Source organism: Clostridium sp. CTA-1 (assembly GCF_054768215.1).
The window spans coordinates 230,687-288,357 of record NZ_BAAAAP010000001.1; the positions used below are offsets into that span (position 1 = coordinate 230,687).

The 57,671-nt window shown below is 28.3% G+C and carries 64 protein-coding genes (2 of these 64 running past the window's edge); 62 read left to right on the forward strand and 2 right to left on the reverse strand.

The window, feature by feature from the left end; all coding sequences use genetic code 11:
* The 42 genes from ACYUEW_RS01090 to ACYUEW_RS01295 all read left to right on the forward strand — a co-directional run.
* On the forward strand, positions 1–205 hold the 3' end of the coding sequence (locus tag ACYUEW_RS01090) for an HD domain-containing protein (RefSeq protein ID WP_460276035.1). Its footprint begins 416 nt before the window's first position; the window shows 205 of its 621 coding nt (coding positions 417–621); its start codon lies beyond the left edge, outside the window; the stop codon is at positions 203–205.
* 3 nt (positions 206–208) lie between these two features.
* Positions 209–619 (forward strand): single-stranded DNA-binding protein, encoded by a 411-nt coding sequence (locus tag ACYUEW_RS01095; RefSeq protein ID WP_460276036.1) that lies wholly within the window; start codon positions 209–211, stop codon positions 617–619.
* A gap of 80 nt (positions 620–699) precedes the next feature.
* The gene (locus ACYUEW_RS01100) at positions 700–915 is read left to right on the forward strand and encodes a hypothetical protein (RefSeq protein ID WP_460276037.1); all 216 of its coding nucleotides are present in this window, start codon (positions 700–702) and stop codon (positions 913–915) included.
* A 191-nt stretch (positions 916–1,106) separates the two neighbouring features.
* Entirely contained in the window at positions 1,107–1,994 is an 888-nt protein-coding gene (locus tag ACYUEW_RS01105) for a Swt1 family HEPN domain-containing protein (RefSeq protein ID WP_460276038.1), read from the forward strand.
* Between the two features lie 169 nt (positions 1,995–2,163).
* A complete protein-coding gene (locus ACYUEW_RS01110) occupies positions 2,164–2,535 on the forward strand; it encodes a hypothetical protein (RefSeq protein WP_460276039.1) in 372 nt (123 codons plus the stop codon).
* A gap of 48 nt (positions 2,536–2,583) precedes the next feature.
* A complete protein-coding gene (locus ACYUEW_RS01115; RefSeq protein ID WP_460276040.1) occupies positions 2,584–3,168 on the forward strand; it encodes an ERCC4 domain-containing protein in 585 nt (194 codons plus the stop codon).
* Between the two features lie 32 nt (positions 3,169–3,200).
* Positions 3,201–5,792, forward strand: coding sequence for a CHC2 zinc finger domain-containing protein (locus ACYUEW_RS01120; RefSeq protein WP_460276041.1), 2,592 nt, complete (start codon positions 3,201–3,203; stop codon positions 5,790–5,792).
* Positions 5,793–6,079: 287 nt separating this feature from the next.
* Positions 6,080–6,523: a xanthine dehydrogenase gene (locus tag ACYUEW_RS01125; protein WP_460276042.1), complete on the forward strand. Its 444-nt coding sequence runs from the start codon at positions 6,080–6,082 to the stop codon at positions 6,521–6,523.
* 127 nt (positions 6,524–6,650) lie between these two features.
* On the forward strand, positions 6,651–7,094 hold the full coding sequence (locus ACYUEW_RS01130; protein WP_460276043.1) for a helix-turn-helix domain-containing protein: 444 nt from the start codon (positions 6,651–6,653) through the stop codon (positions 7,092–7,094).
* A gap of 507 nt (positions 7,095–7,601) precedes the next feature.
* Positions 7,602–8,090 carry a hypothetical protein gene (locus ACYUEW_RS01135; RefSeq protein ID WP_460276044.1) on the forward strand — a complete coding sequence of 163 codons (489 nt, stop codon included), beginning with the start codon at positions 7,602–7,604 and terminating at the stop codon, positions 8,088–8,090.
* A 22-nt stretch (positions 8,091–8,112) separates the two neighbouring features.
* A complete protein-coding gene (locus tag ACYUEW_RS01140) occupies positions 8,113–9,846 on the forward strand; it encodes a hypothetical protein (protein WP_460276045.1) in 1,734 nt (577 codons plus the stop codon).
* 3 nt (positions 9,847–9,849) lie between these two features.
* Positions 9,850–11,118 (forward strand): phage portal protein, encoded by a 1,269-nt coding sequence (locus tag ACYUEW_RS01145; protein WP_460276046.1) that lies wholly within the window; start codon positions 9,850–9,852, stop codon positions 11,116–11,118.
* Positions 11,118–12,305 (forward strand): minor capsid protein, encoded by a 1,188-nt coding sequence (locus ACYUEW_RS01150; protein ID WP_460276047.1) that lies wholly within the window; start codon positions 11,118–11,120, stop codon positions 12,303–12,305. Before ACYUEW_RS01145 ends, ACYUEW_RS01150 begins: the two co-directional genes overlap by 1 nt.
* Positions 12,271–12,507: a hypothetical protein gene (locus tag ACYUEW_RS01155; protein ID WP_460276048.1), complete on the forward strand. Its 237-nt coding sequence runs from the start codon at positions 12,271–12,273 to the stop codon at positions 12,505–12,507. Before ACYUEW_RS01150 ends, ACYUEW_RS01155 begins: the two co-directional genes overlap by 35 nt.
* A gap of 189 nt (positions 12,508–12,696) precedes the next feature.
* Positions 12,697–13,803 carry a hypothetical protein gene (locus tag ACYUEW_RS01160; protein ID WP_460276049.1) on the forward strand — a complete coding sequence of 369 codons (1,107 nt, stop codon included), beginning with the start codon at positions 12,697–12,699 and terminating at the stop codon, positions 13,801–13,803.
* A gap of 25 nt (positions 13,804–13,828) precedes the next feature.
* Positions 13,829–14,200 carry a hypothetical protein gene (locus ACYUEW_RS01165; RefSeq protein WP_460276050.1) on the forward strand — a complete coding sequence of 124 codons (372 nt, stop codon included), beginning with the start codon at positions 13,829–13,831 and terminating at the stop codon, positions 14,198–14,200.
* Between the two features lie 174 nt (positions 14,201–14,374).
* Positions 14,375–14,968, forward strand: coding sequence for a DUF4355 domain-containing protein (locus ACYUEW_RS01170; protein ID WP_460276051.1), 594 nt, complete (start codon positions 14,375–14,377; stop codon positions 14,966–14,968).
* An 18-nt stretch (positions 14,969–14,986) separates the two neighbouring features.
* Positions 14,987–15,877: a phage major capsid protein gene (locus ACYUEW_RS01175; RefSeq protein WP_460276052.1), complete on the forward strand. Its 891-nt coding sequence runs from the start codon at positions 14,987–14,989 to the stop codon at positions 15,875–15,877.
* A gap of 171 nt (positions 15,878–16,048) precedes the next feature.
* The gene (locus tag ACYUEW_RS01180; RefSeq protein WP_460276053.1) at positions 16,049–16,312 is read left to right on the forward strand and encodes a head-tail connector protein; all 264 of its coding nucleotides are present in this window, start codon (positions 16,049–16,051) and stop codon (positions 16,310–16,312) included.
* Between the two features lies 1 nt (position 16,313).
* Complete coding sequence (locus ACYUEW_RS01185; protein ID WP_460276054.1) at positions 16,314–16,724, forward strand: DUF6751 family protein; 411 nt, start codon at positions 16,314–16,316, stop codon at positions 16,722–16,724.
* Entirely contained in the window at positions 16,724–17,068 is a 345-nt protein-coding gene (locus ACYUEW_RS01190) for a minor capsid protein (protein WP_460276055.1), read from the forward strand. Before ACYUEW_RS01185 ends, ACYUEW_RS01190 begins: the two co-directional genes overlap by 1 nt.
* A complete protein-coding gene (locus ACYUEW_RS01195; RefSeq protein WP_460276056.1) occupies positions 17,065–17,499 on the forward strand; it encodes a chloramphenicol resistance protein in 435 nt (144 codons plus the stop codon). Before ACYUEW_RS01190 ends, ACYUEW_RS01195 begins: the two co-directional genes overlap by 4 nt.
* Positions 17,500–17,982: a hypothetical protein gene (locus ACYUEW_RS01200; RefSeq protein WP_460276057.1), complete on the forward strand. Its 483-nt coding sequence runs from the start codon at positions 17,500–17,502 to the stop codon at positions 17,980–17,982.
* A gap of 17 nt (positions 17,983–17,999) precedes the next feature.
* Positions 18,000–18,344, forward strand: coding sequence for a DUF6673 family protein (locus ACYUEW_RS01205; RefSeq protein WP_460276058.1), 345 nt, complete (start codon positions 18,000–18,002; stop codon positions 18,342–18,344).
* The gene (locus ACYUEW_RS01210; protein ID WP_460276059.1) at positions 18,344–18,937 is read left to right on the forward strand and encodes a bacteriophage Gp15 family protein; all 594 of its coding nucleotides are present in this window, start codon (positions 18,344–18,346) and stop codon (positions 18,935–18,937) included. Before ACYUEW_RS01205 ends, ACYUEW_RS01210 begins: the two co-directional genes overlap by 1 nt.
* A 54-nt stretch (positions 18,938–18,991) precedes the next feature.
* A complete protein-coding gene (locus ACYUEW_RS01215) occupies positions 18,992–19,420 on the forward strand; it encodes a PH domain-containing protein (RefSeq protein WP_460276060.1) in 429 nt (142 codons plus the stop codon).
* A gap of 49 nt (positions 19,421–19,469) precedes the next feature.
* On the forward strand, positions 19,470–19,619 hold the full coding sequence (locus ACYUEW_RS01220) for a Com family DNA-binding transcriptional regulator (protein ID WP_460276061.1): 150 nt from the start codon (positions 19,470–19,472) through the stop codon (positions 19,617–19,619).
* Between the two features lie 58 nt (positions 19,620–19,677).
* Positions 19,678–21,921: a phage tail protein gene (locus ACYUEW_RS01225; protein WP_460276062.1), complete on the forward strand. Its 2,244-nt coding sequence runs from the start codon at positions 19,678–19,680 to the stop codon at positions 21,919–21,921.
* Positions 21,922–22,713 (forward strand): distal tail protein Dit, encoded by a 792-nt coding sequence (locus tag ACYUEW_RS01230; RefSeq protein WP_460276063.1) that lies wholly within the window; start codon positions 21,922–21,924, stop codon positions 22,711–22,713. It abuts the gene before it with no gap.
* The gene (locus ACYUEW_RS01235; RefSeq protein WP_460276064.1) at positions 22,713–23,147 is read left to right on the forward strand and encodes a gp53-like domain-containing protein; all 435 of its coding nucleotides are present in this window, start codon (positions 22,713–22,715) and stop codon (positions 23,145–23,147) included. Before ACYUEW_RS01230 ends, ACYUEW_RS01235 begins: the two co-directional genes overlap by 1 nt.
* 4 nt (positions 23,148–23,151) lie before the next feature.
* Positions 23,152–25,656, forward strand: coding sequence for a phage tail spike protein (locus ACYUEW_RS01240; RefSeq protein WP_460276065.1), 2,505 nt, complete (start codon positions 23,152–23,154; stop codon positions 25,654–25,656).
* A 1-nt stretch (position 25,657) separates the two neighbouring features.
* Positions 25,658–25,855 carry a hypothetical protein gene (locus ACYUEW_RS01245; protein WP_460276066.1) on the forward strand — a complete coding sequence of 66 codons (198 nt, stop codon included), beginning with the start codon at positions 25,658–25,660 and terminating at the stop codon, positions 25,853–25,855.
* A gap of 40 nt (positions 25,856–25,895) precedes the next feature.
* Positions 25,896–27,398, forward strand: a complete 1,503-nt coding sequence (locus tag ACYUEW_RS01250; protein WP_460276067.1) for a hypothetical protein — start codon at positions 25,896–25,898, stop codon at positions 27,396–27,398.
* 28 nt (positions 27,399–27,426) lie between these two features.
* Complete coding sequence (locus ACYUEW_RS01255; RefSeq protein WP_460276068.1) at positions 27,427–27,714, forward strand: hypothetical protein; 288 nt, start codon at positions 27,427–27,429, stop codon at positions 27,712–27,714.
* A gap of 59 nt (positions 27,715–27,773) precedes the next feature.
* On the forward strand, positions 27,774–28,052 hold the full coding sequence (locus ACYUEW_RS01260; RefSeq protein ID WP_460276069.1) for a hypothetical protein: 279 nt from the start codon (positions 27,774–27,776) through the stop codon (positions 28,050–28,052).
* A gap of 1 nt (position 28,053) precedes the next feature.
* On the forward strand, positions 28,054–28,248 hold the full coding sequence (locus ACYUEW_RS01265) for a hypothetical protein (RefSeq protein ID WP_058008927.1): 195 nt from the start codon (positions 28,054–28,056) through the stop codon (positions 28,246–28,248).
* 42 nt (positions 28,249–28,290) lie between these two features.
* Positions 28,291–29,130: an N-acetylmuramoyl-L-alanine amidase gene (locus ACYUEW_RS01270; RefSeq protein ID WP_460276070.1), complete on the forward strand. Its 840-nt coding sequence runs from the start codon at positions 28,291–28,293 to the stop codon at positions 29,128–29,130.
* Between the two features lie 229 nt (positions 29,131–29,359).
* A complete protein-coding gene (locus ACYUEW_RS01275; protein ID WP_460276071.1) occupies positions 29,360–30,376 on the forward strand; it encodes a nucleoid-associated protein in 1,017 nt (338 codons plus the stop codon).
* A 20-nt stretch (positions 30,377–30,396) separates the two neighbouring features.
* Positions 30,397–31,929 (forward strand): hypothetical protein, encoded by a 1,533-nt coding sequence (locus tag ACYUEW_RS01280; protein WP_460276072.1) that lies wholly within the window; start codon positions 30,397–30,399, stop codon positions 31,927–31,929.
* Positions 31,930–32,580: 651 nt separating this feature from the next.
* Positions 32,581–33,285: an RNA polymerase sporulation sigma factor SigK gene (gene sigK / locus ACYUEW_RS01285; protein WP_003484649.1), complete on the forward strand. Its 705-nt coding sequence runs from the start codon at positions 32,581–32,583 to the stop codon at positions 33,283–33,285.
* 137 nt (positions 33,286–33,422) lie between these two features.
* Complete coding sequence (gene aroE / locus ACYUEW_RS01290; RefSeq protein WP_003484657.1) at positions 33,423–34,199, forward strand: shikimate dehydrogenase; 777 nt, start codon at positions 33,423–33,425, stop codon at positions 34,197–34,199.
* A 1-nt stretch (position 34,200) separates the two neighbouring features.
* Entirely contained in the window at positions 34,201–35,253 is a 1,053-nt protein-coding gene (locus ACYUEW_RS01295) for a type IV pilus twitching motility protein PilT (protein WP_080333550.1), read from the forward strand.
* A gap of 110 nt (positions 35,254–35,363) precedes the next feature.
* Here the strand turns inward: ACYUEW_RS01295 and ACYUEW_RS01300 are convergent, their stop codons facing one another.
* The gene (locus ACYUEW_RS01300) at positions 35,364–35,498 is read right to left on the reverse strand and encodes a hypothetical protein (protein ID WP_003484659.1); all 135 of its coding nucleotides are present in this window, start codon (positions 35,496–35,498) and stop codon (positions 35,364–35,366) included.
* A 441-nt stretch (positions 35,499–35,939) separates the two neighbouring features.
* Here ACYUEW_RS01300 and ACYUEW_RS01305 point away from each other — a divergent pair, with 441 nt between their 5' ends.
* The 19 genes from ACYUEW_RS01305 to ACYUEW_RS01395 all read left to right on the forward strand — a co-directional run bounded on the left by ACYUEW_RS01305 (position 35,940) and on the right by ACYUEW_RS01395 (position 55,648).
* On the forward strand, positions 35,940–37,214 hold the full coding sequence (locus tag ACYUEW_RS01305; RefSeq protein ID WP_042384634.1) for a glycosyltransferase family 2 protein: 1,275 nt from the start codon (positions 35,940–35,942) through the stop codon (positions 37,212–37,214).
* Positions 37,215–37,371: 157 nt separating this feature from the next.
* Positions 37,372–38,625, forward strand: coding sequence for a cell division protein FtsA (gene ftsA, locus ACYUEW_RS01310; RefSeq protein ID WP_042384637.1), 1,254 nt, complete (start codon positions 37,372–37,374; stop codon positions 38,623–38,625).
* A 22-nt stretch (positions 38,626–38,647) separates the two neighbouring features.
* Complete coding sequence (gene ftsZ, locus ACYUEW_RS01315; RefSeq protein WP_003484662.1) at positions 38,648–39,757, forward strand: cell division protein FtsZ; 1,110 nt, start codon at positions 38,648–38,650, stop codon at positions 39,755–39,757.
* A gap of 335 nt (positions 39,758–40,092) precedes the next feature.
* Positions 40,093–40,890, forward strand: a complete 798-nt coding sequence (spoIIGA, locus tag ACYUEW_RS01320) for a sigma-E processing peptidase SpoIIGA (RefSeq protein ID WP_085333584.1) — start codon at positions 40,093–40,095, stop codon at positions 40,888–40,890.
* Between the two features lie 11 nt (positions 40,891–40,901).
* Positions 40,902–41,609: an RNA polymerase sporulation sigma factor SigE gene (gene sigE, locus ACYUEW_RS01325; RefSeq protein ID WP_003399432.1), complete on the forward strand. Its 708-nt coding sequence runs from the start codon at positions 40,902–40,904 to the stop codon at positions 41,607–41,609.
* 74 nt (positions 41,610–41,683) lie between these two features.
* On the forward strand, positions 41,684–42,457 hold the full coding sequence (gene sigG, locus ACYUEW_RS01330; protein WP_003393807.1) for an RNA polymerase sporulation sigma factor SigG: 774 nt from the start codon (positions 41,684–41,686) through the stop codon (positions 42,455–42,457).
* 147 nt (positions 42,458–42,604) lie between these two features.
* Positions 42,605–42,868 carry a YlmC/YmxH family sporulation protein gene (locus tag ACYUEW_RS01335; RefSeq protein WP_085333583.1) on the forward strand — a complete coding sequence of 88 codons (264 nt, stop codon included), beginning with the start codon at positions 42,605–42,607 and terminating at the stop codon, positions 42,866–42,868.
* 131 nt (positions 42,869–42,999) lie between these two features.
* Positions 43,000–43,455, forward strand: a complete 456-nt coding sequence (gene nrdR, locus ACYUEW_RS01340; protein WP_003494421.1) for a transcriptional regulator NrdR — start codon at positions 43,000–43,002, stop codon at positions 43,453–43,455.
* A gap of 275 nt (positions 43,456–43,730) precedes the next feature.
* Entirely contained in the window at positions 43,731–44,450 is a 720-nt protein-coding gene (gene pgeF / locus ACYUEW_RS01345) for a peptidoglycan editing factor PgeF (RefSeq protein ID WP_460276073.1), read from the forward strand.
* Positions 44,451–44,460: 10 nt separating this feature from the next.
* Positions 44,461–45,159, forward strand: coding sequence for a response regulator (locus ACYUEW_RS01350; protein WP_460276074.1), 699 nt, complete (start codon positions 44,461–44,463; stop codon positions 45,157–45,159).
* Positions 45,160–45,170: 11 nt separating this feature from the next.
* Positions 45,171–46,880 (forward strand): two-component system histidine kinase PnpS, encoded by a 1,710-nt coding sequence (gene pnpS, locus ACYUEW_RS01355; RefSeq protein WP_265203946.1) that lies wholly within the window; start codon positions 45,171–45,173, stop codon positions 46,878–46,880.
* Between the two features lie 247 nt (positions 46,881–47,127).
* Entirely contained in the window at positions 47,128–48,000 is an 873-nt protein-coding gene (locus tag ACYUEW_RS01360; protein ID WP_003484674.1) for a phosphate ABC transporter substrate-binding protein, read from the forward strand.
* A gap of 194 nt (positions 48,001–48,194) precedes the next feature.
* A complete protein-coding gene (gene pstC, locus ACYUEW_RS01365) occupies positions 48,195–49,118 on the forward strand; it encodes a phosphate ABC transporter permease subunit PstC (RefSeq protein WP_460276075.1) in 924 nt (307 codons plus the stop codon).
* Complete coding sequence (gene pstA / locus ACYUEW_RS01370; RefSeq protein ID WP_003484677.1) at positions 49,118–50,002, forward strand: phosphate ABC transporter permease PstA; 885 nt, start codon at positions 49,118–49,120, stop codon at positions 50,000–50,002. Before pstC ends, pstA begins: the two co-directional genes overlap by 1 nt.
* A gap of 12 nt (positions 50,003–50,014) precedes the next feature.
* Positions 50,015–50,764, forward strand: a complete 750-nt coding sequence (gene pstB / locus ACYUEW_RS01375; RefSeq protein WP_003484679.1) for a phosphate ABC transporter ATP-binding protein PstB — start codon at positions 50,015–50,017, stop codon at positions 50,762–50,764.
* 29 nt (positions 50,765–50,793) lie between these two features.
* Positions 50,794–51,447: a phosphate signaling complex protein PhoU gene (gene phoU, locus ACYUEW_RS01380; protein WP_265203947.1), complete on the forward strand. Its 654-nt coding sequence runs from the start codon at positions 50,794–50,796 to the stop codon at positions 51,445–51,447.
* 379 nt (positions 51,448–51,826) lie between these two features.
* Positions 51,827–53,161: a radical SAM protein gene (locus ACYUEW_RS01385; RefSeq protein WP_042384648.1), complete on the forward strand. Its 1,335-nt coding sequence runs from the start codon at positions 51,827–51,829 to the stop codon at positions 53,159–53,161.
* A gap of 2 nt (positions 53,162–53,163) precedes the next feature.
* On the forward strand, positions 53,164–54,483 hold the full coding sequence (gene der / locus ACYUEW_RS01390) for a ribosome biogenesis GTPase Der (protein ID WP_085333577.1): 1,320 nt from the start codon (positions 53,164–53,166) through the stop codon (positions 54,481–54,483).
* Between the two features lie 166 nt (positions 54,484–54,649).
* Positions 54,650–55,648 carry an NAD(P)H-dependent glycerol-3-phosphate dehydrogenase gene (locus ACYUEW_RS01395; RefSeq protein ID WP_265203948.1) on the forward strand — a complete coding sequence of 333 codons (999 nt, stop codon included), beginning with the start codon at positions 54,650–54,652 and terminating at the stop codon, positions 55,646–55,648.
* 80 nt (positions 55,649–55,728) lie between these two features.
* Here the strand turns inward: ACYUEW_RS01395 and ACYUEW_RS01400 are convergent, their stop codons facing one another.
* Positions 55,729–56,508 (reverse strand): hypothetical protein, encoded by a 780-nt coding sequence (locus tag ACYUEW_RS01400; protein ID WP_460276076.1) that lies wholly within the window; start codon positions 56,506–56,508, stop codon positions 55,729–55,731.
* 327 nt (positions 56,509–56,835) lie between these two features.
* Between ACYUEW_RS01400 and spoIVA the strand changes: the two genes are divergently transcribed.
* Positions 56,836–57,671 carry the 5' portion of a stage IV sporulation protein A gene (gene spoIVA, locus ACYUEW_RS01405; protein ID WP_003494400.1) on the forward strand. It continues 646 nt past the right edge of the window, so the window shows 836 of its 1,482 coding nt (coding positions 1–836); its start codon is at positions 56,836–56,838; its stop codon lies off the right edge, out of view.

Sequence of the window (57,671 nt, forward strand, 5' to 3'; positions counted from 1 at the left end):
ATCTAAAGATGAAATTTTAATGATTAGGTGGCATATGGGGGCAGCTGGTGAGAATTCGGCCAATATGAATGCAATGAGTAATTCATTTAATATGTGTAAAGGGGCTTTGGCTTTACATACTGCAGATATGGAAGCAAGTTATTTGCTGGAGCAGCATATTGAGCCAGGAGAAAATAGCAACCAAGTTAAAATCAAAGGGGTGTAACGGATGAATAAAATACAACTTGTTGGGAGATTAACTAAAGATCCAGAGTTAACTTTTGCTCCTGGGACAGGAACAGCAGTAACAAAATTTACATTAGCGGTAAACAGACCGCAATTTGACAAGTCCAAGCCACAGGAAGCAGATTTTATCCCTTGTGTATGTTTTGGGAAAAGAGCTGAAGCAATAGCAAATTATGTTCAAAAGGGACATAGGTTTGGCCTTAGTGGAAGACTTCAAATAAACAAGTATGTTGACAAAGAAGGTAATAACAGATGGAGCACAGATATAGTAGTAGAAGATTTTGAGTTTTTACAGGATAAAGGGTCAAAGATTAATGAAAATGAATCTAACGAATCATCTACTGACTACGGGGAAGGTTTAACGCCTGTGGATGATGGGGATATCCCGTTCTAGATTTATAAAAATAGAATAATAAAGTTAGATTAGGGCGAAATATGGAATTATTATGAAATAAAATCAAGGAGGAATTTTTTATGTTTAGTATAAAAAATGAAGAGTTAAATGGAATGTCAAAAGAAGAAGCCTTGGAACAATTGAAAAAATCTGTAAGTATTAGAAATCAGATGGGTGGCGCAATGTATTGGAATATACTCAATGATGAATGCTGCGAAATTGCAAATAAATGTTTTTTATTAGGTGTTGATAGAAGTGAGATAACTCCTTTACTTGGTGAAGGAAATTACAGATAATTAGTAAACAATTCAAAGAGATGTTGCAAAATATGCAACATCTGAACTTGAACTAATTACGAATTAAAATGTTCTTTGAAAATTGAATAATACGGTGTTGGAATTTGAAAATTGTTCAAGATAAGGTGCATAGTTCCACTTCCATATGATATAATTATTATAATTTACAAGATATGTGGAGGAAAGGAAAAATGAGTAGCTACACTTTTAGTTTGCCATTTACAAATGAACAATTTTTTAAAGGAATTCTTGGAGAAATTAAGAGAAATGGTGAAGCACAATTGTATCACTATTTGAAGGGAGCACGATTATATATTGATGACTTAGGTACTTCATATTATGTTGATGGCTCTGGCAGATGGGATGCAACAGGTATAAATATAAAGTTTTATGTTAATCCAATATATATTGAAAATTTAGATATTAATGATGGGTATAAAAAATTATTATCCCGTATATGTGAGAACCTTATTCCAGGAGAAGTAGGGTATGATATAAAGAAAATAGTTTTTGCTCGTGATTTAACGGTTGATATTGACGAAGATGATGACATTATGTATGATTTGGAAAATCAAATAAAAAATACATCAAACCAAATTTTAAAGAGAATATTACCAGACGATATTGTAATAAAAGGGCAGGAGATGTCAGAAGTATATACTTATCTTTATTCAGTAGAGAATTCTCTAAGAATGTTCATAGAACTTGTATCAAAAGAAAAATATGGACAAGATTATTTTAATAAACTTGTTATTACAACAGCTTTGAGAAATACCATAAGTAAGCGAAAAGAAAATGCTACCAGCAATAAGTGGTTAAGTCTCAGAGGAGATAGTGATTTGTTCTATTTAGATTTTAAAGATCTCGGCACTATAATTAATAGTAATTGGGATATTTTTAAAGAATATTTTAATTCACAAGATTTTATTTTACCAAAAATAAATGAAATGGCTGAGTGTAGAAATTTAATTGCTCATAATAGTTATATAGGAAAAACTGAAAGAGATCTAATTAAATCATATTACAATTCAATCATAATGCAGATTTCAAGCAAATTTAATGGTGAAGTGGATGAATAAATTTAGGAAATTAATTATGCTGTAATTAATCTGACAATACTTAAGATGTGAACATTAAGATGTACTTTTCTTTTAAAGATAATAATTGTTTTTAATACCGTATTATTCAGAAATGAATTTTACGGTATTTTTATGTCGTAATAAAAAACTATGAAGGGAGTCTTTATAAATGCAGCGTGAAGAAGCAAGAGAATACTTTAAAAATAAGGGATTGGATTATAGCAATATAAAGAAGGAAGATATTGAAGAGCTAACTGAAATTTTATCTGAGGAATTAAATTATTATTTAAAAAATGGAGGTTTTCATGCTCAACAAATGGGTATGGAAGTAAGAAAACAAAGAGTTAAAGATGTAAAAGTGCTTAAAAAAAGTGGTTTAAAATATGCACGATTAAGAATTAAGGGCAGTTATTTTGATGATAGGGAAGGTATTACATTTAGCCAAACTGGATCTATCGGATTTGGTGGAGAATTTAGTGATGTTAATGTAGCATCTATATTAAAAGCATTTTGTAGATGGTGCGATACATTAGCAGGTTAGATCACAATTCAAAAATATTAACAAAATAATCAAGGCAGGAGGATAAGAATGTATTATAAATTTACAGATACAGAAATTAAAAAACTTCTTAAAGAAAACTTTATGATTTTATATGATACAAGAGAGCAAAAAAATCAGCATGTATTAAATTATTTTGATGAAAAGAAGGTTAAATATAAAAAGAAAAAGATAGATGAAGGAGATTACACTGCAATAATAACTAAAAGGCCTGATATGGGTATTTATAGAGATATATATTTTCCAGTAGCAGTTGAGAGAAAGAATAGCGTTGATGAACTTGCCGGAAATTTAGCAGAAAAAACAGATACACATGATGATATAAGACTTATAAGAGAACTTCAAAGGTCAAAAAATAAAGGAATTAAAATGTATCTAATAATAGAGGATAAGAATGGTATGGAGAATATAAAGAAAGGAAATTATAGAAGTCTATATACACCTAAAGCTTTCTTAGGAAGACTATCAAGTATACAGGATTTATATTTACAGGACACTATTTTTACAAGTAATAAAGATACAGGTTTTGAAATATATAGAAAGCTTTATTATAGTGTTAGAAATTATCTAAAAGAATTAAGCGCAGACATAGGAACAGCGGTAGAAAATGAGTAATAAGAGCTTTAACAAAAGGAGGAGGTGAGAAGGTGGAACTACAGGATATAGACTTAAGAAAATTAATAGAAAATGAAACAGGAGAAAAATTTAATAAGCAAGGGTACATAAAGTGCCCTTTGCATTCAGAAAAAACACCTTCCCTAAGGGTTAAATTTAATCCGGACACTAATAAAGATTTTTTTAAGTGCTTTGGCTGTTCAGAATGTGGAGATGCTATTGATTTTGTAATGAAATATAAAAATTTAAATTACACAGAAGCCAGGGAGTATTTAGGAATTGAAGTTGAGAAAACAGAAAAAGAACTTCAGGAGGAAAAGGTAAGAGGTTATATAGATTGGGAGTTATCTAAATTTAGAGAAGGACAAAAATTGCTGGGAATATTCAAATTTGTGAACGAAAGAGATGAAATAGTATATTTTAAGGCTAAATTTGCGAACGGAGAAGGCAAAAAACAACTTTTATATTATCATTTGGAAGGTGATAAGGTAATTGCTAAAAGGGGAGCTGATGAACTTCCGTATAATCTATATAATGCTTTAGGTGCTATAAAGAATGATGATGTATTGATTATAGATGAAGGTGAAAAAGATGCTAATACAATAAATTCTATGTTTAAAAACAAGGGTTATGTGGCTACAAGTTTAAAAGGGTGTAAAGAATTAGATATTTTAAAAAATAATAGAATGAGAATCTATGTAATGGGAGATACTGGACAAGCTGGAGAGCAATATAAGTGGAGTGTTTATAATGAATTTAAAAAATATGCTAGAGAATTTAAGTTTATAAATCTTCCAGGATTGAAATCTTTGGGGGATAACAAGGATGTTACTGATTGGATAGAGGTTGGCCATAATAAAAAAGATTTATTAGATGCCTTTGATAGATCTTTAGATATAAAAAATAAATATGAGTTGCAGCAGGATGCAAGAGGAATATATAAAACTATCTTCAAGGAAAAAGCTGAAGAAGTAACAGAAACTAAGAAATATATTGCTAATTTTAAAACTATAGAGGCATCAAGAATAAAATTTATTGATGAGGACCAAGAAGGCATTAGATTAGTATTAAAAAGCTGTACTGGAGAAATAATTGAGAAAGTTGGATTTAGTACTGTATTTGATGATACAAAAACATTTAAAAATTTTCTTGGTACTATAGACTTAGCTTTTAAAGGTAGAGTTGATGACTTAACTGATTTAAAAGCATGGATAAATAAATATTATGCACTAGAAAATGAAGAAGTTTATGCTGGGGTTAAATTCATTGAAAGAAATGGAGAGTTAATTTTTATAGAGAATAATGGTTCGATAACTTCAAAAGGAGTAAGTGAAAATATAAAAAGTGATGGTCGTAATAATGCTGATGTTATAAAAAATGAACCAATAACAACAGAGGAATTGAAGGAAGTCATAAAACATATTTTTAAGTTTGCTGGTCCAGAAAAATCAATATCTATTATTGGAACTGTAATAAATAATTTAGCAGTATATCAATGTCAGGAGTTAAAACAAAAATTGCATCACCTCTTAATAGTAGGTGAAAGTGGCAGCGGTAAAAGTACAATACTTGAAAATGTAATAGCTCCAATACTTAATTACCCTAAAAAAGATATAAAATCTATTGGATTAATCAGTAATTTTGCACTTATGAAGTCCTTATCAGATGGTAATTATTCAGCTTTATTTGATGAATTTAAGCCAAGTATGATGGATAGGTATAAAATAGGCAACGTATCAGAAACTTTAAGAAATTTATATGATAGAACTACCATAAGTAAAGGAAATAAAAGTTTAAAAACCACTGAGTTTAATTTAGGCAGACCAGTAATATTAGCAGGTGAGGAAAGTTATCCAAACCAAGAAAAGGCCCTTATAGAAAGAAGTTGTATAATATATCTTTCTAGAAGAGAGAGAACTGAAAAAAATACAGAGGCCATGGAATGGCTAATAAAAAATGAAGAATTATTAAATAAGTTAGGAAGAAGTCTAATAGAGATTGTTTTAGAATTGGATGTGGACGGTTATAGGAGATTAAGATGTAATTGTAATTCTAAAATTAAAGGATTAAATAACAGAATTTTAAATACTGCCATTAATGAAAGCTGTGGGATAAGAATATTAAATTTACTTTTAGAAAAGCATGGATTAAAACAATTAGTTGATTTTGATGATTATATAACTCAAAATATTAAGGTTGAAGTGTTAGAGGATACTGAAAATGTTCGCAGTTTGGTCGAGAAAATGTTAATTTTATATAATGACATGATAAATGATGGTAGAGCTATAGGATGGGAAGATGTTATAAAAAATAGAGGGGATGGGCTTTTTATTAAAACGTCTGAGCTTATTAACCAAATACATGAGCACATTATAAGAGTTGGAGCTGATTTAGTTCCATTAAAATATAATGATTTTAAAAAGCAAGCTAAAAAAGCTGGGTATCTGGTTAAAGCTTCAGGGAAAGTTATAAAAGTAGATGGAAAATCAATAAAATTTGATATTTATGATAAAGAAATGTTACAGGCTTTAAAGGTGGATTCAATAGCGCCACCAGATTATGAAGAAGTTGGTGGAGAAGAGGCAAAAATTTTCCCATTTAAACAGGTTACCCAAAAAATATAAAGGTAACCAGAAGGTAACTGAAAGGTAACCTATGTAAAATGTTGATATTACTATATTCTTTATATAAATATATATATAAGTTACCAAGTTACCTAAATATAAAAATAATATACATACGTGTATATATTTTAAATTATATATATAAAAGATAGGCACATTATTTTTACAAAAAGGTAACCATGACAAAAAATATTTAAAGTATTAGTATTACTAAGGTTGAAGCATGTTAAAAAGGTTACCTTTTTCAAGACTTCAAAAAGGTAACCTGAATTATGGAGGTAAAAAAGTTGGAAGAAAATAAATTTAAAAAAACAGAATATCATTTATATAATTACAAAGATATAGATATATTAAACCAGCTAGCAGATATTAAAATAAAAAAATTAAAAAATGATATAAGTCCTAAAGCAATAGAATATGGAGAAAGAACAGGTAAAACAAACAAGTTTAATTCAGAAGTAGAAAACGAAGTTATAAGAAGAGAAGAATATATTCAAAAAGAATTAGAACTATTACAGCAAGAAAAAGAAAATAGAATAAATGAAAAAGAATTGATTGATAAGGTTATGGAGCTATTAGAACATGATGAAAAGAAATTAGTTGAGCTAAGATATTTTAGTAAACCAACAAAGAGTTGGACAAGTATAGCACAGGCGCTTAATCAATCAGTGGATAATTGTATTAAAGTAAGAAGGAAGATAATAAGTAAATTATCCGAATTATTATTTTAGTATTATTGTATTATTATTTTAGTATTATATTATTGAAAGATTACAGTTTTAAGTTATTTTAACGTTATATAATAGTATCATAGGAAATAAAGCAAAGGACATTTAGTAAACAGCTAGGTGTCTTTTTTTGTGTAGTTGCCAAGGAGGTGAGTGTATGGCTTATGATGTACTAACAGTAAAGCAAAGTGATATGGTTACAATGCTTATAGAAGGGCATAGTATAACGGATATAGCTAAGAAGTTAAATGTAACTAGGAACACGATATATGCGTGGATGAATAAGGATAATGTTAAGGCTGAGCTGGACAGACGTAAGCGAGAGCTTGCACACCAAGGCAACCAGATTATACTTAAAGATTTAACTACTTATATAGATAACATAAAGAACTTAGCTAACGATAGGTCAGATAAGCGTGTAAGCCTAGCAGCTAACCAGTATCTATTGAATCGTATCTATGGTAATCCAACTAATGTAGTGGAGGATAATAAAGAGAACAATAATGATAATCTAAATGATAATGAGTTAGAACAGGAGTTAAATAAATTTAAGAAGTTACGTAGAGTTAAGTAATATCAATGGATTGCGAGGAATGAACTATTTCGTTAAATAATTTTTTAGCGAAGTTGTGGTATAAGGGGGTGGTTCTAAAATATGGAAGTGTGAAAGGCTCGTTAGTCAGTTCTACATTTTTTATAAAATTTTTAAAAACCAGAAGGAGGTGAAAATCCTCCTACTTAAATGTGTATATGTACTGGATAGCACCTTAACGGGTGCTTTTTTACATACTTAGCAAAGGCTAAGAAATAATATTTGCAGGAGTGGTGATTGTATGTGAGATATAAATTTAATACTAGGTGGAAAGGTAAAAATTTAATTTGCGCCTGCTTATTTGGTAATCCCGCCTGTGATAGATATAAAAAATGTCAAGTATTGGAATTAAAATTAAATCCTTATGAAGATATGGATAAATGTATGGACCATAGGACTTATAAAAGAATTAGAGGAAAAATTCAACAATTATAAAGGATAATCTCCTAAAATGTAGAAATAAGATATTTTGGGAGGTGATTAAGTGAAATGAATGATAAATTTTATTCCCCTGTGGTAGCTAATTTAGATACGGCAGCAGTAAGAATTACTGATGATAGTAAAAAAATGAATGGAGAACTATGTAGGAAAACAGAAGAAGCACAAAAGGTAATTCAAGAAATTAATAGACAAGAATATGAAAGAAAAGTACAAAATAATGAAAATATTAAAAAACTAGTAGATTATAATTCAGAAATAACAGAATATAATAGGCAGTTAGTTGCTTTAAACGAATCTATATTAAGAAAAATAAATTTTGTAAATACATCATTAGATTTTATTATTGAAGCAATTGTAGAAAATACTGAAATTACTAAAAAAGATGGGATAGAACATAATGCGTTGTTATTGGAGCTAATAACAATTATGGAATCTAAAGATGAGAATAAAATAAAGAATTTCTTTGAGGCATTAACAGGTAATGTTGCAGCTGGAGTAATGGTGGAATATATTAAATTTAAATTAGGAATATCTTAATAAAGTTGAGGTGATAAAGTACATGACAGAAGAACAGCAAAATAGATATTTATTATTTAAATATCTTACAGAACAATTTACTGTTTCTGGTGCTCAAAATCCAGAAGAAAAAGCTAAAGAGATTATTTTATCTAATAGTAGTAATTTATTTGGTTATCACGGATTAGCTTGGCAATTAGGAAAAATAAATATGGAGTTCTTTTGCATGTATTTTCTCCAGGATACATTTCTGCCTAAAGAAAATAATGCAGCGGCTCCTATAGCTAAAGTTCATAAAGAAATATGGAGTGATATAGAAAACGCTATTATTGGTGAAGGTGCTGACCAGATAGGAAGAATACTTCCAAGGGGAACCGGTAAATCTGTTTTTGGGACTTTTGCTGGTACTATATGGGCACATTGCTATAAGCATAAAAAATATACTTTAATATGCTCAGACATAGGAAGTACAGCAGAAAAATTCATAAGTGATATTAAAAATACATTATTAGAAAATGAATATATTAAAAAAGCTTTTGGAATTATTTTAAATGATAAGGATAAAAGATATAAATGTAATAGTACTCAATTAGAGTTAACCAATAAAACTTTCATTGAAGCTATCTCCTCTGCCAGTCCCATGAGAGGTCGTAAATATGATAATTGTCGTCCAGATTTTATTATTTTGGATGACTACCAAAGTGAAGATGATGTTAGAACAGAACAAGCAAGGGAAAACAAATGGAAAAGATATTCTGACGATGTTAAGTATGCTAGTCAAAAGGCCGTTTTACGAAATGGTGAAGTAATTAAAAAGGGGACAACCTTTATTGCATTGGGTACTCTCCAACATAAGGAGTGTTTTTATTCTAGGTTATTAAAAATGCCAACATGGAAATTTAAAAAGGAAAAGGGTGTATTGTTAGAAGATATAGACTTGTACTTTACCACTGGATTGTGGGGTAAGTTCAAGTCTATTTTATTTAACTTTAAAAATGATAATAGGCTTGAAGATGCAAAAGAATTTTATTGGCAGCACCAGGATAAAATGAAATTCCCGCTATTGTGGAGTGAATTTTGGGACTGCCTAGATATGGCTTTATCATATTATGAAAATCCTTCAAGCTTTAAGCAGGAAGTACAGGGTGATGTTGATTCCATAGGTGAAAAGTGGTTCAAAGGTGTAAGAACTGAAAAAAGAAAAGAAATTGAAACACATAATTTTATTAAAACTATGCTTTTAATAGATCCTGCTAGTGGTGGTGGTAAGAAGAACGACTATAGTGCTTTTTTAGTAGGTTCCATGGGGGATAATAATTTAAAATATGCCCGTAAAGCTGAATTAGCTAAAATAAATGCTAGAACTGATTTTGATAAGTATGTAAATCATGCTATTAAATTATTAAAAGATTATTTAGATATAAGCCATTTATATATAGAAAAAAACACATTTAATGGTGCTGATGCAAATGTCATTGAAAATAAAATAAATGATGATCCAGTGCTAAGAAATAGAAGCATTACTATAATTAACGAGCATCAAAAGAAAAATAAAGATGATAAAATTTCTACTTTAATACCTTATATAAATAAGGGACAAATTATTTTTGCTGAGGAAGATGGCGAGTTTATGGAACAGGTATTAGATTTTAGAGGGCAAAAGTACAGTACCCATGATGATGCTCCAGATATAACGGCTGAGTTTAGTCTAAGAATAGAAAATATTGAAGTAGTTGAAAATGTAGTTTTGTTGGATAGAAGAAAATTTGGTTTGTAGGAGGTGATTGAAATAGATATAAATTTACTTAAAAAAGCTTATGAGGAATATCAAAATAATAAATCTACTTATGAAAAAATGTATAACTACTATAAAGGAAATACTGACGCTATTAATAATTATCAGATGGTTACTGAAAGATCTAATAATAAAATAAACACTAATTTTATTAAAAAATTTATTAAAGAAGAGGTTAGTTACAGTGTTGGTAATGATGTAACTTATATCTCTAAAAGTGGAAATGAAAATATAGTTAATGACATTGACTATTACCTGGACCACTGGAATGAGGGACATGATTCAAATTTAGCTAAAAACATGCTTATATATAGTTTGGCTTATGAACTTTATTATGTGGATAAAGAAGGACAATTTTCCAGTAAAATAATAAGTCCACGAGAAGGATATGCTGCCGTAGATGATTTTGGCAACATATCTTTTTTCATGCACACGTATAAGCTTAAGTTTGATGATACAACTTATATTGATGTGTATACAGATGATAAAATATACCACTTTAATGATAAATTTGAGGAACTTAAAACTGCCAATAAACATATTTTTGGTATGGTACCCGTAGGAGTATGTAAATTAAGTGATGAAGGTAAAGATGATACATTATTTAAGGATTTGAAGGGTTTGCAAGATGCCTACGAAACTAATTTATCTGATATATCTAATGAAATTAGTGACTTTAGAAATGCTTACATGGTTTTAACTGGTGTTGCTATAGATGAAAAAGATATTCCTAAAATGAAAAAATTAGGTGTAATGCAGATTAAAGACAAAAACGGTACTGCTGCATGGTTAATAAAAAATATAAATGATACTTTTATACAAAATACATTAAATACTATGGAAGATAAAATGTATCAACTTTCTAGTCATATTAACCACAATGAGAAAATGCAAAGTAACACAAGCTCATTAGCTTTAAGAGCTAGGTTAATATCTTTAGAAGAAAAATGTAAGCTTAATCAAAAAGCTATAGCTGATTGTATTAAAACTAGACTTAAATTTTTATTCATATACTTAGAAGTCATTAAAAACATTAAATATGATTTTAGGGATATAAAAAGTAAATTTACACCTAATATTCCGCAGGATGATTTAATGACAGCTCAAGTAATTAGTCAATTGGGTGATAAATTAAGCACTGAAACTGGACTAAGTTTATTAAGCTTTATAGAGAATCCTAGAAATGAAATGAAGAAGCGTAAAGATGAAAATCCAATAGACTTAGATAATATGGATTTTGGAGCTGATGAATAATGACTAGAGAAGAAGAATTTAACCAAGGATTATATGATGAAGCTAATGAGCAGTTGAAAGAGGTTTACAAAGAGCAGAAACAGAATAGGGATGAATTATTACAAGCAATAGCTATGATAATTTTAACCTATACTGTTTTAGATGGTTTAATGAGCCTTAAAAGCAAAGATAAATCTAAGGAATACAAAAGGTTGTCTAAGCTAATTATAAGTTCCACACAAAGCCAAAAGAGCACACAGACACATGTTATAAACAATATTTTAGGTAACGCTGTAAAAAACACTTTCAATAACTATTCTTATAATGCTAATTTAAAAGATGTAAAAAAAATAGTAGATGATAATTTTAAGGGTAAACATTTTAGTAAAAGAGTTTGGGAAAATGAAAAGGAAGTTGGAGAGCATTTACACAAACAAGTTAAGCAATTTTTAGATGGTAAGATAAATGTTAATCAAATAAAAAAAGATATAGAAAAAACATATAATGCTAATGCTTATAATGCTAAAAGGCTTGTAGAAACAGAAGTTAATAGATGTTCTAGTAATGCGTTTGATAGATTTTGCATTGAAACAGGTGTTGAAGAAGTAAGATATAATGCTACTTTAGATAGTCGCTTATGTAGTGATTGCGCGCAATATCACGACAGAGTATTTAATTTCAAAGATAAAATAGAGTTACCAAGACACCCATTATGTAGATGCTTTTACACTATAGAAGATGATAAAACTTTCATGCAAACTGGTGGTAAGTTTACAAAGGGAAGTATTGAATGGTGGGATAAAAGGGTAGAGGATTCGGATGAATATTATAAAAAAATTAGAGAATCTAAGGATGATATAGATAAAATATCAAATAATACTGAGTGGACAAAGAATTCAATAACTAAAATAAAAGATCATATTTTTTATAATGAACATATTTTAAGAAATGGTAGTAGAGGATTACTTGATTCAGATTATGACATGGCAATAGCATGGCAAAGATTGATTGATGGTAATTTTAAAGAAAGGGATATTTTATTATTAAAGCATGAATATCTTGAAAGTATATTGGAAAAGAAGTATAATTTAAGTAATGCAGAAGCTCACAAAAGGACAACAAAACTTCATGATTGGGTAAAAGTTATGGAAAATGAAACTGGAGGTGGAGAAGATGGTGCTCTTGATGAATTTATTAAACCAAAATAATAACTCTGTTGTTTATTCATTTGGAATTGATGAAGATAAATTAGATGGTCAAATAAAGATAAGTTTAGACAATCCAATGGATGCAAAAATAATTAAAGAATCACAGTATATTAGCAATGCCATGGCCATGAAAGGATTAATTAAATTAATAAGAAATATTAAAAATCGAGAAATAAAGAAATTTGAAAGTTATCAAAGTTAAAAGCACTTACTAAGTAAAAATAGTAGGTGCTTTTGTTATATCTGAAAAAACAAGTCATATGTTTATTTAGAATATAGTTATTAAAAATTGAGATTTAGCTAGTGAATAGGAAAGACTATATTATTAAATTTTACAACTAAAGGTGAAATATGGTATAATGCCAATAGTTTTTCTTGGGGGGCTATTAATATGGGTATTAGTAAAATCAAGTGTGATAAAAATGAAATAGAAATAAAGATAAATGAATGTTGTGATTATTTGGGAATAAGTTGTATAAAATATTCAGATAACGGAAGATTAATTCAGTTTAAATTTTGTAGAAATGATTCAAAAGGTATATTAAGAGTTTATATAACTGGAAAGGGTATTAAGTTTGATGAATCTCAATTTGAAGATAAAAATTTATATAATGAATTTGAAGAGTGTATAAAAAGTTCATTAGAGAGGACAAAAAATAAAAAGTATTCTTTTAAAAAAATAAATGATGAAATATTTCAAACTATATTAGCGGAAATAAATAATCTATGCGATGATGAGATTGTTATTAATCATAGAGAAAATAGCGATGTAAGCAAAACTCATTTTTTTGAAATAAAAAATATTAAAACGAATGAAAAGATAGTAATAACAAAATACAAAAACGGAACATTAGTGCTAGACGGAATTGATTGGTTATTATGGACTGATATTTGTAGTATAGTAGATAAAGAGGTTAACTCTACGCCACTGGATATATTTGATAGGTTTTTAGAAACAAAAAAAATAGAATCTATAGATCCTAAATATAGAACTGATGACTATTTAAGTGAAGAAAATTTACTAAAAGAAAAATTAACAGCTAAAGTATTTATGTATTTAGAGGAACATTTTAGAAACTATTTAATATCAGCACAAAGATTAATTGAAAGCAAAATAATGTTACCAGAGTATAGTCCTATATTATGTCCAGTAGCAAAAGTATTAGAGGGATATTTAAAACAACTATTAGTAGATTTACAAATAGAAACATATGAAAACATAGAATGTGTACAAGTCGATAAAAATAAAAGAAGGTGGAATTTCGGTAAAGTATTTGATGGTCAAAAAGGTATAATAAAAAGTAAATGTGGACATATTGATAATACACAAGAAACAGAGTTAATAAAGGTATATTCAAATGTTGTTGATTTTAGACATAATCAAAATCATGGATCATTAAATTCAACTAAAGTTTACAATGATAGAGATAAGTGTATAGAAAAATATGATGAAATTATAGAGCTGATAAAAGTATCATATTGTAATATATATAAATAATATAATATAAAGGAGGGTTAGTAAAATGAAAAGCTATGATTTAGAATTATTTACCGAATATAATACAAAAAGAACTGTAAAAGTATATGATTATAGAAGTAGTAGTAATTTTATAATTATAGAAGCTAATAAAATTAACCCAACAGATTATGCAGAATATATTTACAATACTTTAAATTTAGAAAAAGAATCTAAAGTGTTTTTAGATTTAACAGATATATATGGATTTAATAAGAAAAATTTATATGAATGGAATTTTATCATTGATAATATGGAATTTGTAGGAGAAAAATTTATTTCCATAGATAAAATTAATTGGAATAGCCCACTATATAAGGTAGTTAATGAATGTTTAATTTCTTATTTAAACAAAAAAATTAAAAAGTTAAATGTGTGAAACACTTACTAAGAGTAGGTGTTTTTATTATTAGTGATTTTAGGAAATATAATTATATTATTAAAAGAAATGAAGAGATAAAGTCTTAGAAATAAGGCTTTTTTATTTTATAAAAAATTAATTGTGTCTTTAGTCTTTTATAGGTTAAAGGGACAAATAGGAGGAAAATAAACTATGTTAAAAAGTGAATTGTTGAAATTAATAGAAAGTATAGAAGATAGTGAAGAAGTTGATGAGGCATTAAAAGGCACAGATTTTGCAAAGTCTATGCTAAGCTTAGACAATTTTAAAAATTTAGTTGCAACTGATAAGGATTTTAAGTCTTTCATGGACAGTGAAAAGGACAAATATAATTCTAAAGCATTTGAGACTTGGAAGACTAACAATTTACAGAATTTAATTGATGAAAAAATAAAAGAATTATATCCAGAAGATGATCCTAAGGATAATGAATTAGTGAAATTAAAACAAGAAATGGAGAATATGAAGAAAGAGAAAATAAAAGAGCAGCTAACTAATAAAGCCCTTAAGAAAATGACAGATGAAGGGTTGCCAACAGATTTAGTAGATTTCTTAGTGGGAGTTGATGAAGATTCTACAGTTAAAAATATAGATTTATTTAAAGAAAAATTTACTGATAAGTTAGAAACTACAGTAAAAGAAAGATTAAAAGACAGCAGTTATACACCACCAAGTGGAGGAATTGAACCAGAAGGTGGGTTAGATTTTATATCTGTAATAAAAGACAATCAAGTAAAAAGAGATTAAGAGGAGAGTGTATAAATTATGGCATATTTAAAGGATGAATTACAAGGTTTTGTTCCAGTAGAACAGGCGAATGGAATAATGAAAGATGTAGCGAGAGGTTCTAGCATATTAAGATTATCTAAGGTTGAGCCTATGAAGAGTGATAGAAAGAAATTTTCTATAATGACAGATGGTCCAGGAGCTTACTGGGTTGGTGAAACTGAAAGAATACAAACATCTAAAGCAGAATGGATATTCCCAGAGATGGAAGCTAAGAAATTAGCAGTTATAATCCCAGTAACAAAAGAAAAAATGAATGATACTACTATGAATGTATTTGGAGAAATGAGACCAGCAATAGCAGAAGCTTTTTATAAGGCTATAGATAGTGCTTGCTTATTTGGTACTAATTCTCCATTTACTAAAAATATATTTGGAGTTGCTGATGGAGCTGGTAATAAAATAGCATTAGAAACTAATGGAGCTGGTAAGCTTGACTTAGATATATCTGATGTTATGGCTTTAGTTGAAGCTGATGGATTAGATGTTAATGGTTTTGCTGGACATTATGGACTAAAAAATTCTCTTAGAAAGTTAAGAGATACTAATGGAAATGCTCTTTTTGTTCCAGGGATAGGCCAGAATGAGTTGTATTCTAATCCTATAGAGTTTGTTCGTAATGGAGGTTGGGATAAAACTAAAGCTGAATTAATATCTGGTAATTGGATGTATTCGTTAGTTGGAATGAGAGCAGGTATTGAGTATGAAATACTAAAAGAAGCAACTCTACAAAGTGTTACTATGGGGGATGGTAAGCCATTGTCTTTAGCAGAAAATGATATGGTAGCAATTAAAGCCACCATGAGATTAGGATTTTTACCTATAAAAGATAAGGCTTTTGCTTTATTAATACCAAAAGTACAAGGATAATTAAGGTAGGATAAAATCCTCTTTATGTCCAAAAAGGAGTGATTTAATGAAAAAATATACTGATGGTAAAAATACTATATATGCTACGGAAAAAGCATATGAGGTTATATATAAAGATAGAGGATTTAAAGAAGTTGAGGCAAAGAAATCCACTAAAAAGTAGGTGATTAAATGACCACTGAACAAAGAAAAGCTATTTTAGTTATTACAAACTATCTAAACAAAGATTTAGAAGATGATTATATATTAACTAACTATGATTTAGCAGTGGATCAATTAATTCAAAATGCTGCTAAGTTAGAAAATATAACTCCAGGAGTTAAATCCATGTCCGAGGGTAACCAAAGTATAGCTTTTGAAAATGGTGCTGGTGCATGGAGTATAACAGATGATATTAAAGCTTTATTGCCTACACCATACGTAAGGATGTGGTAGCATGGGAGTTTTATTTAAGAATTCAGATATCACTATTTACAATAGATACTATGATTTTACTAGTGATACTGATAAATACCAAAGAACAGTTATTAAGGGTGTTAATTGGCAAAGTAAAAGGAATGGTACTGTTAGCGATAAAGGTTTGTTACTTGCGGATAGTACACTTATATTTATAGATAAGTTAGATAATTATGTTAGTCCTAAGAGATTTTTAAAACTATCAGATCCAGAAAGACCAAATTATTTTACTTTTACTCCAGGAGATAAAATTGTAAAAGGTGAGGTTGATTTTGAAGTAACAGGAATTAAACCTTATAGGCTGTCAGATTTAGAAAATGGATTTGATGATGTAATAGATATTAAATCTGTTAGTAAGCTATCCAGCCATTTTGAAGTGGAGGGGGTATAATGTCTACTACAGTTAGAGTGCAAATTGATAAGACACAGAAAATACTTCTGAAACGATATTTAAATAAAAATGGTCAAGCGCAGGTTAAGTTTACTAAAGAAGTCGCTAAAGAATGTAATAACTATGTACCATTTCTTACAGGACGACTTAAAGATATGAGTGTTGAATTAAAAACAGATAAAATAATTTGGAGTGCTCCGTATGCTAAAAAACAATATTACCTTAATAAAGGTGGCAATAGAGGAGCTTTAAGGGGTAAGTATTGGGATAAAAGAATGTGGAGTGATAAAGGAGATAGAATTGTACAAACAATAGCCGATTTTGCTGGAGGTAGAACAAGATGATAATAGATTCTTTAAGAAATTATATGAGAGAATTAAAATGTTTAGATACTTTTAACAATGCTATAAGGGTAAATGTAAATTATTTATCTCCAAATGCAGATACTTACTCTATAGAGGAAATACCCATAGAGCCTATTATAAAAAAGTATGTAAATGGTGATAGTGTAAGGCAATATGCTTTTATATTTACTTCAAGGGAGCCGTATGGAGCAGATGTATTGCAGAATATAGATAATAGTGGATTTTATGAGAAATTGGCCAATGAAATAGAGCAAAATAATAACAATAATATATTGCCAGTGCTAGAAAATAATTTAGAGCCTTTAGAAATTAAAGTTACTAGCACTGGCTATGCTTTTGCTGTTACAGAAGATACGGCACAATTTCAAATACAACTTAAATTAAAATATTTTAAGAAAGGAATGATATAATTGGCAGTTAGAAAAAGAAAAATACAAGCTAATTACTTAGAAGTATCAAATGCATTTGAGTTACTAGGAACAGGCTTTACAGAGTTAAATGAAAGTCCTAGTGCCCAAACAACTTCTAAAAGATATATAAATCAATCTAGTGCAAGTCAGTCCGTTACTGGATATGAATGGGCGTCTGAATTTACTGCTGACCAAATTAATAGTGAAAAAGCTATAGAATATATAAGAGAAATTGGAGAAATGCAAAAATTAGGAGCAGACACCGAAACAAATTATATAATAGTTGATTTAGACAAGCCAGCAGCTACAACAGGATTTAGAGCGAGAAAAATAAAAGTTGCTATATCTGTAGATAGTTTTGAGGACGAGGATGGTGACTTGGGTATATCTGGTTCATTCCTAGGTATAAGCGATCCAGTACTAGGTACTTTCGATACAACAACTAAAGAATTTACAGAAGGTTTTGCACCTAAAACAGTTTAGAAGGAGGAATTTAATCTATGAAAATTAATGGAGTTGAATTACCAGATTTAGATGTTTTTGATTTGGAAGTTGCTGAAAAATTTGAAAAATCATTTAATGATTTTAATGATTTAAAGGATAGGGTTAAAGGTATGAGTTTGTCAGAAAATATAAGGATTCAATGTAATGCTGTATTCAAAGTATTTAACACTATGTTTGGTGAAGGAACTGACAAAAAATTATTTGGATATAAAACCAATCTATTAACCTGTATAACTGCCTTTGAGGAACTTGTAACACAAATGAGTTCTAAAAAAAATGAAGTGGAAGAAAAGATAAAAAAATATTCTCCTAATCGTGCTACGAGAAGAAATAAAAAATAATGAATATATTAATAGACTTAGTGCCAATTACAATTGAAATAGAGGGCGAAGATTATGAGATTAATTCAGATTTTCGCACTTCTGTTCTCTTTGAACTTTTAATGCAAGATAAATCTATAAGTGAAGAAAATAAGATTATACAGGCCTTACAACTTTATTATCCTGTTATACCAACTAATATTAATTTAGCTGTAGATAAAATGTTATGGTTCTATAGATGTGGGAAAGATATAATAGCATCTAAAGGTACTGGAAAGGGAAAAAGTACACAAATTTATTCTTTTAATTTTGATGATGATTATATTTATTCAGCTTTTTTAGACCAGTACGGAATAGATTTACAAGACATAGAATATCTACATTGGTGGAAATTTAAAGCAATGTTTAAGTCTCTTAAGGAAGATAATGAGATAGTTAAAATAATGAGGTATAGAAGTATGGATTTAAATAAAATAAAAGATAAGGAAGAAAAAAATTATTATAGAAAAATGCAAGAGTTATATAAGATACCAATTGCTAAAGATGAAAAAGATAAGTTAGAAGAAATAAATAATATTTTACTAAATGGTGGAGATGTTAGCAAGGTATTGTAATATATTCCTTGCGTAATGTATAATTATTTATATATTACGCAAGGAGGAATTTTAATGGGATTTAAAGATTTTATAAAAGAAGCTATTGAAGAAGAAAATAATAAAACTCCTGAACAAAAACAACAAGAAAAAGAGGAAAAAAGGAATAAAAAATTAGGTAAAGTATACGAACAGTATAAAGATTATTTATTAGATGATGAACAGATTTTATTTGATACATCAAGTCTTAAAGGTAAATATTTGTTCTTAGATAAGCGAATTTTATTTCATGATGATAGAATAAAAAAGGGGATTAAACAAGAATATAATGTTATACCATATAAAAATATAAGAAGATTTACAATAGAAAAAGCAGGAGTGTTAGATATGGATGCAGATATTAAACTTTTTCTAGGTGGAAATCAAGAAGCATCTATTACATTGAATGTTCCTATGAATTCTATTAAAGCAATTAATAAAATTCTTTTAAAAAATACACTATAAAATAAATAGCATCTATTAATATAGGTGCTATTTTTATGCATTAAATGAGGTGATTAATATTGAGGAAATAAGATGTCCTGATTGTAATCAGTTGTTATTAAAGGCTGAATATGTTAAAGGAGAAATAAAGTGCACTAGATGTAAAAAAATAATTAGATTAGAAGTTAAGCAAAGAACAGAGCCTAGCGCCACACATTAGAGTAGTGAGCCAGAGCCTGTCTTTTTTTTATTTTATTTAAAAAGGCAGGTGAAAAAATATGGCAGATGGAAGAATTATAATTGATACTCAGATTGATAGTAAGGGTGCTGAAAAAGGAATAAGTAAACTTGGAAGTTTAGCTAGTAATGCATTAGGATTCGCTACAAAAACTACAGCTGCAATGGTAACTGTAGCTACAGGAGCAGTTGCAGTATTAACAAAACTGTCTATTGCACAGTATGCGGAGTATGAACAGTTAACCGGTGGAGTTGAAACACTATTTAAAAAAAGCAGCGGCCAGGTAATGAAATATGCAAATAATGCATATAAAACAGCTGGAATGTCTGCAAATGAGTACATGAGTACTATAACAGGCTTTTCTGCATCTTTACTACAAGGCTTAGGTGGGGACACTAAAAAGGCCGCTGAAATAGGTAATATGGCAGTTACAGATATGGCGGATAATGCTAATAAAATGGGAACAGCTATAGGAGATATACAAAACGCTTATCAAGGGTTTGCAAAACAAAATTATACTATGCTAGATAACTTGAAACTTGGATATGGTGGTACTAAAACCGAAATGGAAAGACTTCTTGCAGATGCACAAAAACTTACTGGTATTAAATATGATATAAACAATTTTAGTGATGTAATAGAAGCTATCCATGCAATTCAAAATGAAATGGGGATAACTGGAACTACAGCGAAAGAGGCTTCTTCTACCATTGAAGGCAGTTTAAACATGACGAAAGCTGCATGGACTAATTTACTGACTGGCATGGCTGATGATAATGCTGATTTTGATACGCTAGTAAATAATTTGGTCGATAGTGTGAGTACTTTAGGACAAAATTTATTACCACGAATAGAAATTGCTATAAATGGTATTGCAGACTTAATTAATAAATTGCTTCCACCAATTATCGCTAAGCTACCACAATTAATAACTTCTATATTGCCTGGTATGTTAAATGCAGGAGTAAGCGTAGTATCTTCACTTGGAACTGGTATTTTGCAATCATTGCCAACAATTATAAACTTAGGTATACAAGTAATTCAAAGCCTTATTGCTGGAATACAAAGTAATTTACCTGCTATCGTAACAGGAGCAATTACTATAGTCCAAAGTCTTGTAACTGGCTTTTTAACAGTGTTACCTCAAATAGTACAATTAGGATTACAGCTAATTATTCAATTAGGCATGGGGATAGCACAAGCAATTCCAACACTTTTACCACAAATTATAAATGTTGTAATTGGAATATGCGATATGATTATAGCTAATATAGGAACTATTATTAATGTTGGGATACAAATCTTAATTGCTTTAGTACAAGGATTAGTTCAAGCATTACCGACTTTAATAGAAAATGTTCCTAGAATAATAAATGAATTTTCAGGGGCGATATTTGCTCAACTTCCAACAATAATTATAGCAGGTGTCAAAATAATATTGATGCTTATAAAAGGACTAATACAAAGTATACCTACTTTAATAGCTAATATACCACAGATTATAATGGCTATATTTAATGCTTTAACTTTATTTAATTGGGCTAGTGCAGGGAAAAACCTTTTAACTAAAGTTGGAGAAGGTATAAAATCAATGGGCCCTAATATAGGTAATATCGCCAAAAGTATTGCACAAGGCATAAATAATGTTATTAAGAATATATTTACCGGTGGTGGAAACATAGGTAGAGGATTAATATCTAATATAGGTAGTGGACTTAGGAGCTTAGCTGGAAGTGTAGCAAGTACAGCTAGAAGTATAGGAAGTTCTGTTCTAAATGCTATAAGAAATGCCTTTGCTGCAGCTCCTAGTATAGGGAAGAATTTAATCCAAGGAATTTGGAATGGTATAAGGAACATGAGAGACTGGATTATGGGGCTCATAGGAAATTTTGCTTCTGGAATTATAGCAGGTATTAAGGAAAAGTTTAAAATACATTCACCTTCAAGAGTTATGAGGGATGAAGTAGGAAAATATTTGGCTCAAGGTATAGGCGTTGGATTCTCAGGCGAATCCGATAAACTAAAAAGCTCAATAAATGAAGATTTATCGGGGTTAGTTTCTAAAATGCAAACAACAGTAGATCATGAAGTTGCTTTTACCACTGCAAGAGTAGTAGCAAATAGAAATACACCGACAAGCTCAACAATTACCAACCATAATGATAATGGTTTAAATGTTAATATAGAAAACTTTAATAATACTAAAAATCAAGATATTCAATCTTTAATGGAAGAACTTGAATTCTATAGAAAACAAAATAGCTTAGCAAAAGGAGGGGTATAATTGGAAGATGGATTTATTTGGAATGGTATTCATTCAAGCGAAAAGGGTTTTAAAATTACATCTCTTCCAGATATAACTACTCCCGAAAAACGAGTTGAAAAAATAGTTGTACCAGGTAGGAATGGTCACCTTACAATTACAAGTAATGATTATGAGGGAGAAGTAAAAAAGGTTGAATTTGATTACTTCGACAATCAATTTGATGATATTAAATCCTGGCTAAATAGTGAAGGTAACGTGGTGTTTTCAAATGAACCGGACAGGTATTATAAAGCCACAATAATTAATAAAGTAAGTTTGGATCAAATGCTAAAGAAATTTCATAGTGGTATAGTTCAGTTTGATTGTCAGCCGTTTGGGTATGACAGTGCTAATACAAAAATAATTAAAATAACTGCAAACAATGTAACTAGAGATAGTAAAATAATTCATCCTTTAAATACATTAAATTATACAGGTGGAAATTTAATAGAACCTAATAAATTAGCCACAATATATGAAAACAATTTTATAGAAATATTCAATCCTGGAAATATAGAAAGTGAGCCAGTTATAACTCTCTATGGATATGGAAGTATGAATTTAAACATTAATGATAATATAATTAATCTTACCAATGTAGCGAACCATATAATCATAGATTCTGAAATAATGGATTGTTATAAGGATGGCCAGTTGTTTAATAATTATATGGAGGGAGAGTTCCCTGTATTTAAGCCAGGAATAAATAAAATATCCTGGATGGGAGATATAACAAGATTTGAAATAAAATCAAATTGGAGGTGGTTGTAATGACATATACAAAAACAAATTGGGTTGATGGATTTACTCCCTTGAGCGCTGAAAAGATGAATAATATCGAAAATGGTATAGAGCAAAATACAAACCGATTTAATGATTATGTTTTAAAAAGCGATATTATACAAAAGCAAGGTAACAATGGTAGTATAAAATTATTGAATGGTATAACTATCCAATGGGGAAGGGCAAAGTATGATTCTAATAATGAAGGTTGGCAAAAAGGATATATAAAAGTTAAATTTCCACAAAGCTTTACTAATGAAGTATATCAAATTATAGCTACACCCTATTATATAGGATATACAGACATGATACCCACAATTCAATTTATTGATAATTCATATTTTAATATATATATAAGAAATTTGGATAAAGCTGTTCCAATGATTCCCGTTGATGTAAATTATGTTGCTATAGGTAGGTGATAACTTGATTAAATTATTTGCACCCAATACCATAGATTTTACAACCAATGGAATAACTATACTGACTAATGCTTTAGAATTAGAAATTGTAGAGGAATTAAATGGAAGTTATACTTTAAATTTTAAATATCCCATAGAAGAACCCAAAATTGTAAAGGGAACAATGCAAGCTAATAAAAATATAATCACTAGTAAAAGTACAATAGTGGGAACTAAAACTAATATAAATCTACATCCTAAGAGTTATTTTTTACAGGAAGATTATATAGTGTATGCTAATAAACAAGCCTTTAGGATTTATAATATTAAAAAAGATATGTCTATGATTACTATTAATTGTAGACATATCTTTTATGATTTATTAGATAACTTTTTAGAGGATTGTAGGCCGACTAATTTATCACGAATAGATGCATTAAATTGGGTTTTAGCAGGAACACAATATCCTCACAATTTTACTGCTAGTGGTAATACTGGACCAACTAATACAAGATATTTTGTTAGGAAAAATCCAGTTGACGCCATAATGGGACAAGAAAGTATTCTAGGAACCTGGGGCGGAGAAATTGTAAGAGATAACTTCAATATAGGGATATGGGATAATCGCGGCAATGACAGGGGCGTTTTAATCCAAGGTGGTAAAAATTTATTAGGTATAGAAGAAGATTTAAACACAGATAACGTGGTTACTAGAATAATGCCCACAGGATTGGACGAAAACGACACCGTTATAATGTTGCCAGAGAAGTATATAGATAGTCCATATATAAATATATATCCGCATCCTAAAATTAAACACATGCATTATGGAGATATAAAAGTAAATAAGGAAACCAATATTACTAAGGATGATGTAATAAGGCTATTAAGATTAAAGGTTAAGGAGCTTTACGAAGTAGAAAAAGTAGATATTCCAGAAGTTAATTACAAAATTGATTTTATAGAACTTTCTAAAACAGATCAATACAAAGATTATATATCCTTAGAAAGGGTTGAAGTTGGAGACACAGTCACCATAAGGTACGATAAAACAAATTTAGATATAAAAGCTAAAGTTATAAAAACAAATAAAAAATTAAAAGGTAAAATGTGGGTCAATGAAAAAGTTGAACTAGGTAATTTTAAAAAGGATGTATCAAATTCACTAAATAAAATAGATAATATAACCACCGATGATGGAAAAGTTAAAGGTGAGGCTATATGGGGAACTATAGACGCAACTAAAGCTTCCTTAAAAGCTATGGCCCATAGTGCCGAAACTCAAGTAGAAAGGGCTATAATATTCGAGGATAAAGAGCCTGATTCCCCTACTTATGGCGCTATGTGTTTGGGTACTCGTGGTTTTCAGATAGCTAAAGAAATGACAAACAGAGAGTGGCAGTGGGCTACCTTCGGAACTGGACAAGGTTTTACAGCAGACCTTATAAGAGCAGGAACATTACAGTCTTATGATGGGACGTTGAAAATAAACCTACAGGATAGTAGCTTCATAACACATGACAATAACGGTAACAAAGCGATACAGTTCTCCAACCAAAGAATATTTTTCTATGATTGGGGAGACAACGAAGAAAGAGCAGGAATAATTTATACATCTAGGACAAGAGATCGAGGACTATTCGGACTATCTATTGGTAATTATGCAGACTATGAATTTAATATAGTTTATGAAGAAGGAGAAACCTTCTATCCATATATGACGTTTGATAAGAATCTTAAAGACCACGATCACCGACAACCAATTACATTATATCAGAATATAGATATGAAAAAGCCTATGTATTGGTATTATCCAGACAACACAGCTAAGGGAATGATTGACGGTTGGAACACTGGAATGATAATAGGCTACATGGGTGACAAGTCAAATATAACATTTGGACGAGCATGGTCAAGTACTAGTGAATCAATGTTTGCTTGTCTAAACCATAGGACGTCAGTAGGTAACATAGGATTTAGAGCCTATGAAAACTCTGACTTTTTTAAGAATGTTGACGTATATGGAAACTTCTATGTTAAAGGGTCTAAAAACTCCTTACAAAAAACTGATAACTATGGCGAAGTATTAATAAATGCCTATGAAACAATGTCTTACTACTTTGGGGATTTAGGTTCGGGCATAGTGGGGGAAGACGGAAAAGCTTTTATAGAGATAGATGACATAGTAACAGAATGTATGAACACAGATATACCATATCACGTATATTTTACAGAAGAAGTACCAGAAATGTTAACAGACGAAGAATTTAAGAAACGCTCTCCACTTAGGTTAGTTAAAACAACACCAACATATTTTGTATTAAAAGGAGAGCCAGGAGCAGAGTTCACATGGGAATTAAAAGCAAAACGAAAGGGATATGAACATATAAGAGCTGAAAAACTCCAGGATCAAAGTAGATTAGATTACCCTAGGAGTATGGTTGATTTTGATAAATATGAACCTAAGGAGTTAGACACAATTTTATTAAAAACTAAAAATATAGAAGATGAATTATTAGGAGGAAAATAAAATGAAAAAATTAACTGGAACTGCGATTATTAATACTGCAGAAGGTAAAAGAATAGCTTTTACTTACTCCGAAATAGACGAAGAAACAGGTACTATAATTGAGGATAATAAAAAAGAATCCTTTATAGCTTTGGATGAGAATTTTCTTAATACTATACAGCAAGTAGAAAATTATATAAAAGAAAATAGATTAAAATAAAATGTATTACAGGTAAACTTAATATAAGCGAGGTGATAGGATGGCAATTTATGTGGGTGGAGATAGAACGACCCTAGAATATAATTTCCTTACAAAAGTAGCTGGAAGTATGACAGAGTGCCCTATGAAATGTTATTATGCAGCAAGTTCAAACTTATTAATGCCTACAGATATTAGATGGATAGAGTTATCTCAGGAACGTTATGACAAAATAAAAAATCAAGACAATGTAACGTTAGATTTTTCAACTTCTACAGTAGGGGAGAAAATACAGCTTCTTATAGAATTAGACCTTAACGGGTTATGCAATAGCTTGTATGGGGGAAGTAATGCAATACTTAAACAGAATGTTAAATCAATACAATCAAATGCTGTAATTCGTGGTCAAGGATCAAATGGAGGCGTATTGGGGTATCTTAGTAAACATTACCTATATAGACATGATACAAGTCAATATATAGAATGGGGAGAAAATAGCACAAACTCCCTTATAACTAGTAGTAATGAGGTCACTATGGTAGGTACATCAACAGGCTATATAACTGAAAATAATAAAATTTATATGTTACTTGTAGCTAATTACCCTGCAAGCTCAACGATATTAAGTGCTTTATATTTAGATTATATAAGTATTGGCTTAAAATTAAATAGACAACCAGACAAAATACAAACAATAGACATAGAACTAGGGAAAGAATGGAGTCTATTATTTAAGGGTGTTAGTTTTTACGAAACTAATATTAATAATACATCATCTTCAGATAAGTCTATTTTTGTTACTAGAAATATTAATAATGGTGTAGGTATAAGAAGCTATCTCCATGCAAATAATGGTGTGCTTTATTTCTTCACTCATGATGGTAAAAATACACTCAGTCCTTTTGCAACTATTAACTTGTTCTCAGAAAATCAAAGATTTAAATCATGTAATTTATTGTTTATGTTTAGAGATGGCTACGGAATAGTAAAAGCTTTAATTAATGGTAGCACAATAAAAGAAGCTAAATTTCAAGTAAACACACAATGTGACTTTACTGGTAATTATAAATTTTACCTAGGTGAAGATGAAGGCTATATCAAACAGGCGGATGCTTTTGTGGAGGATGTACAAATTCTATCTGAAACATTTACAGATGAAGAAGCTGAAATAATTCTAAAAAGTAAAAATCCTAATATAGTTCCAAACTTTAATAATGGCGATTGGTATATAGATCCAAATGCAAGTACAAATTTAGAAGGTACAATATTAACATTAGTAGCCACAGCAAATTATCAAGGGAGTTCAATTGTGTTGCCAATATTGCCTAACAATAGGTATAAAATTGACGTAGAAATAGAAGACATTAATAATCTAGCACATGTCGCAATTACACAAAGGTGTAATAATACTAATATAAGCACTACTAGAGTTTTTGATAATTCTGGTACTTATAATGGTGAATTTATAACACATGATAAAATTAACAAACTAGTGATTACCTGTCAAAACACAGGTATTGGAACATTTAAATTTAAAAATTTAAAATTAAAAAGATTAGACTAATAATTATAAATTAGAAAGGAGTTAATATATGTTTTATTACAATGTAGAAAAGTCAATAAGTAATATATATGATTCAAACGATCTCCAGGTAGTTGGTTATGTAGATGTATTTTTAGGAGAAAGAAAAGAAAATAAGTTAACCACTATAAGCTTCAATGAATTAGGTATATACTTACTTTTTAAAGATTGTCCTAAAGACAGAGAAGAATTTGATAACTTTATAGAAAATAAGGCTTTAGAGGAAATTAATAAAGAAGAGCTCCAGGAGAAACTAAACGAAATTAAATTAGCCTATAACATGGGATTACTAGAATAAGATTTAAGAAAAAACTTAGGTCTTTTTTTATTACCCTAAATTACTTAGAGAGGTGACGCATGAATATTGAATTAGGTGTACTTTGTACTATATTAGGTGCAACTATAACGTATTTGAACTTTAAAAGAATTAAAGACAAAGACAGTAAGGAAAATGGTAAGCATGAAGGTGTAACCGACTTAAAACTAGATTATATTTCAAAGGGGGTAGATGATATAAGATTAGACCTAAAGGCAGCTGATAGAAAAATAGAGGATATAAACACAAGATTAATTAAAGCTGAAGAAAGTACCAAAAGCGCACATCATAGAATTGATTCATTATTAAGGGAGGATTAATATGAAACTTTTAAAAGATTTTTTACAAATAAAAAAGATAATAGCCTTATTAACTACTGTAGTATTTTGTATTTTAGCACTAAAGACTAATATATCAAGCACAGAGTTTTTAAGTGTATTTACTTTAATAATAGGCTTTTATTTTGGCCAAAGTTCAGCCAGACAAGCAGCGAAAGAAAGTAAGGAGCAGGAATAAAAAACCTGTTCTTTTTTAATTAAATTTTTAGGAGGTATTTATATGAAAATAGGAATTGATTGTGGGCATACAATGTCTGGTGCAGATTATGGAGCAGTAGGAATAAAAGCAGAATCTAATTTGACTAGAGAGGTAGGAACTAAAGTAATAAGTAAATTACAAGCTTTAGGTCATACAGTTATTAAGTGTTATAAGGATACTTGTAGTAGTTTAAATGATAGTTTGAGTTATAGAACTAATACAGCAAATAGTAACGGTGTAGATTTATATGTAAGTATACATTTTAATTGCTATAATGGTAATGCTTATGGAACAGAGGTTTTTACTTATGGTGGAAAATCTTTTACAGAAGCATCTAGGGTTTTAAATAATATTTGTGCTTTAGGCTACACCAATAGAGGGATAAAAGATGGTAGTAATTTATATGTACTAAAACATACAAAAGCTAAAGCTATGCTTATAGAATGTTGTTTCTGTGATAATGCTGGAGATATGAATAGATATAATGCCGAAAATATGGCTAATGCTATAGTTAAAGGATTAGTAGGTACTACAGTAAGCACACCAAGTCAACCAACCACATCTAATCCAACTCCAACTAATAAGAAACATCCATTAATAAATCAACTCTATGCGGAAATGGCTAGACAGGGATTTAATACTCTTCCTACTTGCAGGCAAGGCGCTAGAGGTAATATTACCAAGACTATACAACAAATGCTTATCAACATAGGTTACCCTGCAGGTTCTTATGGGGCAGATGGAGTTTTTGGTGGTGGCACCGTAACAGCAATAAAAGCATTGCAAAAAGATTGCAATCTTTCTGTAGATGGTATTGTAGGAAGAGAAACATGGAAAGCCTTATTTAGAAATTTAAAATAATTTAAAGGTACTCTTTTTTATGGGAGTACCTTCTTTTTTATTTTTTGGAGGAATTTTAAATAATTTGTAGAATAACATACAAAAGATGAAAATATTAACATTAGAGTATAAAAATAAACTATTGTTGATTGATGCCAAGATGGTTTCTAAAGATCAAATATATTTAACTATTAATGTATTCATTATATAGATATATTTAATAAAGTATAATAGTAATGGGGGCATAAAATTGGATTTTGATGGAGTAATAGTAATAAATAAAGTAATAGTACATATTTTAAATACAAAAGATAATTATATTAAGTTAAGTGATTTTAAAATAGATACAAATGAAAAACTAGATAACTTGATAATAAAACACATTAATAAATCTATAGAACATGACTCTAGAAGATTTGCTAAATTTGATAACGTAAATAATATTGTTAAAGAGAGTTCTATTGAAATTTTGAATGATAATGATTTTGTAGAAAACTCTAAAAGAATATCAAGGGAACTTGCTAGTTCCATGAAAGGGACTAATGCTTCTCCAGCTAATTTTTTAGTTGCTGAATATTTTCATGGAACTAAAAAAGCAGTAGCTTTGTTAAAGTTAGATTTTAATGATAATTTTCATACAGAAACAAAAGAAGAGAATGGTAAATTAAAAGTTGAAGTTAAAATTGAAAGCGCAGGATTTAATAGCAAACAAAAATTACAAAAATCTGCTTTTATTTATAATGATATAGTTACTAATGATGATGCTGAAATATTAATTTTAGATAAACAATCTAAAGAAAATATAAGCAATTATTTTAGAAGTGATTTCTTGAATGTTAATTTAATAAATGATGATAAAATTAATACTAAGAATATGATAAGGGAGGTATTAGATTTTATAAATAGTAAGTTTGAAGATAACCCTAAAATGCAGGTGGAAAAAAGTTATTCATTGACAAGTTATTTCCAAAACGCTAAAGATTTTGACATTAATGATTTATTGAATAAAGTGTTTGATAAAGAAGATATGAGAAATGAATTTAAAGAAGAAATTAAAAATAAAAAAATAGATTATGCTTTTGATATAGATAAACTTACTGTTAAAAAACAATTACAAAGTAGACAAATTATTACAACTAATGGTATATCTTTAAAAGCAAATGCATCATTGTTTAATCCTCAAGATATTGATATAGGTGACAAAGATGAAAATGGGTTAGTTGATATAACTATAAAGAAGGTAAGAATTAAAGATAATAGAATTTAGGAATAAAGGGGGTGTTGAATGTGGAAGTGTTTTATGAATTTATAAATCTACTTAATGAATTAGATTTTAATTATTTTGAAGATAAACAAATATTCAAAGTAGAATTTAAATTCAATGATAAGTTTAATTTTTTTATAAAATACAACACCCTAAATCAAATGAAATGTATATTTGGTAGTTCTATTAGGTTATACAAAGGCAGTTCAATAAATAATGAAAAAGATTTGTTCCTATTTTTAGATTCTAAAGAAGAATTTAATGATGAAATAGAAGATTTAGAGGAAAATATTAATTTTAAGTTAATAATAGATAAAACTAGTTTTATAAAAGAAAAAATAGGAGATTTAAATTGTAATATTATATTTTTTATTAAATGTATTACTTTTCTCAATTTGATTAATAAAGATTTTCGTGAAATGGAAAAACTTTTATTTACTGAAAATGAGAAAAATGTTTTTATACTTGGAGATTGTGACGAGTTCTTTTTTAATGAATTCTATTTAGTAACGAATATAGAAAGAAAAAATTTCAAAGATGAAATAAATGAATTTATTGATAAAAAATGTAGTTTAAATACAGCAGAAATTATTAGAAAAAGAAATGAATTATGCAATTGGGTAGATGGTACTCATTTTTTATCACCAGAATTATTATATGTAAATTTTGATAATAACAACTTTATATATAGCTATGAATTTAAGCAAATAATAGTAAAAAAATCAATGGATTTAATTATTCCATTTATAGCGAATTTTACTGGAAAGGTTGATGGAATTTTTACAAGTATAATAAATGGAAAAAAAAGAATAGAGATAGAGTATAAAGTTAATAAAAAAATATATAAACTAAAGAGCTATAAGGAGTTATATGAATTATATAGGTGGATTTATGAGCAGGCTATATTTGATAAAATAAATATTTGCAGAAATGTGATAAGTATTTTAGTTTCAGCGAAATATAATAGTAAATGTCCTAAGTGTATGTATCAAATAGTATTAGAGAATATTGAATGGATGGTTAAGTCTGTAAAGGATAATTTTAATGATTATTTAAAAAATAATATAGATGAGTATTTTAAGCAAAAACAAACATTAATAAAAGATATAAAAGCTAACATAAATAGCATAAATGAAGTTATTGAAAGTTTAACTAAGTTAATTACCTCAAATTTTTTATCACTAATAGGTACTGTAGTCGCAGGTATTATAGCTTTGCTAATTAAAGGAGATTATTCACTTGCAACATTATTAATATTAATATACAGGTGGTATATTAATATTAATTTTATTTACGTAATACCTAATTTGTTGGTCAAACTTTTTAGAATAAATACAGATTATACTGATATGAGAAATATATATAATAATAATTATATAAGTGATAGTTTTATAGAAAAAAATGATAAGAGAAGAATTTGGAATAATATAATTTTTGGTATTTATTTTTTAGTTACTATAGTTATTATTGTTGCTGTAAATCTTGTACTTAAGAAATTTTATGCAGATGATCAAACTGTTAATAGTTTTATAAAATTTTTGAAAACCAAGGTCTAAATTTGAAATATTTATTTTATATTTAAAGTTTTTTAGTATGATTCTGATTTTAAAATCTAATTTTTAATGTACCTATCTGCGAATGAATTTTGTGATAGATATAATATTAGCTATAAGACTTTCTATAGTTTGAGTATAAATGTTATTATTAAAAATAAAAGAACCCCAATAAATAGGGTTCTTTTGTTGTGGAATTTTTATATTGGTGCTATGTTTTAGCCATTTTTATTATATCCAAAATATAGATATTCTAATCAAAGCTTTTATATTTACCTAAAATATGTTAGGTTAAAACAGTATTGGATATAGAAGAAATCAAATAAATTTGTAAATAAAAACTCTAGATTATTTCTAGAGTTTTTATTTTTCGATAAAATTCTTACATTAATATATATATAGTTTAAATACTATTTTTACATTTAAATAAAACTTATAATTAAAAATAAGAGTAATATTTTACAAATTTCTTTTGACGTCAAAAATACGTCAAAAATAAAATGAAAATATAGATGTCAGATAAAAAACTTACATTTATAATATATATTAAAAATATTGTCTGTTGATGCCTAACGGAAAATATAATTTTAAATATGCAACTAGTACAAGCTTATTGAATATTATATTAATAAGCACTATTAGGAGGAGCAGCTTGTGTTCTTTTTAAGTTACTTATGGGATGTATTAGGAAGTGCATTATTTTTAACAGGCTATGTCACAGGAAATACTTCTTTTCCCAAGCCTTTAAGTGATGAGGAAGAAAAATATTATTTGGATAGGCTAAAAAAAGGCGATGCTCTAGCAAAAGATATTTTGGTAGAAAGAAATTTAAGGTTAGTGGCTCACATAGTAAAAAAATATTCTTATCCTGGAAAAGATATTGATGATTTAATATCTATAGGAACTGTAGGTCTTATAAAGGCTATAGACTCTTTTGATAATTCAAAGGGTACTAGACTTGCCACTTACGCAGCAAGATGTATAGAAAATGAAATATTGATGCTCATAAGAAATAATAAAAAAACTAAAGGTGAAGTATATCTTCAAGATCCTATAGGAGTAGACAAAGAAGGAAATGAAATTTCTCTTATGGATATATTAAGTAGCGATGAGGATTCTATAATAGAAATAGTTTCAACAAAAATAGAAGTAAAAAAGCTATATGGAAAAATAGAAACTTGCCTTAGAGGAAGGGAAAAAAAGGTGATCCAAATGAGGTATGGTTTAAAGGATGGGAGACCTAGAACTCAAAGAGAAATAGCAGGTATACTAAACATATCTAGATCCTATGTTTCACGTATAGAAAAAAAGGCCCTTAAAAAGCTTTATAAAGAATTAAATTATAATAAAAATATTTAAATAAAACTCTAAAGAATTAAGAATTTTATACATATAAGATGATTCTTAATTCTTTTGTTTTATTTTTTATTTATTTTATAGCAGGATATTCTTTACAGAATATTTATAATCGTTATAATATAAGCAGGAGGGTTTAAATGTATACAACAGGTTTAATAGGTAAAAATATTAATTATTCACAATCACCGGAAATACACAATAATTATTATAAAAAAAATAATATACCATTTTTTTATAAAATATTTAATTTAAAGCAGGATCAAATTGATGATTTTATAAAGAACTTACATAAAAATAATATAAAAGGTTTTAATGTTACTATCCCATATAAAGAAACTATATTACAATATTTAAATGATATAGTATATCCAGCAGATAAGATAGGAGCAGTAAATACTGTAGCAGTACAGGAAGATAAACTAGTAGGGTATAATACAGACTATATAGGATTTATAAAAAGTTTACAATATTATAATATACAGGTTAAAAATTTTAGGTGTCTCATTATAGGATCAGGTGGAAGTGCTAAATGTATATATTATGCATTAAAAGAACTAAATGCAAAAGAGATATACATAATTTCTAGAAATCCTGAGGAAGCAAAACTAAAATTTGAAGAAAAAGTTAAAATATTAAATATTAAAGACGAAAATAAAGTAGATAGGTATGATTTAGTTGTAAACTGTACACCTATAGGTGGGCCTAATTTTAAAGAACAAAAGCCTGTAGAACTTAGAGAGCTTAAAAAAAATTGTGTGGTTTATGATTTAAATTATATTCCTAAAAGGTCTAAATTATTAAAAGAAGCTAAAGAAAAGGGAGCATTTATTATAAATGGAGAAAAAATGCTTATTTTTCAGGCCTATAGTGCTATAGGTCTTTGGTGCTTAGATGGTATTGAAGGAGGACGATAAATTGAAACAATTAAAAGAATTATTGGAAAAAACTATTAACTTTGGCGCTTCAGATTTACATTTATCCGTAGGGGTAGAACCAACTATAAGAATAAATGGTCAATTAAGCAAAATATTCAAAGAAAAGCTTACACCAGAAAATACTAATAATTATGCTAAAGAAATATTAGGTGAAGAATTTGAGGATTTATTAAAAAAAGGAGAAATAGATACCTCCTATTCTATATCAGGCTTAGGTAGATTTAGAGTAAGTGTGTTTAAACAAAGGGGAAGTATAGCTATTTCTTTAAGGGTTGTAAGTTTAAAGATTCCTAACTTAAATGAATTAAAATTACCTGATATAGTAAAGGAATTAACAAATAAAAAAAGAGGCCTTATTTTAGTAACAGGTCCTACAGGTTCAGGTAAAAGCACTACTTTAGCAGCTATGATTAATGAAATTAATAATACTAGGTCTAATCATATAATAACTTTGGAAGATCCAATAGAATTTTTACATAAACATAACAAATGTATAATAAATCAAAGGGAGATAGGTAGGGATACTTTTAGTTATAAAAGCGCTTTAAAAGCAGCATTAAGAGAAGATCCGGATGTAATATTAATAGGAGAACTTAGAGACCTGGAAGATATTTCCATAGCCTTAACAGCTGCAGAAACAGGACATTTAGTGTTTTCTACTTTGCATACTATAGGAGGAGCTAAGACTATAGATAGAATTGTTAATGTATTTCCACCACATCAACAAGAACAGATAAGAATACAAGTATCAAGTGTGTTGGAGGGAATAATAAGTCAACAATTAGTACATAAAATTGATGGAGGAAGAATAGCAGCTTTAGAGACCATGGTAACTACAAATGCCATAAGAAATATGATAAGAGAAGGAAAAACTTATCAAATAGAATCTTCCATACAAACTGGATCCAAATATGGAATGAAAACTATGGATATGTCTTTAGCAGAGTTATATAAAAGAGAAGTTATAAGTTATGATACTGCATTAAATTATTCAGTAGACAAAGATTTAATTACAAAGATAATTAATTTATAAAAACATTATAATACTAAAATGTAAAATAACAATTATGCATTTTAATATTATAATGTAGAATAATAATTATACATTTGGTAATATTAAAAAAAGGACCTTTTGGTCCTTTTTTAAAATATCATATAATCTAACATTTTTAGTGAAATTTGATTTTTAGATTTGGATTTTTTCTTTGAATTTATATTATCCTTATTATTAATAGCTTTTAAATCTATGGAACTTAATTTAATAGTATTTTTTTTCATTTTAACATCCTCCTGATAAGTTAAATATTGTTTTAATATTATTAGTAGTTAGTTATTAGAGAACTTACCAGAAAGATTCATCTTTTTTATGAAGTCTTTTTAAATCTAAAAAAAATATTTTTTCGTAGCGCGACATGCGCTAACTACCTCCTTTATAAACTAATATTGATGCATCAATACCAATACTTATTGTTTATGTTTATATAATATCATATAATTTAAGTTAGTACAATTTTAGTTATATATAATAAATATTCACTATATACAATAATTATTTATTGATAAAATTTGTATCTATTTATTTATTAAATTCTCTTATTTTCTTAAGAATATAAATATTATTAAGAATGCATTAAGTAATTTATAATATTTATTTGCAATAATATATAGTAATTAACTAGTATTTATGCTAAAATATTTTTGAACCGAGGGGGGATACTATTGAATATTATAAATGGAATAGTACATTATAGCTCCAAAGCAATAACATACATAGTTTATTTCATATCCATGTATTATCTTATAATTTCTCTTTTTGGTATATATAGGAAAAAGAATAATAAGAATATTAGTGATAAAACAAAATTTGCTCTTATTGTAGCAGCACATAATGAAGAATTAGTTATAGGTAACATAATAGAAAGCCTAAAAATGATGGACTATGATAAAAAATTATATGATATTTTTGTAATTGCAGATAATTGTACAGATAAAACTGCTGATATTGCAAAAAAAAAGGGAGCTATTGTACGGGAAAGATTTGACAAAAAACGAAGAGGAAAAGGTTATGCATTAGAATGGATGTTTAATATAATATTCAAAATGGAAAAAAAATATGATGCCATAGCAGTGTTTGATGCAGATAATTTAGTTCATAAAAATTTTTTGAAAGAAATGAACAAGAAGATGTGTAAAGGATATAAGGTAGTTCAGGGTTATTTAGATAGTAAAAATCCTGAGGATACTTGGATAACAGGAAGTTATTCTATTGCATTTTGGAGTTGTAATAGAATGTTCCAACTTGCAAGATATAATTTAGGATTATCTAGTCAATTAGGTGGTACTGGTTTTTGTATAGATACAGATATATTAAAAGAACTTGGTTGGGGTGCTACTTGTCTTACAGAGGATTTAGAGTTTTCTTGTAAAATTATATTAAATGGATACAAAGTAGGTTGGGCCCATGATGCTATAATATATGATGAAAAACCTTTAACTTTAGCTCAATCATGGAGGCAAAGAAAAAGATGGATGCAAGGTTTTGCCGATGTATCTAGTAGATATTTTTTTAAGCTTATGAAAAAAGCTATTAAAAATTTTAATTTTACTGCTTTTGATTGTGCACTTTATAGTATACAACCTTTTGTAGCTATACTATTAGGTTTGTCAGCTATAATAAGTTTATTCCAATATGCTATGAAAGCAGCAAATATAGTTAATAATTTTAATAATATAGTTTATTCTATAGATTTTAATTTGATAACTATATTAATAATTTTATTTTCATTGTTTCAAATACTATATACACCTTTAATATTGATTCTAGAAAAAAAATTTACATTTAAAGTATTATTATATTATATAGTTTATCCTATATATGCTATAACTTGGTTTCCTATTTCAATACAAGGAATTATGGATAAAAACAATAAAGAATGGAGTCATACAATTCATACTAGAAGTATGAATATAGATGAACTAGAAAAAGTTAACTAAAGGGAAAGCAAAGCTTTCCTTTTTTTGCTTTTTTTATGATGAATTTATAGTGTGTAAATTAAATAATAATTATAATAATTAATAATTTTAAGAGGAAATAGGAGTTTTTTGTTGAATATATATTTTAATGGTTACATTAAAAAGGGGTGAAAACTACATGGAGGATTACGTAATAGGAGTGGATATAGGGTCCTCAAAAGTTTGTGCAGCAGCAGGAAAGCGTGATAAATATGGACAAGCAAAAATCATAGGAGTTACTTCTGCTGAATGTCATGGAATGAAAAATGGGATAATAATTGATATAGATAGTACAGCAGAATCTATTACAAACTGTATAACTAGATTAGAAAGTATAGTAGATACAAATATAAAGAACTTTTATATTTCCCTACCGGGGAGGATAGGTACATTAATATCTAGTCAAGGTATGGTAGCTATATCCTCTGATGATAATGAAATAACAAAAAAAGATGTAAATAGAGTTAAAAGAGCTACTCAAATAATTAATGTTCCTAACGATAAAGAAATAGTTGATATAATTCCTAAAGAATATATTGTAGATGGATATAGTAATATAAAAGATCCTATAGGTATGAGTGGTAATAGAATGGAATTAGATGCTTATTTAGTATTAGCTGAAACTACTATAGTGAATAATTTATTAAAAACAGTTCAAAAGGCAGGTTATAATATATTAGGGGTAGTTTTTGCACCTATGGCAGATGCTAAAGCAGCATTAAAAGAAGAAGAGATGAATCAGGGATCAGCTCTAGTAAATGTAGGAGCAGATTCCATGGATATTTCTATATATAAAGATGGCATTTTAACTAAAACCGATAATATATCTATAGGTGGAAATAGTATAACAAATGATATATCCATATGCTTAAAGATACCTTTTTCTGAAGCTGAAAAATTAAAAATAAAATATGGAGTAATAGGGAAAAATAATTTAGACTTAGAGGGTCAAATAAAAGTAAATATAGGTTATAATAATGATATAACAATTAATCCAGAAACTTTAACAAAAGTTGTAGAAGCTAGAGTGGAAGAATTATTAATTTTAATACAAAAAAAGTTAAAAGAAAGTGGACAATTTCAAGATATATCAAATATAGTTATAGTAGGAGGAGGTCTTTCATTAATAAAAGGTATAGAAGAATTTGGTAAGTACATATTTAATAAAAGCTTCAGAATTGGAAGTCCAGAGTATGTTGGGGCTGCAAATCCTATATATGTATCTTCAGTAGGGGTAGTTAAAAATTTAATTACTCCAATGAAAATTCAAAATGCTAATTTGAAAAATAAAGAGGCTGCTATTACTAAAGAAGATACATCACATTATAAAGTTGAAAACGAAGGAAAAGGTGTGTTATTAAAAATAAAGGAATTTTTAACAGAATTTTTTTAATTACAGATAAGGAGGTTTTATTGTGCTAGATTTCGATGTTGATGTACAGCAATTTGCTCAAATAAAGGTTATTGGATGTGGTGGCGGAGGAAACAATGCTGTAAATAGAATGATAATAGACGGATTAAAAAATGTAGAATTTATAGCTATAAATACAGATAAACAAGCTTTAATGCTTTCACAGGCGTCCCAAAAAATACAAATAGGTGATAAGTTGACAAAGGGATTAGGAGCAGGTGCTAATCCAGAAATAGGTAAAAAAGCTGCAGAAGAAAGTAAGGAAGAAATTTCTCAATCAATAAAGGGAGCCGATATGGTGTTTATAACAGCAGGTATGGGCGGAGGAACTGGTACTGGTGCAGCTCCAGTAATTGCAGAAATAGCTAAATCTATGGGAATACTTACTGTAGGTGTAGTAACTAAACCTTTCCCATTTGAAGGAAGAAAAAGATTACTTCATGCAGAAATGGGGATAAATACTTTAAAGGAGCGAGTAGACACTTTAGTTACAATTCCAAATGAAAGATTATTAAGTATAGTAGATAAAAAGACAAGTTTAATGGATTCTTTTAAACTAGCAGATGATGTTTTAAGACAAGGTGTACAAGGTATATCAGATTTGATTACTATACCAGGACTTGTTAATTTAGATTTTGCAGATGTTAGAACTATAATGGTAGATAAAGGATTAGCTCATATGGGTGTAGGTAAAGGAACAGGAGACAATAGATCACAGGAAGCAGCTAAACAAGCTATATCAAGTCCTTTATTAGAAACATCTATTGTTGGAGCTACAGGAGTACTTCTTAATATAACTGGAGGAAATGATTTAGGATTATTAGAAATAAATGAAGCAGCAGAAATTGTACAAGAAGCTGCAGATCCAGATGCTAATATTATATTTGGAGCAGTTATAGATGAAAATTTGAAAGATGAGTTAAGAATAACTGTAATTGCTACAGGTTTTGAAAGTGATAGATTAGAAAATGATAGTATTGAAAAGGAAGAAAACAATATACCAAAGGAAGATAGTAAAAGAGAGGACAGAGAAGAGCAAGCATCTACATATGAACAGCATATAGATGAAAATGATTTAGAGATACCAGCCTTCTTGAGAAGACAAAGAAAGTAATTATAAGTAGGGAATATTATTCCCTACTTTTTTTATATGTAAATTTATATGATGACTATCAAAGCTAATATTTTTATAATAAACACCTAAACTAAACTTACAAATAGCTTCAGCAAAAAATCCTTTCCTAAACATAAATATATTAACAAACTATTTAAATATACTTTTTAATATATTATTTTTGTAAATAAAAAAATAATATATTAAATTATAAACTATATTGACATATTTTATACAATAAAAACATAACATTTTTATATGAATTGACAAATTTTTAAAATGTTTAATTGTATAATAGTAAATAAATGGTAGCAATCTAAGGGGGGAGATAACTATTGGTGGTTTATTTAGATATTATGATATTAGAAAATTTTATTGTAAACCTGTTTATACTGTTTCTAACTTCTCAAACTTTAAAGGTTAATAGTAAAATTTTATATTTAATAATATCTTCATTTTTAGGAAGCTTATATATATTAGTACTTATTATACCTTCTCTTGCATTATTTAATAAGCTTATATTTAAAATCTTAATAGCTTTTATACTAATTTTGATAGCCTTTAGGAAAAGAGATTTAATATTTAATATAAAGGCTACAGTAGTTTATATAGTTTATTCGATGATTATTGCAGGTATATGTGTTTTCTTAGAATGCAATAAAATGGATTCTGGAACCTCTTTATTTATAGAAAATTTTTCTTATAAAAAGCTTATGATTTCTATGATGATTATATATATTATTGGGAGTAAATTAATATGGTATATAAAAGACAGAAAAGATATAAGTAGTTTTATATATGATGTAGATATAATTCTTCAACAGGATCATAGAAGGGTTAAAGCCTTTTTAGATACGGGTAATGAGCTTAGAGAACCTGCTACAAATCTCCCCGTATTGGTGGTAGAAAAAGATGTTTTTAGTAATGTGAATTTAGATGCTTATGATAAATTTTATATACCTTATAGAGTTGTAAATGGTAATTTTGGTAATCTTAAAGGGTTTAAACCCAATTATATAGATGTGCATGTGGGAGACAAAAAAGAAAAAAAAGAAGTTATAATAGCACTTTCAGAAGGTAAACTTAGTGGTATAAAAGACTATAGAGCACTTTTATCTCGAGGAATTATATAGGAGGGACTTTTATGATAAATTTAAAGGTATTATTAAACAGAATATTAATAAAATTTAAATTATTTTTTAAAAGCGTTTATTACATAGGTGGGAATGATGCACTTCCACCGCCACTTTCAAAAGAAGAAGAAGAATATTTTGTGCAAAGGTTAATAAATGGAGATGAAAAAGTTCGATCTGTTTTAATAGAAAGAAATTTAAGATTAGTAGTTTATATAGCTAGAAAATTTGAAAACACGGGTATATGTATAGAAGATTTAGTATCTGTAGGTACTATAGGATTAATTAAGGCAGTAAATACTTTTAAGCCAGATAAAAAAATTAAATTGGCAACCTATGCCTCAAGATGTATAGAAAATGAGATATTAATGTATTTAAGAAGAAATAGTAAAGTAAAGGCAGAAATATCTTTTTATGAGCCTTTAAATATTGATTGGGATGGAAATGAGCTGTTACTTTCAGATATATTAGGTACAGATAATGATGAGGTTTATAATTTAATAGAAGATGAAGTAGACAAACAATTATTGCTATTAGCTATGAAAAAATTAAACGAAAGAGAAAAGGAAATAGTAAGATTAAGATTTGGTCTTAATGGGAAAAGAGAAAAAACTCAAAAGGAAGTAGCAGATATGCTGGGTATATCTCAATCCTACATATCAAGGTTAGAAAAAAGAATAATTAAGACTTTAAAAAAAGAAATAAATAAAATGGTTTAGTTTGTCCTTGGTATAAAATTAGGTTCCTTTGGAAACAATTTAAATGCAATCATTCTGAAGGGACTGATGACTTTATGGTTATTAATAAAGTTGAAATTTGTGGAGTAAATACATCAAAATTGCCAGTATTAAAAGATAAAGAGATGAAAAAATTACTGGTAAGGATTAGGAACGGTGAAACAGAATGTAGAGAAGAATTTATACAAGGAAACTTAAGGTTAGTACTAAGTGTAATAAAAAGATTTAACAATCGAGGGGAAAATGTGGATGATCTTTTTCAAGTTGGATGTATAGGCCTTATAAAAGCTATAGATAATTTTGATTTAAGTCAAAATGTAAAATTCTCTACTTATGCTGTTCCTATGATAATAGGAGAAATAAGAAGATACCTAAGAGATAATAATTCCATAAGAGTTAGTAGATCTTTAAGAGATATAGCCTATAAAGCTCTACAGGCTAGAGACAAATTAATAAAAAATAATAATAAAGAACCAACAGTGTCTCAAATAGCTAAAGAATTAGAATTACCAAGAGAAGAGGTAGTGTTTGCTTTAGATGCTATACAAGATCCAGTATCTTTATTTGAACCTATATATCATGATGGCGGTGATGCTATATTTGTTATGGATCAAATAAGTGACACTAAAAATGTAGATGAGAACTGGATAGAAAACATATCTATAAAAGAAGCTATGAAAAAATTAAATGACAGAGAAAAGCTAATACTTAATTTAAGGTTTTTTGATGGAAGAACTCAAATGGAAGTAGCCGATGAAATAGGCATATCTCAAGCACAGGTATCTAGGTTAGAAAAAACTGCTTTAAAACATATGAGAAAGTATGTTTAATCAGAAAATGTTCTTAGATTATTAGAGAACACTTTAAGCTACTGATAAATATTTTTTATCAGTAGCTTTTTATTTTTTTAATCTTTTTCATAGAATAGAATAAGGAAACATATATTATAATATAAAAACTGTTTAAGGGGGGATACCATGGAACAAGTAGAATTATATTCCATAGAAAGTTTAAAAAATATGGAGGTAATAGACTTAAATACCGGTAGTAAAATGGGATACATAAAGGATTTGATTATAGACTGTGATTCTTATAAAATATTATCTATAGTTCTACCCACTGAGAAAGTAGGATTTTTCAATAAAAAAGAAGATTTAGAAATAAGTTGGGACAAAATATATAAAATAGGTACGGATGTTATACTAGTAAATGGAGATAGCTATTTTGTAGAAGATAATTAGTTTGTTTAAAAAGGATTTTATACTTTTAACCATTGAAAATTTAAGTATATAGTAGAAAAAATGGAGAAAAAGTGTATAATTAATATATATAGCTAAATTTTAGTAATCTAAAGAAAAGGATGTGGATTAAATTGAAGTGTCCCTACTGTGCATATGGAGAAAGCAAAGTGGTAGATTCAAGATCTACAGAGGATGGAAGTTCCATAAGAAGAAGAAGAGAATGTTTAAAATGTAATAGAAGATATACTACCTATGAAAAAATAGAAACTACACCTATTCTTGTTATAAAAAAAAATATGAGTAGGGAATATTTTGATAGAAATAAAATAGTAAATGGTCTTATGAAGGCTTGTCAGAAGAGACCAGTATCAAGAAAGCAAATTGAACAAATAGCAGATGAAGTAGAAAGACATATAAGCAATGAAATGCTTACAGAAGTAAATACAGATGAAATAGGACAAATAATAATGAAGAATTTAAAAAAGATAGATGAAGTATCCTATGTTAGATTTGCTTCTGTATATAGACAGTTCAAAGATATTAATACTTTTATGGAAGAGATTAAAAATCTAATGGAGAAGAATTAGATATAATTTTATTTTTATAAACTTAAATTATTAAATCTTTAAAAGATGAAGTATAAAAACTTAAAATTAATTTAAATATATAAAAACTTAATGCTATTATGGTAATAGTATTAGGTTTTTTATTTTGTAAACTTTATATTAAAATAACTAGAATTAATTATAGGGAAGTTAAGAACCCTATGTTAAAATAAAGTTAAATAGGTTAAAAGTCATAAATATTTTAAAAATAATATAAAATTAATGATAATATATTTATAGGAAGGATGATGTGTATTATGAATTTTGAAAAAATTAATGTGGGTGCATATACATTTCTAAAATTAGAATTTAAAAATGCTAATTTTATATTTTCTACTGGAGAAAATCACCTAAATTTTAATAAAAGTATAGATGAAGGGAAAAAAAATTTAAATAATATAAAAAGGTGGTTTTCATTAGAGGAAGTATGTTATTTAAATCAGATACACAGTAATAGAGTTAGAAACTTTAAAGATAAAGATAAAGAGGGAGATGCAATAATAACTAATAAATTTAATAGAGCTGTAGGGGTTTTTACAGCAGATTGTGTCCCTATATTATTATATGATAAAAAAAATGAGGTAGTAGCTGCAGTTCACAGTGGATGGAGAGGAACTTATGAAAAGATAGTTATACACACCATAAATAAAATGAAAGAGGATTATAATACAAAAACAGAAAATATTATAGCCTCAATAGGTCCTCATATAAAGGATTGTTGTTATGAAGTTAGTTATGAGTTAATAAATAAGTTTAAAGAAGACAAAATATATAATGATTGTAATATAAGTTATAACAGAAATTTAAATCTGGAAGCATGTATATTGATACAATTAAGAAATATAGGGGTTAAAAATGAAAATATAATTAGAGCAAATTTATGTACTATGTGTAGCTCTGATCCTAAATTTTATTCCTATAGGAAAGAGGGGAATATAGGAAGACAATTTTCCTTTGTATATTTAAATAAACAATAGGAGGGGTACTATGGCCATGGAAAAAATACTTATAGTAGACGATGAAGAACATATATGTGAATTAATAAAATTTAATTTAGAAAATAATGGATACGAATGTATTTGCGCTTTAAATGGGATAGATGCATTGAATATAGTTAAGGAAGAAAAACCGGATTTAGTACTTTTAGATCTAATGTTACCAGGAATGGATGGGTATGATGTTTGTAAGGAAATAAGAAAAAATAATAATATAGCTACTACTTCTATAATAATGATTACAGCTAAAGGGGAAGAATTGGATAAGGTTTTGGGCTTAGAATTAGGAGCTGATGATTATATAACTAAACCTTTTTCTGTTAGAGAAATGGTAGCTAGAGTAAAAGCGGTACTTAGGAGAAGAACAACTATAAATATAGAATCTAAATCCTATGTTTTAGGGAATATTGTTATAGACTTTGAAAAACATTCTCTTACAAAAGAAGGAAAAAAAATAGAGCTCACATTAAAAGAGTTTGAGCTTTTAGAGGTGTTAATAAAGAATAAAGGGAAGGTTATGACAAGAGATTTTTTGCTGGATACAATATGGGGATATGAATATATTGGAGAAACTAGGACTGTAGATGTGCATATAAGGCATTTAAGAAAAAAAATAGAGGATGACGATAAAAATCCTAAGTATATTGAAACTATAAGAGGAATAGGATATAGATTCAATAGTGAATTTTAAAAGGTGAAGTTATGAAAAAAAAATTAACGTTATCAATACTTATAATTTTAATATTTACATTAACAATAATATCCTCACTTTTCTTAATAACTATTAATAATCAGTATATAGAAAGCAGTAAAAGTAGATTAAAGAATAATAATTCTCTTATATTAAAAGTAATAGGAAACGAAGATCCTAAAAATATTGTTAATTTTATAAAGAATAATTATAAAGATAATGATATAAGGGTAACTTTATTAGATTATAAAGGTAATGTTTTAGTAGATTCTAAAGAAAATAGAGTAGAATTAGAAAATCATAATAAAAGAGAAGAAATAATAAATGCAAAAAAAAATGGAGAGGCTTATAGTGTAAGATATAGTAATACAAGAAAAGTAGAAAGTGTTTATTTTGCAAGCAAAGTTAATAATGATTATATAATAAGAAGTGCCATAGATATGAAAGATATAAAATTATTAGAAAAAAATTATAGTAAATACTATATTTCTATAATATTATTTTCTTTTATACTATCTTTTTTATTTTCATCCAGAATATCAATGGCTATGATAAAACCTATAAAAAATCTTGAATTTGTAACTGCGAGAATAGCAAGAGGGGACTTTGATAGAAGAGTAATAATAAATTCAGAGGATGAAATAGGGCGACTTGGAAGAACCTTCAATGCTATGGCAGATATATTGGAAAATAGCTTGGTAGAAGTTAGAGATAAGCAAAATAGACTAGAGGCTATACTTAAAAGTATGGATAGTGGTGTTGTAGCCATAGATAAAGAATTTAAAGTTATCATGATTAATCCCTATGCTAACAAATTATTTGGTATAAAAAGAGATATAATAGGGGAAAATCTTATGGATAATATAAGGGATTTTGAATTAGAAAGAGTATTAAAGGATAAAGAACCTGGCTATAAAGAAATAAATATATTATGGCCAGAAAAAAGAACCCTTAGGATTAAAACTACAGATATAATAAGTAAATATGATAATATAGGTACTGTGGCAGTAGTACAGGACATAACAGATATAAAGAAACTAGAAAATATGAGAGAACAATTTGTAGCAAATGTATCCCATGAATTAAAAACTCCATTAACATCTATAAAGGGTTTTTCAGAAACTTTAAAGTATGTAGAGGACAAAAAAAATAGAGAAAAATTTTTACAAATAATAAACGATGAAGCGGATAGACTTACAAGATTAATAAATGATATATTAGTATTATCCAATATAGAGAAACAAAAACAAGAGTTAATAAAAGAGGAAATAGATTTAAATGAATTAATTGAAAAAGTATATTGTTTAGTAAAAAAATCTGCAGAGGATAAAAATATAAAAATAAATATTGTAGGAGGAAAAGTACCTTTATTAATAGGAAACAAGGATAAATATAATCAAATGATAATAAATTTAATAGATAATGCTATTAAATATACAGAGCCTAATGGTGAGGTAAATATAGGTACGAAACAAGATGAAGATAATATAATATTTTGGGTAGAGGACACAGGAGTAGGTATTTCGAAAGAACATTTAGATAGAATATTTGAAAGGTTTTATAGAGTAGATAAGGCACGATCCAGAGCAGAAGGGGGAACGGGGTTAGGTTTAGCTATAGTAAAACATATAGTTTTGGGGATTAATGGGAAAATAGAAGTAAAAAGTGAACCTAAAAAAGGTACTAAATTTATAGTGAAAATACCTTTAAGTATAATATAGATTAAAATAAAAATATAGAGTGAAGAAGTTTTTGATATTTATAACAAAAACTTCTTCATTTTTCTATATATAGAATTTTAGGCCTATTTAGAAATAAATAATTGCATAAGTCAAGAAAAAAAGCAAAAACTAATGTTAAATTTAATTAACTTTACTATAATAATTGCTTAACTTAGATGATTTAAAATATAAAACATAATGATTAAGAAAACATAAAATAAAAAATCTTGAACGGAGGTTTTTATTAATGAAAAGAAAAGGACTTAAATTAATAATATCAGCTTTAACAATTACTATGACCTTAGGGATATTGGCGGGTTGTGGTAATAAACAAGAAAATAAGGAAGAAAGCAAAAAAGAAGCTATAAGTGGTAGTATAACAGCATTAGGTTCCTCAGCATTGCAGCCTTTAGTTGAACAAGGAGCCAAACAATTTATGCAAAAAAATCCAGATGCTACTATAAATGTTCAAGGTGGAGGAAGTGGAGCTGGAATAAATCAAGTAGTTTCAGGCTCTGTTGAAATAGGAAATTCTGATGTAACAGCAGAATCCAAATTAAAAGATAAAAATGAAGTTTCATCTTTAGTAGATCACAAAGTTTGTGCCATAGGATTTGGTATGATAGTCAATAAAGAAGTAAAGGTAGATTCTTTAACAAAAGAACAAATACAAAAAATATTCACAGGAGAGATTACTAACTGGAAAGAGGTTGGTGGTCAAGATGAAAAAATAAATGTTATAAATAGATCTAAATCCTCAGGTACAAGATCTACTTTTAAGGATACTATAATGGATGGAAAGGATGAAAAAGAAGGCTTAGGTACAACTCAAGATTCTAGTGGAAGTGTTGTAAAAGCCATAGGACAAACAAAGGGAAGTATAAGTTATGTAGCTTTTTCACATCTTAATGATGAAGTAAAAGCTATAAAAATAAATAATGTAGAGCCAACAAAGCAAAACATAATAGCTAAAAAATATCCTTTTTGGTCTTATGAACATATGTATACAAAGGGAAAACCAGAAGGATTAACAAAAGCTTTTATAGACTATATGATTAGTGATGAAGCTAAGCCATTAATAGAAAGATTAAAATATATACCAGCTAGTGATATTAAGTAATTATTAAAATTTAGTAAAGCTTAACTTTTAGTATTTTAATTTTTATAAAAATTTATGTAAACTTAAATGTTATTTGATGTAGAGTAAAATATAAAACTTTAAAAGTGAAGAAGGTAACTATTTAGATGGGGTTTAACAATAGGTAATAGGTTATAACCCCATTTAAAATAATAATTATTAGAGGAAGATGAGTTATGCATATAAGCAATAGGAAGATTTACAATAAAGAAATAACTAAAAGAAAGTTATTGAAAAATTTAAGAAATGAATACATAGGAAGAGGATTATCAACCATATGTGGAGTGTTAATAGTTTTTTTGACTTTATCTATAATATTTTTTGTAGCCTTAAAAGGCGTAGCGGTGTTTTCAAAGGGAGTTTCATTAAAAGAGTTTTTATTTTCTACTAATTGGAGCCCAGATAAGGATGTCCCTAAATTTGGTGCATTAAATTTTATAGCAGGATCTACTTTTGTATCTATTGGTGCAGTGATATTAAGCGCACCTATAAGTATAGCTTTAGCTATATTTATAAATTATATATCTCCTAAATTAGGAGAAAAAGTTTTAAAACCTGCCTTAGAATTATTTGTAGGTATTCCTTCAGTAGTATATGGATGGTTAGGTATAAGTATATTATTGCCAATTATAAAAAGGATCTACGAAGGAACGGGTTTTAGTATTTTAGCAGGAATAATAGTTTTAAGTATAATGATATTACCAACTATAGCTAGTATTTCTGTAGATGCAATAAAAGTAGTACCTAAATATTATTTACAAGCTTCCTATGGATTAGGAGCAACTAGATGGCAAACTATAAGTAAGGTTATAGTACCTTCAGCTAAAAATGGAATATTAACAGGCATTATATTAGGGCTTGCAAGAGCCTTTGGAGAAGCATTGGCTGTTCAAATGGTAATAGGAAACTCTATTCAGTTCCCTAATAAATTATTAAATCCAGCTTCTACATTAACAAGTGTTATTACTATGGATATGGCAAATACCATAGGAGGAACAGTATGGAACGATGCACTTTGGGCTTTAGCACTATTGCTTTTAGTAATATCCTTCCTATTCATAATATCCATTAGAATGATAGCTAGAAGGAGGGAAGATTAATGAATTCTAAATTAATAGATAAAATTTGGACGGCTATATTATATTTTATTTCCGCATTGGTAGTTTTATTGTTATTAGTACTTTTAGGATATATATTAATAAAAGGCGTAGGTACACTAAATTTAGAATTTTTGTTTTCAGATCCTAAAATAGGAGAAGCAGGAGGAGGAATAGGGCCTCAATTATTTAACTCCTTTTATATGCTTTTAGTATCGTTAATAATTACAGTACCTATAGGAATAGGAGCTGGAATATATCTTGCGGAGTATGCTAAAGAAGGGTTCTTTTTAAATGTGGTTAGAGTTTCTATAGAAACTATGGCTTCCCTTCCTTCTATAGTAGTTGGATTGTTTGGCTTTTTAGTTTTTGTAAAAATCACTAATTGGGGTTTTACTCTTTTGTCAGGAGCGTTAGCTATATCAATATTAAATTTACCAGCTTTAACTAGGGTAAGTGAAAATGCTATAAAGGAGGCTTCTAAAGGAATAAAGGAAGCAAGTTTAGGCCTTGGAGCCACAAGATTTCAAACAATAAAAACAGTAGTGCTTCCTTCAGCTATTCCTCAAATTTTAACAGGAATAATATTAGCAGCAGGAAGAATATTTGGAGAAGCAGCAGCACTTTTATATACAGCAGGAATGAGTGCCCCTAGTTTAAATTTTACAGCCAACATAACTTCAAAGGCTTTTCCACTTAATCTAATGAGACCAGCAGAAACATTAGCAGTTTATATATGGAAAGTAAATTCAGAGGCTATGATACCTGATGCTGCTAGAGTAGCTAATGGAGCTTCAGCGGTTTTAATTATAATGGTTTTATTATTTAATATATTAGCTAGAATAATAGGCAAAAAAATACACAAAATGTATACAGGGGATAATTAAGGAGGGAAAGGCATGGCAATTATTAAAACAGAGGAGCTAAATTTATATTATGGTAATGTAAAAGCTTTAAAAAATATAAATATAGATATAGAAAAAAATAAAGTTACTGCTTTAATAGGGCCTTCAGGATGTGGGAAATCCACATTTTTAAGAACTCTAAATAGAATGAATGATTTAATAGATTCTGTAAAAATAGAAGGTAGCGTATATTATGAGGGAAAAGATATATATAAAGACTATGATGTGATAGATCTTAGAAAGAAAATAGGAATGGTATTTCAAAATCCTAATCCCTTTCCTATGTCTATATATGATAATATAGCTTATGGCCCTAGAATTCATGGAATAAAAACTAAAGAGAAGTTAGATCAAATAGTAGAAAAAAGTTTAAAAGGAGCAGCCCTTTGGGAAGAGGTAAAGGATAGGCTTAAAAAAAATGCATTGGGGCTATCAGGAGGACAGCAGCAAAGACTTTGTATAGCTAGAACACTAGCTGTAGAACCAGAAATATTGTTAATGGATGAACCAACTTCAGCACTAGATCCTATATCTACTCTTAAAATAGAAGAACTTATGGATGAGCTTAAAAATAAATATACAGTAATAATAGTAACACATAATATGCAACAAGCAGGAAGAATATCTGATAACACAGCATTTTTCTTAAATGGAGAGATAATAGAAGTAGGAAAAACTGAAGAATTATTTTATAAACCGAAAGATAAAAGGACAGAGGATTATATAACAGGTAGATTTGGTTAGAGTTAGTTAAATGAAAGGGGAAGAATAGATTGAGAAAGGTATTTGATAAAGAACTTCTAAAGCTTCATAATAGTATATTAAGAATGGGCAGTATTGTAGAAAAGCAAATAAATACATGTATTCAGGCATTAGTAAAAAAAGATGAAAAATTAGCAGACGAAGTGATAAAAAATGATGATTTAGTAGATGATTTAGAAAAAGAAATAGAAGATGAATGTATAGTTCTTATAGCAAAAGAACAGCCTTTAGCTACAGATTTAAGAAAAATATTTACTACTCTAAAAATTGTTACGGATTTAGAAAGAATGGCAGATCATGCAGTGGATATAGCTAAAATAGCAAAAAAAATAAAAGATGAAGAATACGTTAGGCCTTTAATAAAAATACCTAAAATGGCAGAGCTAGTTCAAAATATGATAAAGGAATCTTTGGATTCTTATGTAAATGAAAATAAAGAAGGAGCTTACAAAGCTTGTACTTTAGATGATGAAATAGATTATATCTATAAAACTGCCTTTAAAGAGTCCATAGATACAATGTTAGAAAGAAAAGAAAGTATAAATCAACTCACACAATTTCTATTTGTGTGCAAATACCTAGAAAGAATAGCGGATCATGCCACTAATATATGTGAATGGACTATTTATTTAATAACAGGAGAACATATAGATATGAATGAATAAAACTTTAAAAAAATAATATATAATAAAATTATTATATTAAAAAGTTAAGAAAATTTATTTAAATATATTTTGTAGCGCTTCTAAGATAAAATGGAAAGTATGTATTTTAAAATGTTGAGCTTCCATAAATCTTATGAAGTGTTTTGTTTTTTTTATACTATATATTTGTTTATAATGTTCAAAATAGTAAATAATATTATAAATAGTAGGGTATATTTAATTATTTCAAGAATATGGAGTAATTATTAGGTTCAGCTGGAGTTTGATTAAAATTATTACTTTTCTATTTTTAAAATTGAATTTTAAGTTGTAAATTGACTAAATTACTATATTAATGTAATATAATTTAATGATAAATATAAAATTTGGAGTTGAAAAAATGAAAAAGGAAATACTAAAAGTAGAAAGAGGTAGTATAGCAGAGGAACTTGAAATAGAAAAGGGAGATTTTTTACTGTCTATAAATAATAAAGAAGTTAAAGACATTATTGACTATAAATTTTTAGTTTGTGATGAATACTTAGAAGTTGAGATAGAAAAAAGTAATGGGGAACTTTGGGAGCTTGAAATAGAAAAGGATTATGATGAGGATTTAGGAATAGAATTTAAGGCAGCCATACTAGATGTACCTCAAAGATGCCATAATAATTGTTTGTTTTGTTTTATAGATCAACTACCAAAGGGTATGAGAAAAACTCTTTATTTTAAAGATGACGATTCAAGATTATCTTTTCTTCAAGGAAATTTCCTTACTCTTACAAATATGAAGGATGAAGACATAGAAAGAATAATAAATTATAAAATAAGTCCTATAAATATATCTGTACATACCACAAATCCAGAACTTAGGGTTGAACTTTTAAATAATAGATTTGCAGGAAACATATATGAAAGAATGAAGAAATTAGCTGAGGGTGGTATAAAAATGAATTGTCAGGTGGTTTTATGCCCCGGACTTAATAATGCAGAAGAACTAAAAAGAACCATAGAAGATTTATATGCTCTTTATCCTCAGGTAGAGAATTTAGCAGTAGTTCCTATAGGAGTTACAAAATTTAGAGAAGGTTTATATCGGTTTGAACTTTTTAACAAGGAAACTGCTAATAAAGAATTAGATATGGTAGAAGAATATCAAAATAAATTTATAAAGGAAATAGGAAAGCCATTTGTAAGACTATCTGATGAATTTTATGTTATAGCAGAAAGGGAAATTCCTAAAGAAGAATTTTACGATGGATTTCATCAATTAGAAGATGGCGTAGGTGTTATAAGGATATTTAGGAATAATATAAAAAATAATGTAAAAAAACTTTCAACCAAAGTTAAGGGGAGTTTTTCACTTATAACAGGACAATCTGCTTATAAAGAAATACTAGAGGCTAGTAGAATAATAAACAATTATAATAATGACATAAATATAGAAGTTATAAAAATAGATAATAATTTTTTTGGAAAGACCATTACTGTAGCTGGACTTATAACAGCCAATGATATAATAGAACAAACACAGGAGAAAAATTTAGGAAAGTATGTTATAATTCCAGATGTAATGCTTAGAAAAGGATATGAATTAGCAGATATATCCGAACAAGTTTTCTTAGATGATGTAACACTAAAAGAATTAAGCAAAAGTTTAAAAAGAGAAATTTTAGTATGCGATTATACAGGAGAAGACTTAATAGATATAATAAACAAACATAGCAGGGAGGAATAAAAATGGGAAAACCTATAGTTGCAATAGTAGGAAGACCTAATGTAGGTAAATCTACACTATTCAATAAATTAGCAGGAAAAAGAATAGCTATAGTACAAGATACACCAGGAGTAACAAGGGATAGGATTTATGCAGAGGCTGAATGGCTAAATTACAAATTTACAATGATAGATACAGGTGGTATAGAACCAGAAAGCGAAGATATAATAATATCTCAAATGAGAAGACAGGCGCAAATAGCTATAGAAATGGCTAATGTAATAATATTTTTAGTAGATGGAAAAGAAGGATTAGCACCAGCAGACGAAGAAGTAGCACAAATGCTTAGAAAAAGTAAAAAACCTGTAGTACTAGTAGTAAATAAAATTGACAAACTAAAGGATGAAGATAATGCTTATGAGTTTTATAATTTAGGTATAGGAGATCCTGTAACTATATCCTCATCACAGGCATTAGGTTTAGGTGATATGTTAGATAGAGTTGTAGAACATTTTAAAGATGATAAATCAGATGGAGAAGAGGATGAGAGAATAAATATAGCTTTTGTAGGTAAACCAAACGTAGGAAAATCCTCTCTTATAAATAAATTGCTAGGGGAAGAAAGACTTATAGTAAGTAATATTCCAGGAACTACAAGAGATTCTATAGACAGCTATGTAAATACAGATTTTGGTGAGTTTACTTTAATAGATACAGCAGGATTAAGACGTAAGAGTAAAGTGAAAGAAGAAATAGAAAGATACTCTGTAATAAGAACTTATGCATCTATAGAAAGAGCAGATGTATGTATCCTCATGATAGATGCCACAGAGGGAATATCTGAACAGGATCAAAAAATAATAGGATATGCTCATGATTTAAATAAGGCTATTTTAGTTATAGTTAATAAATGGGACTTAGTAGAAAAGGATGATAAGACTATGGATAAATTTAAAAAAGAGTTAAAAGTTAATTTATCCTTCATGGCTTATGCAAAATATTTATTTATATCTGCTAAAACAGGTCAAAGAGTTGTAAAAGTTCTACAAACTGCTAAAGAATGTTATGATAATTATACTAAGAGAGTAAAAACAGGGGTCTTAAATGATGTAATAAGTCAAGCTATTATGATGAAAGAACCTCCTATAGTAGGGACAAAAAGATTAAAAATTTACTATGTAACTCAAATAGGAACAAAACCACCAACTTTTATTTTCTTTGTAAATGATCCAGCTTGTATACATTTCTCTTATCAAAGATATTTAGAAAATCAATTAAGAGAAAATTTTGATTTCCAGGGTACAGGAATAAAATTAGAATTTAGAGAAAGAAAAGAAAAATAAATTTAAAGATATCCTATAGATAACTGCCACTAGAACAAAGAGTTTTAAGTGGCAGTGAATATATAGGAATTTTTAATATAAACCTATTTATTTAAATTAATTTTAAATATCAATTGAAAATAAAAATTAGGTTAATAATTAACTGATGGGGAAAGGATGGAATAAGATGGATTCAACAGTTTGTTTTTTAGGGGCAGGTAGTTTTGGAACAGCTTTAGCTGTGATGTTAGGTAAAAAAGGATTGGAAGTTAACATATGGCATAGAAAAAATAACATAGTAGGGGATATAAATATCAAAAAAGAAAATATAAAATATTTACCTAAAGTAGTAATACCTGCAGGGATAAAAGCTTATAATGAAATAGAAAAAAGTATAGAGCAATGTGAATTTATAGTATTAGCAGTACCTTCTCATGTGATAAGACAGGTATGCAAAAAAATACAACCTTTCATAAAAGAAAATCAAATAATAATAAGTATAGCTAAAGGTATAGAAGAGGGTACAGGGAAAAGATTATCTGAGGTTATAGAAGAAGAATTGCCTAATAATCCTATAGTAGTGTTGTCAGGGCCTAGTCATGCAGAGGAAGTGGCTCAAGATATACCTACTACGGTAGTCGTGTCTTCAAAGCATATGGATATAGCTAAAAAAGTTCAAGATCTTTTCATGACTAATAAATTTAGAGTGTATACCAATGATGATTTAATAGGGGTCGAAATAGGAGGAGCCGTTAAAAATATTATAGCTTTAGCCGCAGGTGTATCTGATGGCATAGGTTATGGTGATAACACAAAGGCGGCTTTAATGACAAGAGGTATGAGTGAAATAATAAGAATAGGTACAAAGCTTGGAGGCAAACAGGAAACATTTTCAGGTCTCACTGGTATGGGAGATTTAATAGTTACTTGCACAAGTATGCATAGTAGAAATAGAAGAGCTGGTATATTAATTGGTAAAGGTTATAGCACAGAAGAAGCAATAGAAAAGGTAGGTATGGTAGTAGAAGGGATAAAAGCTTGTAGAGCCTTTTATACATTAAAAGAAAAGCTAGATGTAGAAATGCCTATAACAGATACATTATATAAAGTTTTATTTGAAAATAAAGAACCTAATTATGGAGTTTATGAACTTATGACTAGAGATAAAAAAATGGAAATGATTTAAATTAAAAATACATTAATTATAGATAAAGCACTAATCTAAAAAGTTAGAAGATGTTTTCTAACCTTTAGATCAGTGCTTTATTATATTATTTTAACAATAGAAACTGTTACTGGATTAGTAGTTCTTGTAGTTCCAGGTATAGTAGTGGATGGGACAACAGTTAAAGTCTGAGTGGAAACATTTCTAATTTGGAAGGTAGCTGGAGCGGTGTCTACCTCAACATCTACTATTCCTACCATTTGATTGTTACCATTTGCTGTATGAGCAGAACCTGGTACAGGAACATTATTCATGAAAATTTCACCTATTCCATTAGAGGTTGAGGTTAATACAGTATAAAATATTCTATAAATTCCTGTTTCATTTATAGTTATATTAGTGCTTGGAGGAGTAAAACTATATAAGGAGGCAGGAGTTATTGGACCAACTTTATTATATGATATAGCTTCATTAGTGGCAATGCTCAAAGAAGTTGTAAGGTCTCTATAAACATATATAGTTTCAAGTTGGTTAGGTCCAGTAGTGCCGGTAACACCTTGAGGCCCAGTAGAACCAATGACGCCAATAGCACCAGTAGGTCCGGTAGTGCCTCGAAGTCCAGTAGTGCCAGTGACACCTTGAGGTCCAGTAGAACCAGTGACGCCAATAGCACCAGTAGCAACAGTAGGTCCGGTAGTGCCTCGAAGTCCAGCAGGCCCAGTAACACCTTGAGGTCCAGTAGATCCAGTACTGCCAATACCACCAGTACTGCCAATTATGATACTAGTAGGTCCAGTAGGTCCGGTAGGTCCCCGAAGTCCAGTAGATCCAGTACACTTACAACAACTTGGTACCCATATTATTTTACATTTATTACCCAAATAAATCACCTTCTGTTTAAATAATTATATGTTAGTTAATATAACATATACTATATAATATGATGATTTATTTTTTGTGTATAAAAATTAATTTAGCATATTATTGTAAAATTTAGATAATTAATATAATGATATAATTAGTTAATTTAAACATAAAATGTATAAATAAGAAACCGCATTTTCATCACCTAATTTAATTTATAATATGAAAGGATAATGATATAAATTAATATATAAAAAATTTTATAATGCTTTATTTTTAGGAATAAATGTTAGTAATCAGTAGTATATATATAATGTTAATATTATAATATTGGGGGGTATAATTTGGATAATTTTAATATATACAAAGATATCGCAGAAAGAACCCAAGGAGATATTTATGTAGGAGTAGTTGGACCTGTTAGAACAGGGAAATCTACTTTTATAAAAAAATTCATGGAAAAAATGGTTATACCAAAGATAGAAAATGCTTATAAAAAACAAAGGGCTAAAGATGAACTTCCTCAAAGTTCTTCAGGTAAAGCTATCCATACTACAGAACCAAAATTTGTACCTAATGAAGCTGTAGAAGTAAGTTTAGAAAATGATACTAAATTTAAAGTTAGAATGGTGGACTGTGTAGGTTATATTGTGAATGGAGCTCTAGGCTATATGGAGGAAGAGGATAAGCCTAAAATGGTTACAACACCATGGTATGATTATGAAATACCTTTTGAAGAGGCAGCAGAAATTGGAACTAAGAAGGTTATAAACGAACATTCTACCATAGGACTTTTAATTACCACAGATGGATCTATAACAGATATAGATAGAGAAAGCTATGTAGAAGTAGAAGAAAGAGTTGTAGAAGAGTTAAAATCTATAAACAAGCCTTTTATAATAGTTTTAAACTCATCACATCCATATGAACCGGAAACTATAGAACTAAGAAAGAGTCTTGAAGAAAAGTATGATGTACCAGTACAAACTATGGATATTTTAAATATGAAAGAAGAAGATATGACTAATGTTTTCCAAAGAGTACTTAAAGAGTTCCCTATAAAAGAAGTGAATATAGATATGCCAGCTTGGATAGAAGAACTAAAGCCAGAACACTGGTTAAAAGCTGACTTTATAAATGTAGTAAAAAATATGGCAAAGGAAATATATAAAGTACGTGA

Bases quoted from the DNA above. Each gene is read 5' to 3' on its own strand.
- ACYUEW_RS01095 (WP_460276036.1), top strand. From the start codon at position 209: ATGAATAAAATACAACTTGTTGGGAGATTAACTAAAGATCCAGAGTTA.
- ACYUEW_RS01100 (WP_460276037.1), top strand. From the start codon at position 700: ATGTTTAGTATAAAAAATGAAGAGTTAAATGGAATGTCAAAAGAAGAA.
- ACYUEW_RS01105 (WP_460276038.1), top strand. From the start codon at position 1,107: ATGAGTAGCTACACTTTTAGTTTGCCATTTACAAATGAACAATTTTTT.
- ACYUEW_RS01110 (WP_460276039.1), top strand. From the start codon at position 2,164: ATGCAGCGTGAAGAAGCAAGAGAATACTTTAAAAATAAGGGATTGGAT.
- ACYUEW_RS01115 (WP_460276040.1), top strand. From the start codon at position 2,584: ATGTATTATAAATTTACAGATACAGAAATTAAAAAACTTCTTAAAGAA.
- ACYUEW_RS01135 (WP_460276044.1), top strand. From the start codon at position 7,602: ATGAATGATAAATTTTATTCCCCTGTGGTAGCTAATTTAGATACGGCA.
- ACYUEW_RS01140 (WP_460276045.1), top strand. From the start codon at position 8,113: ATGACAGAAGAACAGCAAAATAGATATTTATTATTTAAATATCTTACA.
- ACYUEW_RS01150 (WP_460276047.1), top strand. From the start codon at position 11,118: ATGACTAGAGAAGAAGAATTTAACCAAGGATTATATGATGAAGCTAAT.
- ACYUEW_RS01155 (WP_460276048.1), top strand. From the start codon at position 12,271: ATGGTGCTCTTGATGAATTTATTAAACCAAAATAATAACTCTGTTGTT.
- ACYUEW_RS01160 (WP_460276049.1), top strand. From the start codon at position 12,697: ATGGGTATTAGTAAAATCAAGTGTGATAAAAATGAAATAGAAATAAAG.
- ACYUEW_RS01165 (WP_460276050.1), top strand. From the start codon at position 13,829: ATGAAAAGCTATGATTTAGAATTATTTACCGAATATAATACAAAAAGA.
- ACYUEW_RS01170 (WP_460276051.1), top strand. From the start codon at position 14,375: ATGTTAAAAAGTGAATTGTTGAAATTAATAGAAAGTATAGAAGATAGT.
- ACYUEW_RS01175 (WP_460276052.1), top strand. From the start codon at position 14,987: ATGGCATATTTAAAGGATGAATTACAAGGTTTTGTTCCAGTAGAACAG.
- ACYUEW_RS01180 (WP_460276053.1), top strand. From the start codon at position 16,049: ATGACCACTGAACAAAGAAAAGCTATTTTAGTTATTACAAACTATCTA.
- ACYUEW_RS01185 (WP_460276054.1), top strand. From the start codon at position 16,314: ATGGGAGTTTTATTTAAGAATTCAGATATCACTATTTACAATAGATAC.
- ACYUEW_RS01190 (WP_460276055.1), top strand. From the start codon at position 16,724: ATGTCTACTACAGTTAGAGTGCAAATTGATAAGACACAGAAAATACTT.
- ACYUEW_RS01195 (WP_460276056.1), top strand. From the start codon at position 17,065: ATGATAATAGATTCTTTAAGAAATTATATGAGAGAATTAAAATGTTTA.
- ACYUEW_RS01205 (WP_460276058.1), top strand. From the start codon at position 18,000: ATGAAAATTAATGGAGTTGAATTACCAGATTTAGATGTTTTTGATTTG.
- ACYUEW_RS01210 (WP_460276059.1), top strand. From the start codon at position 18,344: ATGAATATATTAATAGACTTAGTGCCAATTACAATTGAAATAGAGGGC.
- ACYUEW_RS01215 (WP_460276060.1), top strand. From the start codon at position 18,992: ATGGGATTTAAAGATTTTATAAAAGAAGCTATTGAAGAAGAAAATAAT.
- ACYUEW_RS01225 (WP_460276062.1), top strand. From the start codon at position 19,678: ATGGCAGATGGAAGAATTATAATTGATACTCAGATTGATAGTAAGGGT.
- ACYUEW_RS01235 (WP_460276064.1), top strand. From the start codon at position 22,713: ATGACATATACAAAAACAAATTGGGTTGATGGATTTACTCCCTTGAGC.
- ACYUEW_RS01245 (WP_460276066.1), top strand. From the start codon at position 25,658: ATGAAAAAATTAACTGGAACTGCGATTATTAATACTGCAGAAGGTAAA.
- ACYUEW_RS01250 (WP_460276067.1), top strand. From the start codon at position 25,896: ATGGCAATTTATGTGGGTGGAGATAGAACGACCCTAGAATATAATTTC.
- ACYUEW_RS01255 (WP_460276068.1), top strand. From the start codon at position 27,427: ATGTTTTATTACAATGTAGAAAAGTCAATAAGTAATATATATGATTCA.
- ACYUEW_RS01260 (WP_460276069.1), top strand. From the start codon at position 27,774: ATGAATATTGAATTAGGTGTACTTTGTACTATATTAGGTGCAACTATA.
- ACYUEW_RS01265 (WP_058008927.1), top strand. From the start codon at position 28,054: ATGAAACTTTTAAAAGATTTTTTACAAATAAAAAAGATAATAGCCTTA.
- ACYUEW_RS01270 (WP_460276070.1), top strand. From the start codon at position 28,291: ATGAAAATAGGAATTGATTGTGGGCATACAATGTCTGGTGCAGATTAT.
- aroE (WP_003484657.1), top strand. From the start codon at position 33,423: ATGTATACAACAGGTTTAATAGGTAAAAATATTAATTATTCACAATCA.
- ACYUEW_RS01300 (WP_003484659.1), bottom strand. From the start codon at position 35,498: ATGAAAAAAAATACTATTAAATTAAGTTCCATAGATTTAAAAGCTATT.
- ftsA (WP_042384637.1), top strand. From the start codon at position 37,372: ATGGAGGATTACGTAATAGGAGTGGATATAGGGTCCTCAAAAGTTTGT.
- sigE (WP_003399432.1), top strand. From the start codon at position 40,902: ATGATAAATTTAAAGGTATTATTAAACAGAATATTAATAAAATTTAAA.
- sigG (WP_003393807.1), top strand. From the start codon at position 41,684: ATGGTTATTAATAAAGTTGAAATTTGTGGAGTAAATACATCAAAATTG.
- ACYUEW_RS01335 (WP_085333583.1), top strand. From the start codon at position 42,605: ATGGAACAAGTAGAATTATATTCCATAGAAAGTTTAAAAAATATGGAG.
- pgeF (WP_460276073.1), top strand. From the start codon at position 43,731: ATGAATTTTGAAAAAATTAATGTGGGTGCATATACATTTCTAAAATTA.
- ACYUEW_RS01350 (WP_460276074.1), top strand. From the start codon at position 44,461: ATGGCCATGGAAAAAATACTTATAGTAGACGATGAAGAACATATATGT.
- pnpS (WP_265203946.1), top strand. From the start codon at position 45,171: ATGAAAAAAAAATTAACGTTATCAATACTTATAATTTTAATATTTACA.
- ACYUEW_RS01360 (WP_003484674.1), top strand. From the start codon at position 47,128: ATGAAAAGAAAAGGACTTAAATTAATAATATCAGCTTTAACAATTACT.
- pstC (WP_460276075.1), top strand. From the start codon at position 48,195: ATGCATATAAGCAATAGGAAGATTTACAATAAAGAAATAACTAAAAGA.
- pstA (WP_003484677.1), top strand. From the start codon at position 49,118: ATGAATTCTAAATTAATAGATAAAATTTGGACGGCTATATTATATTTT.
- pstB (WP_003484679.1), top strand. From the start codon at position 50,015: ATGGCAATTATTAAAACAGAGGAGCTAAATTTATATTATGGTAATGTA.
- ACYUEW_RS01385 (WP_042384648.1), top strand. From the start codon at position 51,827: ATGAAAAAGGAAATACTAAAAGTAGAAAGAGGTAGTATAGCAGAGGAA.
- der (WP_085333577.1), top strand. From the start codon at position 53,164: ATGGGAAAACCTATAGTTGCAATAGTAGGAAGACCTAATGTAGGTAAA.
- ACYUEW_RS01395 (WP_265203948.1), top strand. From the start codon at position 54,650: ATGGATTCAACAGTTTGTTTTTTAGGGGCAGGTAGTTTTGGAACAGCT.